The sequence below is a fragment of the Achromobacter sp. D7-1 genome, assembly GCF_059760445.1.
In genome coordinates this window covers 1-57,473 of sequence record NZ_JCBAMT010000037.1, presented here as the reverse complement: position 1 = coordinate 57,473, position 57,473 = coordinate 1, and the positions used below count along the sequence as shown (strand labels likewise).

Here is a 57,473-nt window from a genome sequence, read left to right as displayed (position 1 = left end):
GTGCTCGCCGGCATCGAGGTCCTGCGCACCCTGCACGAGCGCGGCATCGTCACCGAGGCGCCGCTGGAAGTTGTGGTGTGGACCAACGAGGAGGGCTCGCGCTTCGTGCCCGTGATGATGGGATCGGGCGTGTATGCCGGCGCCTTCACGCTGGAGCACGCCCTGGCGGCGCAGGACCGCGACGGCGTCAGCGTGGATCAAGCGCTGCGCGCCATCGGCTACGCCGGCCCGGAAGCGGCCCGGCCGGGGGCGGTCGGCGCCTACTTCGAGGCACACATCGAGCAAGGCCCCATCCTGGAGGATCGGGGCATCACCATCGGCGCGGTGCAAGGCGCCCTGGGCCAGCGTTGGTACGACGTCACCATTACCGGCCAGGAGGCGCACGCCGGACCCACCCCGATGGAACTGCGCCGCGACGCCTTGCTGACGGCGTCCAGGCTGGTGCTGGAGGTCAACCGCATTGCGCTGGAGCACGCGCCGCACGGGCGCGGCACGGTAGGCTGCATCGACGGTTACCCGAATTCGCGCAATGTGATCCCGGGCCGCGTGGCGCTCACCGTGGACCTGCGCGCGGCCGACGACGCCACGCTGGACAGCATGGCCGCGGCATTTGCGCGCGCCTGCGAGGAACTGGCCGAGCCCGGCCGCTTCCAGGTCGAAAGCAAGGAGGTCGTGTACTTCCCGCCGCAGCCCTTCGAGCCCCGGCTGGTGCAGGCGATCCGCGACGGCGCCGGCACGCTGGGCCTGGATTCGCTGGACGTGATCAGCGGCGCGGGCCATGACGCCGTCTACATGGCGCGGGTGGCGCCGACCGCCATGATCTTCGTGCCCTGCAAGGACGGCATCAGCCACAACGAAATCGAGGACGCACAGCCCGAGCACCTGGAGGCGGGCTGCAATGTGCTGCTGCACGCCATGCTGCGCTGCTGCGGCCGTATCCAGTTCGCGCAAGGGGGCGTGCAATGAAGGTGCTGATCGCGCGTCTGAATCACGAGACCAATACTTTCTCGCCCGTGCCCACGCCCTTGTCCGCCTTCGGCAACGGCGGCCCGGCCTACGAGGCGGCGGCCTATGAAGAGAACAAGGGCAAGCGCACGGCGATGTCGGCGTTCATAGACTTGGCCGAAGCGCGCGGCGCCGAGCTCGTCACGCCGGTTTCGGCCACCGCCTATCCCAGCGGCCGCGTCGACGGCCAGGCCTACGCCACATTGTGCGACCGCATCGTGGCCGCTGCGCCGGGCTGCGACGTCATCCTGCTGGACCTGCATGGCGCCATGGCGGTGGAGACCACCGACGACGGCGAGGGCGATCTGCTCGAGCGGCTGCGCGCGGCCGCGCCCGACGCGCCGATCGCGGTGGCGCTGGACCTGCATGGCAACGTTACGCAGAAGATGATGGACAACGCCGACGTCATCGTCAGCTTCAAGACCTATCCCCACATCGACATGTACGAAACCGGCGAGCACGCCGGCAGGCTGTTGTTCGCAGGCATGGACGGCAAGTGCAAGCCGGTCATGGCGTGGCGCCGCCTGCCCTTGGTGTCGCATTCCCTGCGCAGCAACACGGCCGAAGGGGCCATGCGCGCCGCCGTCGAAGCGGCGCGGCAGGCCGAGGCCGCGGGCGCGCTGGGCGTATCGGTGCTGGCGGGCTTCGGCCTGGCCGACATCCCGTATCCCTGCGTCAGCGTGGTGGCCGTCGCCGACGGCGACCGCGCCGAGGCGGAGCGCGTGGCGGGAGAGGTCGCCGCGCTGATCTGGGAACAGCGCGACGGCTTCTACTACGACAGCGAGCCACTGGCCGCGTCGCTGGCGCGCGCCAAGGCGCTGGCCGAGGGCGCCAGCAAACCCGTGCTGCTGCTGGACCATGGCGACAACTGTATGAGCGGCGGCACCTGCGACACCCTGGACGTGTTGATGGCCGCGCTGGAGGCCGGACTGGAAGGCATCCAGGCCGGGCTGTACTGCGACCCGGAGGCCGTCGCGGAACTGACCCGCGCGGGCGTCGGCGCCACGGTGGAACTGCCGGTGGGTAACAAGCGCGCCATCGACGAGATCGGCCGCGGCGCCCAGCCCGTCACGCTGCGCGGCACCGTGCGCGCGCTGAGCAACGGCGAATATGTGATCACCGGCCCGACCTACACCGGGCAACTGGCCTGCATGGGCCGCAGCGCGGTGCTGGACATAGGCGCCGCGCAGCTGGTGCTGACCGAACAGACCCACGAGCCCTGGGATCTGGGCGTGTTCCAAAGCCTGGGGTTGGACCCATCCCGCGCCCGTTTCGTGCTGGTGAAGTCGCGCATGTATTGCCGGCCGGTGTTCGTGCCGATCTCCCAGGCGCTGGTCGAATGCGACAGCCCTGGCGTCACCAGTTCCGACTGGTCGCTGTTCGAGTTCCGCCGGCGCGCGCGCCCACTGTACCCGTTGGAAGCCATGGCGGCGTCCGGCTACGACCCCCGCGCAGGCGTAGCGGACGGTCGATAGCCTGGCGGGAAGGGGGGCGCCGCGCTCGACAGCTGTGGCGCCCCGGCAACGGACATTCTCAAACAAAAAGTAACATAAATGAGAATGATTCCGTTTGCCGTAGAATGAGCGCTCAGCAATCCCAGTCCCCTTTGGCGCAGCCGGCCCGGCAAGGCCCCGGCCTTCCGGCACATTCCAGACGCATCCGTAAGTTCTCCAGTGCGCGCGTGACCCCATCGGGATTTTGATATCTGCCTGCGAACTCCCCGACATGAAAATCCGAACTCTTGCCTGCATGGCCGCCGCGCTGCCGTGCTACCTCCCCGTTGCCCACGCCCAATCCGCGTCTGACCAGACCGGCTCCGTGGTTTCCATGGACGCCATCAAGGTCGAGGCCAGCGCCGACGCCTCGGCCGGCGGCCTGGCCGAACCCTTTGCCGGCGGGCAGGTCGCCCGCGGCGGCCGCATCGGCCTGTTCGGTACCCAAGACGTGATGGACACGCCGTTCAGCATCACCAGCTACACCAATGAACTGATCCAGGATCGGCAGGCCCGCAGCGTGGGCGACGTGCTGCAGAACGATTCGGGCGTGCGCGTGGCGCGCGGCTTCGGCAACTTCCAGGAGTCGTACTTCATTCGCGGCTTCATCCTGGGGTCGGACGACGTGGCCTACAACGGCCTCTACAGCCTGCTGCCGCGCCAGTACATCGCCACCGAGCTGTTCGAGCGCGTGGAAGTCCTGCGCGGCGCTTCGACCTTCCTGACGGGCGCCTCGCCCGGCGGCGGCGGCATCGGCGGGGTGATCAACCTGGTGCCCAAGCGCGCGCCGAACGAACCTCTGACCCGCGTTACCACCGGCGTGTCCAGCGGCGGGCAGTTCCAGTTGTCCACCGACATCGCCCGCCGCTTCGGTCCCGGCGACAGCACCGGCATCCGCTTGAACGCCGCGCAGCGCAGCGGCGACACCGGCATCGATGATGAACACTCGCGCACCAGCCTGGTCTCGCTGGGCCTGGACTGGCGTTCGGCCGACACCCGCCTGTCTGCGGACATCGGCTGGCAGGAAAACAAGCTCAAGCGCGCGCGTCCCAACGTGACGCTGGGCGCTGGCGTCACCAAAGTGCCGGACGCGCCCGACGCCAGCTCCAATTATGCTCAGCCGTGGTCTTATTCGAACGAGCGCGACGTCTTCGGCACCGTGCGCGGCGAACATGATTTCAGCGACAAGCTGACCGCCTATGCGGCGTTTGGCATGCGCCGCAGCGACGAAGCGAATTCGCTGGGCAACGTCACGCTGACCAACGGCAGCACGGGCGCGGGCACCTTCTACCGCTTCGACAACACCCGCGAGGACAGCGTGAATACGGGCGAACTGGGCCTGCGCGGCAAAGTGCGCACCGGCCCGGTGGGCCACGAGTTCGTCGTGTCGGCATCCTTCTTCGACCTGAAGAAGAAGAACGCCTATGTGATGGACTGGCAGAACACCTATCCCACCAACATCTACAACCCGATTTCGTATGACCAGCCGCCGTTCAGCGCCACCGCGCTGCGCGGCAACGACCTGGACGATCCGGCGCTGCAGGGCCGCACCCGCCTGAGCAGCTACGCCATCGGCGACACGCTGTCGTTCCTGGACGACAAGGTGCTGCTCACGGCCGGCATCCGCCATCAGCGCTTGTCGCAGCGCGACTACGCATACAACACCGGCAAGGAAAACGGCGCCTACGACGCCAGCCACAATTCGCCCGCCGCGGGCCTCGTGGTCAAGGTTGCGCCCAGCGTTTCGCTGTACGCGAACTACATTGAGGCGCTGGTCGCGGGGCCGACCGCCCCGGCCAATGCCGGCGGCAAGCCGGTGCCCAATGCCGGCCAGAGCCTGCCGCCGTTTGTCTCCAAGCAGAAGGAAATCGGCGCGAAGTACGAGGGAGATGGCCTGGGGGCGGGACTGGCCTTGTTCTCCACCGACAAGCCGCGCGCCATGTACAACGCCAGCAACGAGCTGACGACCTCGGGCAAGGACCGTCATCAGGGCGTGGAACTCACGATGTACGGCGAGCCCATCAAGAGCGTGCGCCTCTTGGGCGGCCTGACCTGGCTGGACGCCAAGCAGATCTCCACCGGCAACCCGTCCATCGACGGCAACCGCGTGATCGGCGTGCCGCGCTTCCAGGCCAATATGGGCGTGGAGTGGGATATTCCCGGCGTGCCGGGCCTGGCCGTGGATGGCCGGGTGGTCTACACCGGCTCGTCCTATGCGGATGACGCCAACACGCTCAAGGTGCCGGGCTGGACCCGCTTCGATGCGGGCCTGCGCTACATGATGGATGTGGACGGCCACGTCGTGACCCTGCGCGCCCGCGTGGACAATATCGCCAACCGCAACTACTGGTCCTCGGTGGGCGGCTATCCGGGCAACGGCTACCTGGTGCTGGGCGGACCGCGCACCTTCTTGCTCAGCGCGAGCATGGACTTCTAAGGCCGGGCGGCGTTCACCAGAACCAGCCGCCGCGCGTCAGGTCCGCTTCGCAGCCCTTGTACTGCGAGGCGAACTTGTCGGCGCGGGCCTGGACTTTCTTGGACACGGTCTTGAGCCAGGCCTTGCGATCGAAGCTGCGGTTGCGGTAGCCGGTCCAGCCCTCGTGGTAGTTCAGGTACTGGCCGTAGGCGTCCGACTTGGACACGCCATTGATGCGCTGGGTCTTGTTCATGTACCAGCCCATGAAATCCAGCGCGTCGGCGAAGTCGTCGCGACTGGAGCCCCAGCCTCCTGCATCCTTCTTGTAATCGTCCCAGGTCTCGTCCTTCGCCTGGGCGTAGCCGTAGGCGGAACTGACGCGGCCCCAGGGGATGAAGCCCAGGAAGTAATAGCGAGGCGGCACCGCGTCCTGCTTGAAGGACGACTCCTGGTACATCATGGCCATGGGCACCGGCACCGGCGCGCCCCACTTTTTTTGCACCTTCAGGGCGGCATCGTGCCAGTCCGGCTTTTCACGAAAGATGGCGCAGATGTTCTCGGGATTCGAGGGCGGCGCGGTGGCGCAGCCGGCGAGCGCCAGCAATAGCAGGGGCGGCAGCAAAAGCCGGGTCATTGGCGGTCTTCCTCCGGAGATCGGGGCAGGGTTGGGGGAGCGGATGTCACAAGTTACCGCGATTGTATGAAAACGTATCGCGGAAAAAGTTCCGTCCCTGAAATTCTCCGACCAAGGTGGCGGGGCCACCCGGGAGGCAGGCAAAGAAAAACGGCCTCGGATCGCTCCGGGGCCGTCTGGCAAGCGGTGCAGCCGGGGCTGCGTGCCTGATGCTTAGACTTCGATGACGTCAGCCACGTCCTTGTAGTCCGCGATCTTGTCGAAGTTCAGGTACTGGTAGATCTGGTCGCCGCTCTTGTTGATGACGCCCATGTCGGCCATGTACTCGTCCTTGGTCGGGATGCGGCCCAGCTTCGAGCAGATGGCGGCCAGTTCGGCCGAACCCAGGTACACGTTGGTGTTCTTGCCCAGGCGGTTCGGAAAGTTGCGGGTGCTGGTCGACATGACGGTCGCGCCTTCGCGCACCTGCGCCTGGTTGCCCATGCACAGCGAGCAGCCCGGCATTTCCGTGCGTGCGCCGGCGGTGCCGAACACGCCGTAGTGGCCTTCCTCGGTCAGTTGCGTGGCGTCCATCTTGGTCGGCGGGGCGACCCACAGCTTGACCGGGATATCGCGCTTGCCTTCCAGCAGCTTGGAGGCTGCGCGGAAGTGGCCGATGTTGGTCATGCAGCTGCCGATGAACACTTCGTCGATCTTGGCGCCGGCGACTTCCGACAGCGTCTTCACGTCGTCCGGGTCGTTCGGGCAGGCCACGATGGGCTCGTGCACGTCGGCCAGGTCGATTTCGATCACGGCGGCGTATTCGGCGTCGGCGTCCGGCTCCAGCAGCTTGGGATCAGCCAGCCAGGCTTCCATGGCCTTGATGCGGCGGCCCAGCGTGCGCTCGTCTTCGTAGCCGTTGGCGATCATCCACTTCAGCATCACGATGTTGCTGTTGATGTATTCGATGATCGGTTCCTTGTTCAGGAACACCGAGCAGCCGGCGGCCGAACGCTCAGCGGATGCGTCCGACAGTTCAAAGGCTTGTTCGACCTTCAGGTCGGGCAGGCCTTCGATTTCCAGGATGCGGCCGGAGAAGATGTTCTTCTTGCCTTGCTTGGCAACCGTCAGCAGGCCTTGCTTGATGGCGTACAGCGGGATCGCGTTGACCAGGTCGCGCAGGGTCACGCCGGGTTGCAGCTTGCCCTTGAAGCGGACCAGCACCGATTCCGGCATGTCCAGCGGCATCACGCCGGTGGCGGCGGCAAAGGCGACCAGGCCCGAGCCGGCCGGGAACGAGATGCCGATGGGGAAGCGGGTGTGCGAGTCGCCGCCGGTGCCGACAGTGTCGGGCAGCAGCATGCGGTTGAGCCACGAGTGGATCACGCCGTCGCCCGGACGCAGCGAGACGCCGCCGCGGGTGCTGATGAATTCCGGCAGGGTGTGGTGCGTCTTGACGTCCACGGGCTTGGGGTAGGCGGCGGTGTGGCAGAACGACTGCATCACCAGGTCGGCCGAGAAGCCCAGGCAGGCCAAGTCCTTCAGCTCGTCGCGGGTCATGGGGCCGGTGGTGTCCTGGCTACCGACCGAGGTCATCTTCGGTTCGCAGTAGGTGCCCGGGCGGATGCCCTTGCCTTCCGGCATGCCGCAGGCGCGGCCGACCATCTTCTGGGCCAGGGTGTGACCCTTGCCGGTATCGGCCGGGTCCTTCGGCAGGCGGAACAGCGTCGAGGCCGGCAGGCCCAGCGCTTCGCGCGCCTTGGCGGTCAGGCCGCGGCCGATGATCAGCGGAATGCGGCCGCCGGCGCGCACTTCGTCGAACAGCACGTCGGACTTCACTTCGAATTCGGCGATGACTTCGCCGTTCTTCAAGGCCTTGCCTTCATAGGGGCGCAGTTCGACCACGTCGCCCATTTCCATCTTGGAAACGTCGAGTTCGATCGGCAGGGCGCCGGCGTCTTCCATGGTGTTGTAGAAGATCGGGGCAATCTTGTTGCCCAGGCACACGCCGCCGAAGCGCTTGTTCGGCACGAAGGGGATGTCTTCGCCGGTGAACCACAGCACCGAGTTGGTGGCCGACTTGCGCGACGAGCCCGTGCCGACCACGTCGCCGACGTAGGCGACCAGGTGGCCCTTTTCCTTCAGGGCTTCGATGAACTTGACCGGGCCGCGCTTGCCGTCTTCTTCCGGTTCGAACGCGGCGCCGTCGCGCTTGTTCTTCAGCATCGCCAGGGCGTGCATCGGGATGTCGGGGCGGGTGGTGGCGTCGGGAGCCGGCGACAGGTCGTCGGTGTTGGTTTCGCCAGGCACCTTGAAGACGGTGATGGTCAGGCTTTGCGGCAGTTCCGGACGGCTGGTGAACCATTCGGCGTCGGCCCAGCTCTGCATCACGGATTTGGCATTGGCGTTGCCCTTGTCCGCCTTTTCCTTCACGTCATGGAAGGCGTCGAACATCAACAGGGTCTTTTTCAGCGCGTCGGCGGCGATGGTGCCGATTTCAGCGTCGTCCAGCAGGTCGACCAGCGGGCCAATGTTGTAGCCGCCCAGCATCGTGCCGAGCAGTTCAGTCGCCTTGGCACGGCTGATCAGCGCACAAGCTTCCTTGCCCAGCGCCACGGCGGCCAGGTACGAAGCCTTGACCTTGGCGGCGTCGTCCACGCCGGCCGGCACGCGGTGCGTCAGCAGCTCGACCAGGTTCTGCTCTTCGCCTGCGGGCGGGTTCTTGAGCAGTTCGATCAGTTCAGCGGTTTGTTTGGCCGTAAGGGGCAGCGGGGGAATCCCCAGAGCCGCGCGTTCGGCAACGTGTTGGCGGTAATTATCCAGCATGTGAGGCCTGCTCAAAGTCGGGTTGGAAGAAGGGTTGTTCGCCGAATTGTAGAGGGAACAGGGGGACGCAAGCAAATGTCTTATATCTTATATAAGACTTGAGCCCATAGCTGTTGCTTAAGGGCGACGCGGGGCGGCGCGCCCTGGGGGGCGAGGCAGGAAGGGAAAGCCCGGCAGGGGCGCCGGGCGGGTATGTCCGGGGCAGCGGCTTAGCGCGGCCCGGCTTCGTACACCACGCCCACCCGCGCGAAATTGCCGCCGTATTGCTTTACGTCCACCTGGAACGGCGCGCTTTCCTCCGGCTTGAGCTTGGGCAGCCGCAGTTCCTGGTAGACCGCGCCGGTGAGCTTGTCCTGGGCGTCGTACAGGCTGACCCAGACTCTGACGTTTTCCACTTCGGCCTGGCTGTCGTTACGCACGCGCCCATGCACGGTCACGTACTTGTAGCGGAAGCGGTGGGTGAAGTTCAGGGTGCCAGTGCCGACCTGGGCCTCGGTGTTCTCGACCGTGACGGCCAGCTTGGGGCGGGGGCCGGGCAGGGCGGCGCGCTTGGCGGGCAGCCAGTCGGTCTTGACCTCGGTGTAGCGGTCGATGCGGCCGGTCAGCGCCACGGGCACCCGTTCTCCAGGGTACAGGCGCGCCGGCAGGCTCCAGCTCTGGCGCACCTCCAGCCGGCGGGAACCGTCGAACAGCGAGATGTCCGCCTTGGGCGACAGGACCACGTACTGGTCGCTGGTGTTGACCAGCTCGGCATACATGACCGGGCGCTCGATCTCGTCAAGCAGGCGGCGCGGAGCCGACAGCTTGAGCGCGCTGGCGTCGAACAGGGCGAAGCCCGGATCCAGCAGTTCCTCGGTGCTCAGGCGCACGTGTTCGATGACCCGCGGGTCGGCCGGGCTGACGCGCACGATGCGGCTGGGCGGCGTTTCTTCCTTGGGAGCGGCCGGAGAGACGGCCGGGTTTTCGCTCTGCACCATGTAGTCATAGGACGCGACCGGGCCTTCGGCCAGCATCTCGCAGCGCACGTCGAAGGAGGTCAGCGCGTTCGGCGCCAGCGGGCTGGCGGCGCCGTAGCCGTTGCCGGTGCCGATCAGCTTGCCGTCCTCGCCGTACAGCATCACCGTGATCTGGCTGCTGTTGGCCTCGTTGGCGCCGTTGTTCTTCAGGAGGCCGACCAGACGGTAGGCTCCATCGTTGCGCACCAGCTGCACCTTGCTGGCGGCCACCTCGTTGTTCCGGTCCCGCGCCAGCCTCGGCTGCGAGACCTGCAGCGTGTAGCGGCTGTAGGCCTGGCTGGGCGTGGAGATCGTGACAGGCGTGTATTCGCCCGGCTGCAGCGAGCGCGCCGGAGCCGAACCGGAGTTCGACGGTAGCGACAGTTCGCCCTGGAAGAACGAAGCCGTGACGCGCGGCACGTCTATCTTCTTGCCGGTCTCGTTGCGCATGATCATGACCAGCTGGGTGCGGTCGCGGACGCGGATTTCCTGCACGTCGGTCAGCTTGACCAGCGCGGCGTCGATGGGAGGGGGCGCCGGCGGCTGCCGCGTGACGGTCGGCTTGGACCCGAGCATGGAGGCGACCAGCGGCACCACGAACACGGCGGCCACGGCGACCGCGATCGCCGCGATGGCGCGCGGACCGAGCTGCGGCTTGGCAGCCGGCTGCTGCATCCCGCGCAGGATCTTCTCCAGCCGTTGGGCGACGTTGTCTTCGACCAGCGTGACCGCGTGGCAATGGCTGCAGCGGTATTCGTTGGTGTCCAGCTTGGTGAATTGGGCGCTGCCGCAGGTCGAGCAGGTCAGCGTTACCGTGTTGATCGTGGTCTGTTTGGGCGTCATTCTTGCGGGCATGCGCGCCGCACTCAGGCGGCGCGGCGGGGGCCGCGGCGGGAGCAAAGGCGCAAGGGATACACAGGGCGGCAAGGATAGCGGCACGTCACCCGGGGCATGGTGCACGAGCGCATCCATTTGTGACAAAGTATGTGGACGGGCCTCCCGGTGCTATGATCGCCGGCGAAAAACAGATCCCAAGCAGACCCCTTACGCTGTACCCCGTCGATCCGCTCCCGCGCCGCGCAACGCGCCGCTCCGGGCAGAGCCGAGGCAGGTCAGGCTCTACCCATTAGCATGAGCATTTCCCAATATTTGCTGTTCCTCGCTTGCGTGGCGCTCGCCACCTATGCGCAGACCATGACGGGCTTCGCCTTCGGGCTGGTGCTGCTGGGCCTGTCGGGCGTGTTCCAGCTGGCGTCCGTATCCGAAGTGGCCAACGTGGTCAGCGTGCTGTCGCTGGTGAACGCGGCGGTGACACTGGCGCGGGCCAAGCCCCAGGTGAACTGGTCGCTGATGCGGCCCGCCATGGCCAGCAGTCTGGTCGGCGTCGGGGCGGGCGTTGCCGCGCTGGCCTGCATCAGCGGATCCATGAGCGTATTGCTGCAGTTGCTGCTGGGCTGCACGATCCTCGGCTGCGCGGTGCTGCTGGTGGCGCGCGCGCAGCCGCTGGCGAGCGTGTCCTCGCGCGGATCGTTCGTCTTCTTCGGGGCCGTGTCGGGTGTGCTGGGGGGATTGTTTTCCAGCGCCGGGCCGCCCATGGTCTATCACCTGTACCGCCAGCCTTTGCCGCTGGCGGCCATCCGTAACAGCCTGCTGATCCTGTTTTCGCTGAACGCCGTCGTGCGGCTGGCGCTGGTGACCGGGCAGGGGGCCTTCATGGCCTCGTCGTTCTGGTTGAGCCTGCTGGCGCTGCCGGTCGTGATCGGCGTGACCTGGGTGGCGCGCCGCTACAGCACGGCCGGCTCGATGCAGACCGTCAAGCGCATGGTGTTCGTGCTGCTGCTGGCGGCAGGCCTGGGATTGATCGTGCCGGCGTTCAAGGCGCTCGCGGCCGGCTAGCCGCGAGTCCTGTGGCGCGCGGGATGCGGCGTCAGCCGCGTTCGCCGGTGATGTAGCGTTCCAGTTCGTGGATGATGAACTTCTGTTCGCTCATGACGTCCTTGACCAGGTCGCCGATGGAAAGCAGGCCGATCAGTTTGCCGTCCTCGATGACAGGGAGATGACGGAAGTGGCGTTCGGTCATCATTGCCATACAGTGCTCGCGGGTGTCCGCGCGGCCGACGTAGTACACCGAATCGGTCATGATGTCGCGCACCTTCGTGGTGCGCGAGGAGCGATCCTGCAGCACGATCTTGCGGGCGTAGTCGCGCTCGGTCAGCATGCCCAGCACGGCATCGCCCTGGACCACCACCACGGCTCCGATGCTGCGTTCCGCCATGATTTTGACGGCTTCGAACACCGACGCGTCGGGCGAAACCGTCACGACGGAATGATTGGCTTTTTCCCTGAGTATCTCAGCAACTGTCTTCACGATGCGCTCCCGGATCGCTGGTGAGGATAAAACCCATGCTCCATCCTAAGCCTGGCGGCCGTGTTGCCGCAAGCGGCCCGCCTATTTCGCGGTCTTGTCCCGGAACGCCTGGCTGGCCATTTCGCGCAGGTTGCGCGTGGCGCTACGCTCGGTGGCGGGGTTCCATGCCAGGGAAATGCCGATCGACGCATCGGCTGGAAAATCGGCCAGCGTCTTGTAGATCACGTTGGTGCCGGGCAAGCGCCGGCCGCCGGCCGGCACCAGCGCCACGCCCAGGCCGCTTTCCACCAGGCTGAGCAGCGTCTGCACCTGCACCGCTTCCTGCGTGATGCGGGGCGTGAAGCCGCGCAGCTGGCAGGCGTTGATGGCGGCCATGCGCAGGCCGGCGGCTTCGCTGGCGGTGTACATGATGAAGGGTTCGTCGGCCAGGTCTGCCAGGCGGATGCGGCCGCGCCGCGCCAGCAGATGCGTCTTGGGCACGGCCAGCGCGAAGTTCTCGGTCGTGAGCGGAGCCAGGCGCACGTTCGATCCCATCGCCACCGGCACGCGCACGATGCCGACCTCCAGCGTGTCTTCCTCGAGTTCCTGCATGATGCGTATCGAGGTGGCTTCGCGCAGCACCACGGTGACGCCAGGATAGCGTTGCCGGAACGGCGGCAGGATGCGCGGCAGCACGCCATGCGTGGCGGAGCCCACGAAGCCGATGCGCACGGTGCCGCCTTCGCCCGCGGCGCCCGCGCGCGCCGCCTGCCGGAATTGCTCGGCGTGGAACAGGGCGCGGCGGGCTTCGTCCAGCGCCGCCAGGCCGGCTTCGGTGAGCTTCACGCCCTGGCGGCCGCGCTGGAACAGCGGCACGCCCACCATCTCCTCGAGCTTGCGTATCGACACCGAAAGCGGCGGCTGCGACATGTGCAGCTTTTCGGCTGCGCGGTGGAAGTTCAGCGTTTCGGCCAGGACCAGGAACTGCTGCAGATGACGGAAATCCATGAGGGCGCTCCGAAAGGCGGTTGGCGTGGATGATATGACTTCCGTATCGATCCGGGCATTGGTGCTATCCCTTCGCTATCGGGTGATGGCGCCTTGCGCGTCGCGCGCAAGCCTTGGGGATGAGGCGACGGCCGGGCGGCGGCGGTATGATGGAACGCATTACAAGGAGGAAACACCATGAATGAAGTCATCGTCGCTTCTGCCGTCCGCACCGCCATTGGCGATTTCGGGGGCGCGCTGAAAGACGTGCCGCCGTGCGACCTGGGCGCAACCGTCATCAAGGCCGCGCTGGAACGCGCCGCCGTCAAGGGCGATGAGGTCGGCCACGTCGCCGTGGGCCACGTCATCAACACCGAGCCCCGCGACATGTACCTGTCGCGCGTGGCGGCCATGAACGCTGGCATCGCCAAGGAAACCCCCGCCTTCAACGTCAACCGCCTGTGCGGTTCGGGCCTGCAGGCCATCGTGTCCGCCGCGCAGACCATCATGCTGGGCGATGCTGAAATCGCCATCGGCGCGGGCGCCGAGAGCATGAGCCGCGCGCCGTACATCGCGCCGGCGCAGCGCTGGGGCGCGCGCATGGGCGACAGCGTCATGCTGGACATGATGACCGGCGCCTTGTCGGATCCGTTCGGCCGCATGCACATGGGCGTGACCGCCGAGAACGTGGCGGCCAAGTTCGGCATCAGCCGCCAGGACCAGGACGCCGTGGCCGCGGAATCGCATCGCCGCGCCGCGGCCGCCATCGACGCGGGTTACTTCCGCGACCAGATCGTGCCGGTGGTGATGAAGTCGCGCAAGGGCGAAGTGGTGTTCGACACCGACGAGCATGTGCGCCGCGATGTCACGGCGGAAAACCTGTCGACGCTGAAACCGGTGTTCCAGAAGGAAAATGGCACGGTCACGGCGGGCAACGCTTCGGGCCTGAACGACGGCGCGGGCGCCGTGGTGCTGATGAACGCCTCGGTCGCGGCCAAGCGCGGCATCAAGCCGCTGGCTCGCCTGGTGGCCTACGCCCACGCCGGCGTGGACCCCAACATCATGGGCATCGGTCCGGTGCCGGCCACGCAGGCCGCGCTCAAGCGCGCCGGCCTGACGGTGGACCAGATGGACGTGATCGAAGCCAACGAAGCGTTCGCGGCGCAGGCCTGCGCGGTATCGCGCGAATTGAAGCTGGATCCGGCCAAGGTGAACCCCAACGGCAGCGGCATCGGCCTGGGCCACCCCATCGGCGCCACCGGCGCGATCATCACCGTCAAGGCGCTGCACGAACTGCAGCGCGTGGGCGGACGCTACGCGCTGGTGACCATGTGCATCGGCGGCGGCCAGGGCATTGCCGCCATTTTCGAGCGGATCTGACGCACCAGGGGGGGCGGCGGCACGCTAGCGGGGCGGCCGCTCCACCGCTGGGCCGCCCCCTTTTGGGGCAGCAAGCTCGCGCAGCGTGGGGCCTCTATTTTTCCAGGTAATCCTGGGCCCACGCCTCGCATTCGGCGCGCAGCAGCGCGCCCATCTGCGCCCGCCGGGGCGCGTCCAGCCGGCTGCTGATCGCGCCGAAGCTGAAAGCCACCCAAGTCAGTTCCGACACCCGGAACGCCACGCCCACGCCCGAAACGCCGGGCGTGATGGTGTCCACGATTTCCGAATAGCCGGCGGCGCGCGCCTGCCTGACCGATTTCATCAAGGCGGCGCTGGACGCGCCGATTTGCGCATAAGCGGCGGAATGCCGCGCATACAGCGCGGCGATTTCCTCGTCGGGCAAGGTGGCCAGCAATGCCAGTCCGCCCGCGCCCACGCCCAGCAGGCGTCGCTCGCCCTGGTCGATGGTGAATACCTTCACGGGGAATGAGCCGGCCTCGCGTAGCAGGCAGAGGGCGTAGTCGCCCTGGCGTATCACCAGGAACACCGTGTCGCCCGACAGGCGCGCCAGCTTTTGTGCGAACGGACGCAGCGCGTCCAGCAAGGGCGTGCGCCGCAGCGCCGCGAATCCCAATTGCATGGAATCGACCCCCAGGCGGTAGCGGCGGGTCTGGGCGTCGCGTTCGGCGAACTGTTCCTCCAGCAGGCAGCTGAGCAGCCGGTGCGCGGTGGAGCGCTCCAGCCCGGCCTCGGCCATCACGCCTTGCAGGTCTATGCCTTCTTCCTGATGCTGTGCCAGCACGCGCAGCAGGCCCAGGGCGCGCCGCATGCTTTGGGTACCGCCTGTGGAACCACTGTTGTTCATAATGTGGGAAATATTGATTGAATATTTTGTATTTTAGGATTCCGAGTGCGTTAATTCAATCCAGTCGACCGCGCCGCCTTTCAAGGCGCGGCAGAACAAGGACGAGGAGACCATGGAATACGCCACCCTGGCCGTCGAGCGGCACGACTCGGTATGCCGCATCAGCCTGGCGCGCGAATCCGCGCGCAACGCCCAAAGCCAGCAGATGCTGGATGAACTGGACGACGCGCTGACGCGCGCCGAACAGGACGACTCGGTGCGGGTCGTGGTGCTGGCCGGCCGCGGCGCGCACTTTTCCGCCGGCCACGACCTGAAGGAAGCGCAGGCCAAGCGCGCCGATTTCACGGTGGAAGAGCGCTGGGAGTACGAGTCGCGCCGCTACTACGGCTACTGCATGCGCATCTGGGACTTTCCCAAGCCGACGGTGGCCCAGGTGCAGGGCGCCTGCGTGGCGGGCGGCTTCATGATTGCCAATATGTGCGACCTGGTGGTGTGTTCCGACACCGCATACTTTTCCGATCCGGTGGGCCACACGCTGGCGGCGGCCGCGACCGAGGTGTTGATCCATCCCTGGGTCATGGGTCTGCGCAAGGCCAAGGAAATGCTCTACACCGGCGAAAAGGTCGACGCCCAGGAAGCGCTGCGCATCGGCATGGTGAACCGCGTGGTGCCCGAAGCCGAGCTGGACGCCGCGACCCTGGCGCTGGCGCAGCGCATCGCGCAGGCACCGCCCTTTGGCCTGCGCCTCATCAAGCGTTCGCTGAACCGCACGGCCGACGCGCAGGGTTTCCGCACCGCCTTGTCGGCGCATTTCGACACGCACCAGCTGTCGCATCTGAGCGAGGAATTCCAGGCTGTGCGCGAACGCGGATTGGCGCAGGCCATCCAGCGCAATAAGAAGGGCGAGGCAGCATGACCCCGTCTCTGGACCCTTTGCTCGATCCGCGCTCCATCGCGATGATCGGCGCCAGCGCCAACGCCGGGCGCATCGGCGGCATGCCGCTGGAGCTGCTGACGCGCTTCGGCTACGCGGGCGGCATCTATCCCGTCAATCCCAAGTACCAGGAAGTGTTCGGCCGCCGCTGCTGGCCTGACATTGAATCCGTGCCCGAGCCGGTGGACCTGGCGGTGCTGGCCATCGCGGCCGCGGACGTCACACCCATGCTGCGCCGTTGCCACGCCAAGGGCGTGCGCGCCGCCATCGTCTACGCCGCGGGCTTTGCCGAAGCGGGCGGCGAGGGCGCGCGCCTGCAGGATGAACTGGAGGCCTTCGTGGCTGAAAGCGGCATGGCCGTGGCGGGTCCGAATTGCATGGGCTTCGCCAACCTGAACACGCAGGCCCACACGGCGTTCGCCTCGGTCTTCAAGACCGCGCCGGCGCAGACAGGACCGGGCAAGGTCAGCCTGCTGACGCAGAGCGGCAACGTATGCGCGGCGGTCTACGCGATCGCGCGCCGGCTGGACCTGCCGTTCTCGCACTTCATCAATACCGGCAATGAAGCCTGCCTGGATTTCTCGCAATACCTGGAGTACTTGGCGGCGGATCCGCAGACGGAAATCGTGCTGGGCTACATCGAGCAGCTGCGCGACGGCGAACGCTTCATACGCGCCTGCCGCGAACTGGAGCGCCAGGGCAAGTTGCTGATCGCACTGAAGGCCGGCACCACGGACAAGGGTGCGCAGGCGGTGCAGTCGCATACCTCGGCGCTGGCCGGAGACCGGCGCGTGTACGGCGCGGCGTTTCGCCAGTTGAATGTGATCGAGGCCAATGATTTCGCGCAGATGGCGCACCTGGCCAGCCTGGCCACGCTGCGGCACCGCACGGCGGGCAAGCGCGTCGCGGTGCTGACCATGTCGGGCGCGCTGGGCGCGATCCTGGCGGACAAGTTCATCGGCGCGGGGCTGGACCTGCCTGACCTGCCGCCTGACCTGCAGGCGGTGCTGCGCGGCGGTATTCCCGATTACGGCATGGTCGGCAATCCGGTGGACGTTACCGGCAACGTGGTCAACGATCCGGCTTTCGTGCACACCGTGCTGGAGGCGCTGGCCACGACCGACGCGATCGACGCGGTGGTCGTGTACGCGCCCGGCTATATGCTGGACCGCATGGCCGACGCGCTGACGGATGTGTCGCGCCGGCATCAACGGCTGTTCGTCGCCATCGATACCGGCCTGGCCCAGAGCCGCGCCGCTCTGCGCGATGCGGAGGTGGCCGTGTTCGAGGACCTGGGCCTGGCGGTCGCGGCGCTGGCACCCTACCTGCTGTGGTGCGAGGCGCGCGGCGCCAAACGCATCGCGGCGGCGCCGGACCTGGCCGCGGCCGCCGTTCCGGCCTTGCCCTGCAACGAAGCCGACGCGCGCGAATACGTGGCCGCTTTTGGCTTGCCGCAAGCGCGGGTGGGCGCGGCCGTCAATGCGGACGAAGCCGTCGCGCAAGCGCGTGCAGCCGGTTATCCGGTGGCACTGAAGATCCTGAGCGCCGACATCGCGCACAAGACCGAGGCGGGCGGCGTGGCGCTGAACCTGGCCGACGACGAGGCCGTGCGCCGCGCCTTTGCCGAAGTAACGCGTGCCGCGGCCGCGGCGCAGCCCGACGCACGCATCGACGGCGCGATGGTGCAGAAGATGGAACGCGGCGTGGCCGAGATCATCGTCGGCGCCACGCGCGATCCCGTCTTCGGCCCGGTGCTGACCGTGGGCTTGGGCGGCGTGCTGACCGAGCTGTACCAGGACACCAGTCATCGCCTGCTGCCGGTGGACGAGGACATCGCGCTGCAAATGCTGCAGGAACTCAAGGCCTACGCGCTGCTGGACGGCTACCGCGGCAAGCCCCAAGCCGACGTGGCGGCTGCGTGCAGAAGCATCGTGGCGGTGGGCAATGCCCTGCTTGCCGCGCCCGCGCATGTGGCGGAAATCGAAGTCAATCCATTGCTGATCAAAGAGGCGGGACAAGGCGTCGCGGTACTGGACGCGCTGATCCTGCCCGCAACCCCGTAGCGCCAAGCGCGCAATGCACCCCAGGAGGAGACAAGCATGATGAAGAAGCTATTGGCCGGCGTCGCGCTGGCTTGCATCGGCGTCACGGGCCAGACCATGGCCCAGGACAGCTATCCCAACCGCCCGATACGCATCGTGGTGCCGTTCTCGCCAGGCGGCGCGACCGACATCATGAGCCGCCTGCTGGCGGAAAAGCTCAGCGGCAAGCTGGGTCAGCCGGTGATCGTCGAGAACAAGCCGGGCGGCGGCACCATGATCGCGTCCGACTACGTGTCGCGCGCCGAACCCGACGGCTATACCTTGCTGATGGCGGCCTCGTCGCTGGGCATCGCGCCTAGCATTTACGCCAAGGTGAACTACGACCCGATCAAGGACTTCGCGCCCATCAGCCAGGTGGCCTCGGTGGTGCACGTGCTGGAGGTGCATCCCTCGGTGCCGGCCAAGAATGTGGGCGAACTGATCGCCTACCTGAAGGCGAATCCGGGCAAGGTCAGCTACGGCTCGGTCGGCACGGGCAGTTCGACCCATCTGGAGGCCGAACTCTTCAACAGCATGGCGGGCGTGCAGATGACGCACATCCCGTACAAGGGCAGCGCGCCGGCGCTCAACGATCTGGTGGCGGGCCGCCTGCAAGTCATGTTCGACGCCTGGGCCTCGTCCGGCCCCTTCGTCAAGGACGGCAAGCTGCGCGTGCTGGCGGTGACCACCGCCCAGCCTTCGGCCTCGGTGCCGGACCTGCCGACGGTGGCGGCCTCGGGCCTGCCGGGCTATTCGGCCATGCCCTGGCTGGGCCTGGTGGCGCCGGCGCGCACGCCGCAGCCGGTGGTGGACAAGATCTACAGCAACCTGGCGCAGATCCTGCAGCAGCCCGACGTCAAGGCGCAGTTCACCGGCCTGGGGTTGGACATCATCGGCAGCGACCCCAAGACTTTCGCCGCCTTCATCCGCCAGGACGTGACCACCTGGGCCAAGGTCGCGCGCGACTCGAACATCCGCCTGGAGTGATGGCATGACGCAGTTGGAAAGCGCCGCGCGGGAAGACCAGGCATTCCGCCTGGACCTGCGCGGCTGGCTGGCATCGGCCTACGCCCGTTTCGTCAAGGATTGGCCGGGCGGGGCCGAGCCGCGCAGCCTGGATTTCAGGCGCGCGTGGGAAGACACCCTGTGCGCCAACGGCTGGTCCGGGCTGGGCTGGCCCAAGGAGCACGGGGGCCGCGCCCTGCCGCTGTCGCGGCAGGCGGTGTTCCACGAAGAGCACGCGCGCTGCGGCGCGCCGCTAGGCGTGAACCTGATCGGACACGGCATCCTGGCGCCGACCCTGCTGCATTTCGGCAGCGAGGCGCAGAAGCGCCGTTTCCTGCCCGGCATTCTGTCGAACCGCGAAGTCTGGTGCCAGGGCTATTCGGAGCCGGGCGCCGGCTCCGACCTGGCGTCGGTGCGCACACGGGCGGAGGCCGCGCCCGGCGGCTATCGGCTGAACGGCCACAAGATCTGGACCTCGTTCGCCGACCGCGCGCAGTGGTGCTTCGTGCTGGCGCGTACCGATCCGCAGGCGGCCAAGCACAGGGGCCTGAGCTTCCTGCTGGTCGACATGCGCAGCCCTGGCGTACGGGTCGAGCCCATCCGGCAGATCACGGGCGAGGCCGAATTCTGCGAGGTGTTCTTCGAAGACGTGTTCGTGCCCGAGGACTGCCTGCTGGGCGAGCCGAACCAGGGCTGGAAGATAGCCATGGCCGCCGCCAGTTTCGAGCGCGGCACTTACTTCATCCCGCGGCTGGTGCGCTTCGCGCAGGAACTGAGCGAGGTGCGCGAACTGGCCCTGCGCGCCGATGCCCATGGCCATGTGCCGGCGTCTTCGGCGGCGGTGCGCCAGCAGTGGGCGCGGCTGGCGGCCGATAGCCACGTGCTGGCGCTGAAATCGCAGCGCGCGCTGGCCGGCGCGATGCGCGGGGATCCGCCGGGGCCGGAGGGCTCGTCCACCAAGATCCATTGGAGCGAAGCGCACCAGCGCTTGCTGGAACTGTCGCTGCAATTGCTGGGCGAGGACGCATGCCTGGCGGACGGCGCGCCCGACGCGCATGCCGCCGAACTGACGCACGCCTACCTGTGGTCGCGCGCCGAGACCATACTGGCGGGCACCTCCGAAATCCAGCGCAATATCATCGCCGAGCAGATGCTCGGCCTGCCCAAGGCTTGAACCTCATGGATCTGCATCCGACCGAAGACCAGCGCATGCTGGACGACGCGGCCCGGCGATTTCTGGCCGACCGCCATCCGCCATCCGTGGCCCGCGCCGCGGCCGGCAAGCCCTATGAAGCGCGCCTGGCGCAGTGGCGCGAGATCGCCGCCCAGGGCTGGCCCGCCTTGCTGGCGCCGGCCGCGCAGGACGGGCTGGGACTGGGCATGCGTGAAGCCTGGATCGTGGCCGAAGCCGCCGGGCGGCACCTGCTGAGCCTGCCGCTGGCGGTCAATATGGTGGTGCTGCCGACCTTGTGCGCGGCGGGAGCGGCAGGGTTGGCCGCGCAATGGGCGGGCGCCGTGATGGCGGGCGATACGTATTTCGCCGACGCCGCCATGCGTCCCGACGGCTCCGCTTTTATCGAAGGCGCGGGCGAGGGCGTGCGCGTCCTGGCGGCGCGGCGCCTGGACGCCACCCACCTGCGCTTGGAGGTGTCAGCGCCAGTGTCCGGTTCCGCCGGACTCGATCCGACGATGCCCGTGGCGCGCGTGGTCCGTCCGCGGGTGCTGGAGAGCGTCGAACTGGAGGTCGAGGCTGGAACCTGGGAGCGGTTGCGCACGCGGCTGCGCCTGCTGCGTTCGGCCGAACTGCTGGGCGCGGCCTCGGCCGCGCTGGAAATGGCCGCGGCCCATGCGCGCGAGCGCCGCCAGTTCGACCGCGCCATTGGCGCCAACCAGGCGATCAAGCATCGGCTGGCCGAAGATTGGATGGCCTTGGACGACGCCAGACTGGCGGGCATCGCGGCAGTCGCGGCGCATGATGCGGGCGCCGCCACGGCGGAACGCGACAGCCTCTTCGCGCCGCTGCTGGCGGCCGAAGCAGGCCGGCGCGCCGCGCAGAGCGCCATCCAGGTCCATGGCGCCCTGGGCGTCACCTGGGAGTGCGATGCGCATCTGTATCTGAAGCGGGTGCTGCGCCTGGCAGCCAGCCTGCAGGCGGAAGCGTCGCGCGCGGAACTGCTGGAACGCATCTGGGAGGGCGGGGGCGTCAGGCAGGCGGCCTAGCGCCATGGTCGGGCGCCTGACGCAAGGGCGGCGTCCGTCCTACAATCGCCGCCATGCACAAATCGAACTTTCCTTCCGAGCTGGACCAGCCGACCCTGTCCGAGGTGGACGGCGTCCGTTATCTGCACTTCAACACCGTCTGGGTCCAGGGCGCCATGCGCATCAAGAATCCGTCGGAGCTGGTGCTCGAATACACCGCCCAGATGATGGCCTGGCTGCTGTTCCTGGAGCCGCCCAAGGAAGAAGCCATCGGCATGTTGGGCCTGGGCGCCGGCTCGCTGGCGCGCTACTGCGTCAAGCACACGCGCAGCCCGCTGCTGGCGGTGGAGTGGAATCCGCGCGTGACGGCGGCCTGCCATATGTTCTTCCGTCTGCCTGGCGCGAACCGCCTCGAAGTCGAGCACGCCGATGCTGGCGCCTGGGTGGCCGATCCCATGAACGCGGGGCGCTGCCCGGTGCTGATGGTGGACCTGTACGACGCTTCCGCCGAGGGACCGGTGCGCGACAGCGTGAAGTTCTACCGCGACTGCCGCCGCGTGCTGGGCGAGGTCGGCGTGCTGGCCGTGAACCTGTTCGGCCGCCACGAGAGCTTCGGCAAGAACATCGACAACCTCTCCAAGGCCTTCGACGACCGCATCGTGCTGCTGCCCGAAGTCGAAGCGGGCAACCAGATCGTGCTGGCATTCTCCGGTCCGCGACTGGAAGTCACGCCCGCCGAATTGCTGGCCCGGGCCGAGGTGGTGGAGGCCAAGTACGGCCTGCCGGCGCGCCGTTGGGCCCGCTCGCTGACCCGCCACGCGGTGGACGGGGTATTGCACTTCTGACGTCCAGTCCAATTTTCCAAGGACGGGCCACCGGGCCTCCGCAAGGCGGGGGGCCCTTTTTTTCTTAGGGTAGCTACCGAGACGTAAGGGGTTTTCTTTTTCCCGCATCCGGCTCTATCATGGTCTTATTCATAATTATGAATTACGGCATAGTCCAGGCCGCTGACCCATGACCCTACCCATCGTCCGGCAAGCCCTCTACCTGGAAGTCGCGGACCGCCTGCGCGGCATGATCCATGCGCGCTCCCTGCGTAACGGCGAATGGATCGACGAATTGCGCCTGGCGGGCGAGCTGGGCATTTCGCGCACTCCCTTGCGCGAGGCGCTCAAGGTGCTGGCCACCGAAGGGCTGGTGCGGCTGGAGCCGCGCCGGGGCTGCTTCGTCAACGAGCTGTCGGCGCAAGACCTGGAAGACATCTTCCCACTGATGGCCATGCTGGAAGGGCGCTGCGCCTTCGAGGCCGCGCGCAAGGCCAGCGATGCGCAACTGGCCGAACTTGAGCCGCTGCACGCGGCGCTGGCGGGCCACGCCCAGGCCGGCCGCATCGATGCCTACTACAAGACCAATTACCTGATCCACGAGGCGGTGCAGGCGCTGGCCGGCAACCAATGGCTGTCGGACATGGTGGGCAATCTGCGCAAGGTGCTGAGCCTGTCGCGCCACCGCAGTCTGTCGCAGCCGGGCCGCATCCAGCAGTCCTGCGCCGAACACCTGGCCATATTCGAGGCGCTCAAGGCGCACGACTGCGAGGCCGCGCAAGCGCTCGCGCACAACCATCTGATGCGGCAGCTGGAAGCGCTGCGCGCATTGAGCCATGCGGATGCTGCCGACGCGGCGCCGTCCGATCCCATCGTCATCGAGGAGCCCGCCCATGTCCGCACCCGCCAATCTCGCACCCGCGCGCGGCGCACGCACGCCTGAGCCCGAGGCCGATGCCGTCGAGGCGGCGGCCGGTGCCGCTGCTGCCGCCGCTGAAAGCGCCGGCCTGATGTCCCGCCTGGGCAAACTGTGGGAACGCGGCCGGCTGCCCAGCGAATCCGAAGTCCGGCGCCTGTTCGAAGCGCGCCTGACCGATGTGGCCGCCAACAAGCTGGCGCGCCGCTGGTGCGAGCAGTACAGCGCCGCGGACGGCAAGGACCGCCGGCTGATGCTGACGGCGCTGGCGCAGGCGCGCGGCGGCTATGCGGGCGACGGCGGCGAGGGCGTGCGCCTGTTCAAGCGCTTCAACGCCCAGCCCCAGGGCCTGCGCTTCCTGGTCGAACTGCGCGCGGACATGCTGCGCTGGCGCAAGCAGGTGGCGGGCATCCAGACGCTGGACAAGGATCTCGAAGGCCTGCTGTCCGCCTGGTTCGACGTGGGCCTGCTGGAATTGCGGCCGCTGACCTGGGATTCGCCGGCGTCGCTGCTGGAAAAGCTGATCCTCTACGAGGCCGTGCACGAGATCACCTCCTGGGACGACCTGCGCCGCCGCGTTTCGCCGGACCGCCGCTGCTACGCCTACTTCCATCCGCAAATGCCGGGCGTGCCGCTCATCTTCGTGGAAGTGGCCTTCGCCAGCCAGATGGCCGACAACGTGCAGGTGCTGCTGGACAGCACCTTGCCGCCGCAGGACCTGGACAAGGCGCGCTGGGCCATCTTCTATTCCATCTCCAACACGCAGCCCGGCCTGAAGGGCATCAGCTTCGGCAATTTCCTGCTCAAGCGGGTGGTCGAGCAGCTGCTGCACGAACTGCCCAAGCTGAAGTCCTTCGCCACGCTGTCGCCCATCCCGGGCTTCGCCGATTGGCTGGCCAAGCTGGACGCCGAGGCGGTGGAGGCCATCGTGCGCGAGGACAAGGTGCGCGCCAAGTCGCGCAAGCGCGAGGGCGTGCCCGATGGGCAGCGCTGGGTCGCGCGCCTGGCCAAGGCGGCCCAAGGCAAGGCCGTGGACGTGGTCAAGCGTGCCGCTTTCCGCCTGACGGCCAATTATCTGCAGTCCATGAAGAACGGCATGCCGGTGGACGCGGTGGCGCGTTTTCACCTGGGCAACGGTGCGCGCATCGAACGGCTCAACTGGGCCGCGGATACCTCGCCCAAGGGACTCAAGCAGTCCTGCGGCATGATGGTGAACTACCTCTACGACCTCGATGAACTGGACGACAACCTGGCCCTGCTCGGAGAGGGCAAGCCGCAGGTCAGCCGCGGCGTGGGACGCGTGGCGTAAGCGCCGCGCTCGCTACCCAACAACATAAGAAAGAGGGCAGGAGACATGACGGACAACGTGGCCGGCCGCGTGCTGCTGGAGCGCGAGGGCGATCTGGCCCGGGTGACGCTATCGCACCCGGGGCGCCTGAACGCGATCACGGTGGGCATGTGGCATGAACTGCGGGACGTGTTCACCCGCATCGCACAGGATGACGCCCTGCGCTGCGTGATCGTGCGCGGCGAGGGCGGCAATTTCGCCGCCGGCGCCGACATCCGCGAATTCCCCGCGCAGCGCGGCGACATGGCCGGCGTACAGCGCTACCACCGCGAGGTGCTGGCGCCTGCCCTGCAGGCGGTCGCCCTGTGTCCGCATCCGGTGGTGGCGCAGATCGAGGGCGTGTGCGTGGGCGGCGGCCTGGAGATCGCCAGCCAGTGCGATCTGCGGATCGCCGGCGAGTCGGCTCGCTTCGGCGTGCCGATCAACCGCCTGGGCTTTCCCATGGCGCCCGACGAAATGAGCGGCCTCCTGGCCTTGGTCGGGCGCGCCGCCACCCTGGCCATCCTGCTCGAAGGCCGCGTCTTCGGCGCCGAAGAGGCCCGCGAACTGGGCCTGCTGACCCGCATCGTCGCCGACGACCAGGTGGCCGACGCGGCCACGCGCAGCGCCCGGCGCATCGCCGCCGGCGCGCCGCTGGCGGCCCGCATCAACAAGCGTTTGTCGCGCAGGCTCGCCGCGGGTGGCGCTTTGACCGAAGCCGAATACCAGGATTATTTCTCGTACGCCGACAGCCGGGACCACAAGGAGGGCGTGCGCGCTTTCCTGGCCGGCGAGGACCCTTCCTTTTCCGGAGACTAGACAAGGTGAGCAACGCAAATCTATACGCTGTCCTGCAAGGCGGCTTTCCCAAAGACCGCAGCAAAGTCGCGCTGGAAACGCCCGACCTGCAATACACCTGGGACGATATCGATCGCGCCACCGCGTGCCTGGCCAATCTGCTGACCTCGCTGGATCTGCCGGCGGGTTCGCGCGTGGCGGTGCAGGTCGAGAAATCACCCGAAGCGCTGCTGCTGTACCTGGCCACGCTGCGCGCCGGCCTGGTGTACCTGCCGCTGAACACCGCCTACCGCGAATCGGAAATCGAATACTTCCTGGGCAACGCCGAGCCGGCCGTGGTGGTCTGCGCCAGCAAGAACCTGGACTGGGTGCAACGCGCCGCCGATCGCGCTGGCACCGCGCACGTGTACACGCTGGACGAGGACCGCAGCGGCTCGCTGCTGGATGCCGCCGGCGGTCTGCCGCAGACCTTCAAGACCGTGGCGCGCCAGCCCGATGACCTGGCCGCCATTCTGTACACCTCCGGCACCACCGGCCGCAGCAAGGGCGCGATGCTGTCGCATGGCAACTTGGCGGCCAATGCCCGAGTGCTGCACGAGTACTGGGGCTGGCGCTCGGACGACGTGCTGCTGCACATGCTGCCCATCTTCCATGTGCACGGGCTGTTCGTGGCCTCGCATGGCGCCTTGCTGGCCGGCGCCAGGATGATCTGGCTGCCCAAGCTGGACGTCGACCAGGCCCTGCGCTACCTGCCGCAGAGCACGGTAATGATGGGCGTGCCGACCTACTACGTGCGCCTGTTGGCCGACCCGCGCTTCGACCGCGACGTTTGCGCCAACATGCGCCTCTTCATTTCGGGTTCGGCGCCCTTGCTGGCCGAGACCTTCTCGGACTTCCAGCAGCGCAGCGGCCACGCCATCCTGGAACGCTACGGCATGAGCGAGACGGTCATGCTCACCTCCAATCCCTATGACCCCAAGCTGGGCGAGCGCCTGGCGGGCACCGTGGGCCGCGCCTTGCCTGGCGTGCAGGTGCGGGTGGTCGACGATGCCGGCATTGCGCTCGCGCCGGGCGAGATCGGCAATGTGCAGGTGCGCGGGCCGAACGTGTTCTCGGGCTACTGGCGCATGCCGGAAAAGACCCGCGAGGAATTCACCGCGGACGGCTGGTTCAAGACCGGGGACGTGGGCCGCTGGGGCGGCGAGTCCGCCGGACGCGATGTGCCGGCGGACTACCTGTCCATCGTGGGCCGCAGCAAGGACCTGATCATTTCCGGCGGATTCAACGTCTACCCCAAGGAAATCGAGACGCTGATCGACGACATGCCCGGCGTGGCTGAATCGGCGGTCATCGGCGTGCCGCATGCCGATTTCGGCGAGGCCGTGGTGGCAGTGGTGGTGCCCAAGGATGGCGTGGCGCTGGATGCGGACGCCATGCAGGCCGAGCTGAAATCGCGCATCGCCAATTTCAAGGTGCCCAAGCGCCTGCACATCGTCGGTGAACTGCCGCGCAACACGATGGGCAAGGTGCAGAAGAACGTGCTGCGCGAAACCTATAAGACGCTCTGACGTTCGCCCGGACCGCTGCCCGGCTCCGGGTAGCGGATTTTCCCGGCCGGGCGCGGCGTTCGCGCTGTGCAGGCCATCTTTCAGGAGTCCACGTCCACACCCAACCGCAGGTCCAGGCAGCCCATTCCCTACAAGAACTTCAAGAGACGAGACGCACAAAACCGCGCCGTCCCCATGCTGCAGCAAGAGGAGACAATATGAAATATCGCACCACCGCCGCGGCCGTGTTCGCCGTGGCCGCCCTGGGTTTTGGCGGTGTCGCCGCCGCGCAATGGCCCGAACGCCCGATCACGCTGATCGTCCCGTTCCCCGCCGGCGGCGGCACGGACACCTTCGCTCGTCCGCTGGCCCAGCAACTGACCACGCAGCTAGGCCAGCCCGTGGTCATCGACAACAAGGGCGGGGCAGGCGGGACCGTGGGCGCGGGCGTCGCGGCCAAGGCCAGGCCCGACGGCTATACCTTCTTCATGGGCGGCGCGCATCACGCGTTGGCCCCCTCGCTGTACAAGAACCTGAACTACGACATCCAGAAGGACTTCGTGCCGGTCGCGCTGGTGGCGCAGCCGCCGCAGGTCATCGTCATCAACCCGGCCAAGCTGCCGGTGAAGACGGTCCAGGAACTGATCGATTACGCCAAGAAGCGTCCCGGGGAAATCAACTTCGGCACCGCGGGCAAGGGCAGCACACACCACCTGGCCGGCGAGCTGTTCGCGATGCAGACCGGCATCAAGCTGGTGGATGTGCCCTACCAGGGCGCGGGTCCCATGCTGTCGGCCCTGATCGGCGGACAGGTGGACCTGGCGTTCGACGGCCTGGGTTCGTCCGCGGGCCATATCCGTTCCGGCACGATCAAGCCGCTGGCCGTGGCCGCCACCGAGCGTTCGCAATCGCTGCCCGACGTGCCGACCGCCGCCGAGGCCGGCGTGCCGAACTACGTGGTGTCGACCTGGTACGCGATCTGGGCGCCCGCAGGCACGCCCAAGGAAGCCGTGGACAGGATGAGCGCCGAGATCACCAAGGCCTTGAACGCGCCGAAGATCAAGGAAACCTGGGCCGGCAACGGTTCGGCCGTGCCCACGCTGACAGGCGCCGAGTTCGGCAAGTTCGTCGACAGCGAAGTCCAGCGCTGGGCCAAGGTGGTGAAGGACTCGGGGGTGAAGCTGGATTGATGGAGAGCGGCCCGGAGAGCGGTTTGCGATCGGCTCGGTTTGCCGGTCGCAAACCGCCTTCCTGCTCGTCTGGGTGGCTTGGCCGCCTGCGTCGTCACTCCGGCAGAATCAGGAAGCGCCGCCTGCATCCCAGATGGACTTTCGCTGCGAGGGCCCTGTTTTCTCGTCCAGATTGATCCACTAGTCTGGCCAGCTTGCGTAAGGAGCTGATCCTGCGGGTCTGGAGCCGATGCTGGAAGCGGCGTATCTCGCCTGCGGTGCAGGCCCTGCGCGCGTCGCGCAGCAGGCCGTTTATCTGCAGCAACCGCAGATTCTCCGGGTGGATCAAGGCCAGCAAACTTTCCGCCTTGTCGATCTTTTCCTGCAGGTGTTGCAACGCGTCGGCCTCGGTCTGAACGCCGTAGCGTTTCCACGCGGGTTCGTGATGGAAAAGCCGGTTGCGGAATTCCCTCAGCGTTGCGACCAGCTCTCTGCCATGTGCCAGCACGACGCTCGCCTGGCGGGCCGGCCAGGCCCCGCGAAACACGGTTGAAAGATGCTTGGGCCAAATCAGGCCCCGGCCCATGAAATCGGCATCGAGCAGGAACTCCCAGGACGAGAAATCCGTCTTGGAAATAACGCCAGCATGATTGGGAGTGATGTGACCGCGTAGGCGGTGGCGGCTGCGTACCTCGCCGATGTACTTGCGTGTCGCCTTGACGAAATTGTCATGCACCGCCTGCACGGCATAGGGCGGTGCTGCGCCGGGCGCATAGGATTGATACCGCAGTCGGGCGCCCGACCACCAGAACGACCCCAGATCAGCGGTCAGCGCCTGGTCGATGGCATTGCGCAAGCTGATTTCCACGGCATTGATCAGTGGATACAACGCGCCGCTGGCGCAGGTGTTCCACAGATAAACGCCCATCAGCTCTACATCGTTCGAGGGGCGGAAGACAGTCTGGTAGCTGTTCAGGCGCTCGTTGCTGATGAGCGTGTCAATCAGAACAGGCCGATATTGCAGTGTTGTTGGCATTTCACTCACCCTGGGAAAATCCACGGCCGTCCAAGATTGACCGGAGGCAGCCGTGCGGAATAGAATTTCTCCAAGGTTGGTGGTGGCTTCCAATGGGCGCAAGCCTACGACCCATCATGTAAGACCTGATGTCACCCCGGCCTTGAGCCGGGGATTTCTTTTTCTGGCCTGGAAAACCTGCTTCATGGAACACGGACGCGCCGCTTCGGTCCGCCCGACTTTTCCGCTACGCCCTCATCACCGCCATTCACTCGCCTGGCTCAGCTTGGCCAGCTGATCATGCGTCAGCGTCAGGCTGGCCGCCTTGACCAATTCGTCCAGTTGTTCCAGCGAGGTCGCGCTGACGATGGGCGAGGTGATGCCGGGTTGCGCGATCTGCCAGGCCAGTGCGGCCTGGGCGGGCGTGCAGCCGGCATCCTCGGACACTTCGTCCAGCGCTTTCAGGATGCGGTAGCCGCGCTCGTTGAGATAGGTCTCGACGATCTTGCGGCCGCGTGGGCTCTTGCCTGCGTCGGCCGGGCTGCGGTATTTGCCGCTGAGGAACCCGCTGGCCAGCGCGTAGTAGTTGATCGTACCCATTTGCTGCGTCTTCACCAGGCTTTGCAAGCCCGACTCGAAGGGCTCGCGCCGGTACAGGTTGTACTCGGGTTGAATGCTCTCGTAGCGCGGCAGGCTGTGCCGCTCGCTCGCGATCAGCGCTTCCGACAGCCGCACCGCGGTGTAGTTGGAGGCGCCAATGGCGCGCACCTTGCCAGATTCGATGTGCTTGGCGTACTCGGCCAGGGTATCAGTCAGCGGCGTGTCGGGATCGTCCTGGTGCGACTGGTACAGGTCGATGTGGTCCGTCTGCAGCCGGGCCAGGGAAGCTTCCAGCGAACGGCGGATGTAGGTGGGTGCCAGGCCCTTGGCGTCGGGCCCCATCTCCATGCCGACCTTGGTGGCGATCAGTACCCGGTCGCGCTTGCCCGAGCGCTTGAGCCATTTGCCGATCAGGGCTTCGGATTCCCCGCCCTGGTTGCCCGGAACCCAACGGGAATACACATCCGCCGTGTCGATGAAGTTCAGGCCGGCGTCCACCAGCGCGTCCAGCAGCGAGTAGGTGCCGGCTTCGTCGACGGTCCAGCCGAAGACGTTGCCGCCGAAGGTGAGCGGGGGGATCTGCAGGCCGGAACGGCCCAATGCGCGTTTGATCATGGTGAGGCCTCTGGATGCTGCGGTTGGCGGCGGGTAAAAAGTCCGGTTTCTGGGTATCCGGCCGATGCGATTCCGGGCTTTTTCAGTATATTTACGCCGCTGCGCCCCGTCGCGGGGCATGCCGTTGCGGCATGCGCCATTTCAGGGATTCCCCCGAAACGTTTTGGGTGGGCGGCAAGTTAGACTATACGGCTTTATGGCTAGTCCGGCCGGCGGGGAGCCGCCAGCGGCGCCGTAATAATGAGCAAATACAAGGGTTCAAGGAGCTTAACTATGCTGATCGGAAAAAAACATTTTCTGACGGTTGGCGCCATGGCGCTGGCGATGGCTATCGCCGCGCCGGTGGCGGCGCAGCAGAAGTCGGTGGCGGTGACCGCCATCGTCGAGCATCCGGCGCTGGACGCCGTGCGTGACGGGGTGCAGGACGCCCTCAAGCAAGCCGGCTACGAGCCGGGCAAGAACCTGAAGTGGCAATACCAGAGCGCCCAGGGCAACAACGGCACCGCCGCCCAGATCGCGCGCAAGTTCGTCGGCGATAAGCCCGACGCCATCGTCGCGATCGCCACGCCCTCGGCCCAGGCCGTCGTCGCGGCCACCAAGGACGTGCCGGTGGTGTATTCCGCCGTGACCGATCCGGTCGCCGCCCAGCTGGTCGCCAGCATGGATGCCTCGGGCACCAACGTGACCGGCGTGTCGGATCTGCTGGCCCTGGACAAGCAGGTCGAACTGATCAAGAAAATCGTCCCCAATGCCAAGCGCGTGGGCATTGTCTACAACCCGGGCGAAGCCAACTCGGTCGTGGTCGTGAAGAAGCTGCAGGAAATCTTGCCGAAGTCGGGCATGAGCCTGGTCGAAGCGGCCGCGCCGCGTTCGGTGGACGTGGCTTCCGCGGCCCGCAGCCTGATCGGCAAGGTCGACGTCATCTACACCAACACCGACAACAACGTCGTGTCGGCCTATGAGTCGCTGGTCAAGGTCGGCAACGACGCCAAGATCCCGCTGATCGCGTCCGACACCGACAGCGTCAAGCGCGGTGGCATCGCCGCCCTGGGCATCAACTACCGCGACCTGGGCGTGCAGACAGGCAAGGTGGTGGTGCGCATCCTGAAGGGCGAGAAGCCCGGCGCCATCCCTTCGGAAACGATCTCCAAGCTCGAGCTCTACGTGAACCCGGGCGCGGCCGCCAAGCAGGGCGTGACCCTGTCCGACGCGATCATCAAGTCGGCCGCGGTGGTTGTGAAGTAATAATCAGCCGTATCTGCCCCGCCATGCCTACCCGGCGTGAGCGGGGTTTGTTTTAGTTTTTGGTGTCTTGCCTTACCCCATGGTCTTCAGGGCGGCAGCATTCACAAGATGCTCGCGGCCCGGCGCAATGTGCTGGTCTTGAATGGCCGGCGGCCCGCCTTACGGCGTTGAGCCCGCCCGGCGTTTTTGCTCCCTGAATGGTCCTGCAGACTCCTGCTGGCGGCGCGGCCGCCCGGCACGGGAACGCTTTGGCAGGAAACGAGAGAAAATCCACCGCCGAGAAACGTTTCTTGCGAAAGCTGGGGTAAAACTGACCCCGAAACGCAAGATATCCGACGTTGCAACTCTTTAATATGCTCGTTTCTTGCCTTCGTGCAAGTTCTTAACATGCTCGCTTCTTACTGATTGGATTTGACCCATGTCATTGTTCTCGTTGTTAGGCGCGTTGGAGATCGGCCTGATCTTCAGCCTGGTGGCTCTGGGCGTGTATATCTCGTTCCGTCTGCTGCGCTTCCCGGACCTGACCGTTGACGGCAGCTTTCCGTTGGGCGGCGCGGTCTGTGCCACGCTGATCGCTTCGGGCACCGACCCGTTCCTGGCCACCGTCATCGCCACGGTCGCCGGCGCCGCGGCCGGACTGGTCACCGGCTGGCTGAACGTCAAGCTGAAGATCATGGACCTGCTGGCCAGCATCCTGATGATGATCGCGCTGTACTCGGTCAACCTGCGCATCATGGGCAAGCCCAACGTCCCGCTGATCACCGAATCCACCGTATTCACCGTCCTGCAGCCCGAATGGCTGTCGGACTATGTCGCCCGGCCGCTGATCCTGATCGTGATCGTGATCCTGGCCAAGCTGGCGCTGGACTGGTTCTTCGCCACGCAGACCGGCCTGGCGGTACGCGCCACCGGCTCCAATGGCCGCATGGCCCGTGCCCAGGGCGTCAATACCGGCCGCATGATCCTGGGCGGCATGGCGTTGTCCAATGCGCTGGTGGCGCTGGCGGGCGCGCTGTTTGCCCAGACCCAGGGCGGCTCGGACATTTCCATGGGCATCGGCACCATCGTGATCGGCCTGGCCGCCGTGATCGTGGGCGAAAGCATCTTGCCGTCGCGCAAGCTGGTGCTGGCGACGCTGGCCGTCATCATCGGCGCCATCGTCTACCGCTTCTTCATCGCCCTGGCGCTGAACAGCGATTTCATCGGCCTGAAGGCGCAAGACCTGAACCTCGTCACCGCGGTGCTGGTCACGTTCGCCCTGGTCATTCCCATGCTCAAGCGCCGCCTGGTCGGCAAAAAGGTGCGCTGATATGTTGTCCGCAAAAGACCTGAAAATTACGTTCAACGCTGGCACGCCCATCGAGACCCGCGCCTTACGCGGCCTGTCGCTGGAGATCCCCTCGGGCCAGTTCGTGACCGTCATCGGCTCCAATGGCGCCGGCAAGTCCACCTTCCTGAACGCGGTGTCGGGCGACCTGCCGGTCGACTCCGGCCGCATCGACATCAACGGCGTCGACGTCACGCGCCAGCCGGTGTGGGCGCGCGCGGGCCGCGTGGCCCGCGTGTTTCAGGACCCCATGGCGGGCACCTGCGAAGACCTGACCATCGAAGAGAACATGGCGCTGGCGCAGATGCGCGGCGCGCGCCGCGGCTACAGTCGCGCGGTCAAGGCCTCCATGAAGGAGGGCTTCCGCGAGCGCCTGGCCACGCTGGGCCTGGGCCTGGAAAACCGCCTGACCGACCGCATCGGCCTGCTGTCGGGCGGCCAGCGCCAGGCGGTCAGCCTGCTGATGGCGGCCTTGCAGCCCTCGCGCATCCTGCTCCTGGACGAGCACACCGCGGCGCTGGATCCGCGCACGGCGGACTTCGTGCTGCAGCTGACGGCGCGCATCGTCGCCGAAAGCCAGCTCACCACGATGATGGTGACGCACAGCATGCGCCAGGCGCTGGACGTGGGCGACCGCACCGTCATGCTGCATCAGGGGCAGGTGGTGCTGGACGTATCGGGCGACGAGCGCCGCGGCATGGATGTGCCGGACCTGCTGGCCATGTTCGAGCGCGTGCGCGGCGAGAAGATTTCCGACGACGCCTTGCTGCTGGGCTGAGCGCCAGTTGCCGGCTGCGTGAGTCGCAGCCGGTTCCCGCAGGCTGTGCAGGGCGGCCTGCCGGCCTAGATGAACCGGCCCGGCCGGAACGCCTCGTGGCCGGCAGCCGCAACGCCGTCGCACATGAGTTCTCCCAATATCCTCGCGGTGCCGGGCGCGGTGCTGAAACCGATGTGCTGATGCCCCAGCGCCAGCCACAGGCCGGGGTGGCGCGGCGCCTCGCCTATCATCGGCCGGCTGTCGGGCAGCGTTGGACGCCGCCCCAGCCACGCTTCGGGATCCAGTCGCCGCTCCAGCGGAAATGCTTCCCGAGCCCGCGCTTCAGCCAGTTCCAGCTGCAGCGGCCGAGCAGGCGCCTCGCAGGCGTCCAGTTCCACGCCCGTGGTCAGGCGCAGCCCGCGCGCCATGGGCGACAGCACATAGCCGCCGCCGGTGTCGTAGACCGGACGCGTCAGGCTGGCGCCGTCCACGCCGCTGTAATGCATGTGGTAGCCGCGCTCGAACGCCATGGGCAGGTCTATGCCCGTTGTCTTCAGCAGGCGCTTCGACCAGGGGCCGAGCGCCACCACCAATCGATCCGCTGCCACTGATTCGGACCCTTGGGCGTCTTGCACGATCCAGCCCTGGCCCTCGCGGCGGATGGCGCTGGCGGTCAGACATCTGAACGTGCCGCCGGCTCGGCGGAACAGGGCGGCGTAGGCCGCCACCACCTCGTGCGGATCATCGACGGAATACGAGCCCTGGATCCATAGCGCGCGCTGGAAGATCGGTGCGAGCGCGGGTTCGATTTCCGCCAGCTCGCCGGGTGCAAGGATCTGGGTCGGCACCTGGTACTGGGCAAAGGTCTTGCGCGACAGTTCGCCGCTGTTCCAGCCCTGTTCAGACCGGTACAGGAAAATCCAGCCGGTATCGCGCAGCCGGTGCGCCGCGCCCGATTCGTTCAACAGCCGCAGATGCTCCGGCGCCGAAAGCCGGATCAGACCGTCCAACGCCTCCACGGTCTGCCTGAACACCGCCGGTCGGGCGTTGAGCAGGAAGCGGGCGGCCCAGCCCAGGTTCTGCGCCAGATAGCCCAGCTTGTAGCGGAACTGCACGGTGTCGTTCTTCAGCAGCCGGGGCAACTGGGCCCACAGGCCCGGATGGTTGAACGGCATCAGCGAACTGCGGGCGATCACGCCGGCGTTGCCCAGCGAGGTTTCCAGCCCCGGCTCCTGCCGGTCCACCAGCGTGACGGACAGGCCGCGGCGCTGCAGTTCCAGCGCGCAGCAGACGCCCACGATACCCGCGCCTAGGACAACGACGTGCTTTCCCATGTCTTTTTATCTGAGTCCGGTCAGGAGGTGCCGTGATGCCCGGCAAGCTCGCGGAATTGTATTGCAGGCGGCCGGCGAAAACGCGGCGCGCGAACTTCAGGCCTGCGGCGGCTTTTGGCCCATGATCCGCCCAGCGGCAGCCACGCCCCACCACGAGGCTTCCTCGAACACGGAATAGCCCGATAGGTCCGAGTGCGCGAACAGGATCGGACCGTCCACGTCGCGCAGCGCGGCCAATCCCCGATTGGACAGGTAGCCGCATAGCGGCGAGGCCATGGCATGGCCGCGCACCGTGATTTCCAGTTGGTGCGCGTGGCGCCAGAATTCCTGGCCGTAGGCCGCGACCAGATCCGACGCGGCCTCGGCCCGCAGTTCCTCCGGACTGGCGCGCGTCAGCCACTGGCGCGCGGCTTCGGGCTTCATTTCGCTGAGCGCGTGGTAGGCGGTGAAGACGCAGCGCGGTGTACGGGCCACGCGCAGCAGCTGGTGCGTGGAGACGACGTAGCCCAGCGCCTTGCCCTGATAGACGACGTTATCCCAGGACAACGGTTCGCCAGGGACTTCGGCGGGATAGCCTTCCATGACGAAGTTCGACACCATCCAGGGCGCATGCGGCGGCGCGTGCACGGCCGGATCGTAGCCGTAGGCGCGGATGTCGGGCAGGATGCGCTGGGCCACGAACAACGGCATCGCGCACACGGCGCGGCGGGCCTGCACCGTGTATGCGGCAGTCGAACTCAGGCAAGTGACCAGCGGTCCGGCGGCCGTTTCCTGCATCCGGACCGCAGTGCCGGCAACCAGCCAGCCGGCATGGCCGAGCTTGTCCGTGATGGCGTCGCGCATGCGCTGCATCAACGTCGACAGGCCGCCGGGCCAGGTCAGCACGGCGCCTTCGCCCGCGTTTTCGGCATGGCCGTCGCGGCTGGCGAAATAGTGCAGGCCGGCCCAGGCCGAGACCACGTCGTACTGCGCGCCGTAGTCGTCGCGGCAGCAGTAGTTCAGGTACCAATGCAGCGCGGGCGAGGTATAGCCTTCGCGTTCCAGCCATTGCTTGAACGTGATGGCGTCCAGCGCGCGCCAGGCCGGGTCCCGCGACGAAAGCGTGAGCGGGATGCCGAAGATCTTGCGGCCGTCGTTGCCGGTCTGCGTGTGCAGGCGCTCGATCAGGGCAAGAAATTTGCGGTGCTGCGCCAGGTCTGCTTCCGGCAACCCGCTCATGGGCAGCAGGCTTTCTTCCCAGCGGCCGTCGCGCAGCAGGCGTTCCTGGGGCGAGTGCACCAAAGCGGTTTCGTCGTAGTAGGGGCGGGCCTCGCTTGCGCCGCGCTCGATGATGCCGAAGTCGGCCAGCATCTCGCGCACATGGGTGGAGGCCAGCGAGGGCAGCGGCAGGTAGTGGGCGCCCAAGGGGTAGTCCAGGCCGTCGCGCAGGCCGGCGGCGGCATTGCCTTCGAATTCGGGACCCTGCACCACCAGGAAATCGGTATGCCCTTCGCGCGCCAGCTTCCAGGCGCAGGACAGGCCCGCCACGCCCGAGCCCAGTATCACGACGTCGCGCTGGTGGTTGGCCGAGGGCGGCGGCCAGGCTGCGCCGTCGCGCAGGGCGTGGCCTGCCTGCATGCCTGGGTAATGGATTTCTGGCGTGGTCTCGACGATGCGCGAACGGTAATACCCGGCGGTGCCGGCAATCGCTGCCGTGGCCGCGCCCAGCAGGAAGCTGCGCCGCCGCATCAGCGGATGACCTTGCGCCAGTCTTCGTCGAAGTAGCGCACGAGCGACTGCTCGTTCAAGCGGTTCGGCGGCATCGCCAGCGCGGGCATGTCGGCGGGGAAGTGGAATAGTTCGCGCGTCGTGACCGGATCCAGATAGCGTGTCGGCACGGTAATGCTGGCGGGCGGCTCGTAGTCGCGGCGCTTGCTGGCAAGGATGAAACCCCAGTCGCCGAAGGACGGCACATAGGTGTGGTACGGCCAGGTGTTCAGCCCGGCTTCCTTCAGGGTGGCATCGACGCTCCAGAACGAGCGTGGCGCGAAATAGGGCGAGGTGGACTGCACCACCATATAGCCGTTCTCGGCCAGGTGGCGCGCCATCAGGTGATAGACCGGCACCGAGTACAGGCGGCCCAGGCCGAAATTGGACGGATCGGGAAAATCCACCACGATGTAGTCATAGACCTCGGCATGGGTTTCCAGCCAGCGGCCGGCATCGTCGTTGATGACCGTGACTCGCGGATCCTTCAACGACCCCTGGTTCAGCTTGACCAGCGGCTCGGAACGCGAGAACAGGCCGGTCATGGCCGGATCCAGATCCACCAGCGTCACGCGTTCGATATTCTTGTATTTGAGGATTTCGCGCACGGCCAGGCCGTCGCCGCCGCCCAGCACCAGCACGTTGCGCGCCCAGGGCAGGGCTTGCAGGCCGGGGTGCACCAGCGCTTCGTGATAGCGGTGTTCGTCGCGCGACGAGAACTGCAGGTTGCCGTTGATATAGAGGCGCAGGTCGTCATGCCAGCGCGTGACCACCAGACGCTGGTATTGGGTGGTTTCCGCATGCACCACATCGTCCCCGTACAGGCCCTTCTCGGCCCAGGCCGTCATGTTGCCGGAGTAAATGAAGCCCAGCCCCAGGAAGCCGATCACTACGCTGGCGCGGATGGCTTTCTCGCCGGGCCGGTGGAGCTCCGCGCGGAACAGCCAGGTGGTCCACAGGGCCACGCTGGCGTTCATGATGCCGAAGAGGAAGCTGGTGCGCAGCAGGCCGAGCTTGGGGGCGAGCAGCAGCGGGAACACCAGCGACACGGCCAGTGCGCCCAGGTAGTCGAAGGTCAGCACGCGGCTGACGATTTCGCGGAACTCGGTCTTGCGCTGGTTGAACACCCGCATCACCAGCGGGATCTCCATGCCGACCATCAGGCCGATGAGGAACACGCCTACATACAGGGCCGCGCGGAAGGGCGCGGCCATCCAGGCGAAGACCAGGAACAGCACCGCGGCGGAGACGCCGCCCAACAGGGCGACCAGCAGCTCCACATCGATGAAGCGATTCAAAACGTCTTCGTCTCTTACATATTTTGACAACCACGAGCCTATGCCCATGGCGAACAGATAGCAGCCGATGACGGAAGAGAACTGCAGTATCGAATCCCCCAGCAAATAGCTGGCCAGCGCGCTGCTGATGAGCTCATAGCCCAAACCGCAGGAGGCGACGATCAATACCGAAAGAATGAGAACGCGGTCGCGCATGAGGTGTCCGACACGAAAAATGCGTTCGCAGTATATCGAACGCGCCGTATATACTGCGCGCAATTAGGAGGGTGGCAATGGGAGAAGCAATGCATCCGGTGGTGACCTATCTGATCTATATGGCGTCCGCGCTTGCCATGCTGGGTGTCTTCACCCTGGTCTACACGGCCGTCACGCGCTACAAGGAATTCGAGCTGATCCGCGAAGGCAACATCGCCGCGGTGCTGTCATATGGCGGCGCGCTGGTGGGCTTCAGCTTTACCTTGTGCTCCAGCATCGCGATCCACGCCAGCTATGCCATGTTCCTGCTCTGGGGGCTTGTGGCCATGTTGGTGCAGATCGTCGTGTACGTGGGCGTGTCCCAGGCCGTGCGCGGCATGAACGAGGCCATCGAAGAAAACAACATCGCCATGGGCGGGCTGATCGGGTCGATTTCGATCGCCGCCGGCATCGTCAACGCCGCCAGCCTGACCTGATACGGACAAGCGCCGAACCCGATCTGACAGGAGGACTACTCATGAGTCTCGGTTCATTCATCCGCAAGCAGTTCATCGACATCCTGCAATGGAACGAGGACCGCGACGGCGTGCTCGCCTGGCGCCATCCGATGCAGGACTTCGAAATCCAGTATGGCGCCAGCCTGACCGTGCGCGAGTCGCAGATGGCGGTGTTCGTCAATGAGGGTAAGGTGGCCGACGTGTTCGGCCCCGGCATGTACAAGCTGACCACGCAGACGCTGCCGATCCTGACCTACCTGAAGAACTGGGACAAGCTGTTCGAGTCGCCCTTCAAGTCGGACGTGATCTTCTTCAGCACCCGCCTGCAACTGGGCCGGCGCTGGGGCACGGCCCAGCCGGTGACCCTGCGCGACAGCGAGTTCGGCATGGTGCGCCTGCGCGCCTTCGGCGTGTATTCCTACCAGATCTCCGATCCCGCCAAGTTCTACCGCGAGATCAGCGGCACGCGCGACGAATACACCGTGGACGACCTGGAGGCGCAGTTGCGCAACATGGTGGTCGCGGCGATGACGACGGCGCTGGGCGGCTCCAAAGTGCCGTTCCTGGACATGGCCGGCAACCAGGGGTTGATGTCGCAGAGCATCGCCGAGCAACTGGGACCGGTGTTTGACCGCTACGGCGTCAAGCTGGACAACTTCACGGTCGAGAACGTTTCGCTGCCGGAAGAACTGCAAAAAGCGCTGGACACCCGGATTTCCATGGGCATGGCCGGCGACCTGGGCAAGTTCACCCAGTATCAGACCGCCACGGCCATCCCGATGGCGGCGCAGAACGAGGGTGGCATCGCCGGCATCGGCGCGGGCCTGGCGGCCGGCGCGGCGCTGGGCCAAACCATGGCCGCGGGCCTGGCCGGCGCCCAGGGGCAGCCGCAGCAGGCGGCGCAGCCGCCAGCCCAGCAGGCGCCTGCCGCAGCGGGCGGCGATCCGGCGCAGCGGCTGCAGCAGCTCAAGGACCTGCTGGACAAAGGCCTGATCACGGCCGCGGACTACGATTCGGCCAAGGCCGAAGTGCTGAAGAAACTCACCAGCTAAGGCTCCATGCAGCAGGTTCTGTGTCCGCAGTGCGGCGCCCCAGTCAAATTCACGTCCGCGGCATCCGTCATGGCGGTCTGCGGCGCCTGCCGCAGCACTTTGCTGAAGGACGCCGAGTCGGTCAAGCGCATCGGCGAGGCCGCCGAAGTCCTGGAGGACTACTCGCCCTTGTGCCTGGGCGCGGCCGGCACCCATGAAGGCAAGCGCTTCGATCTGATCGGCCGCATCCAGCTGCGCTACGAAGACGGCTTCTGGAACGAGTGGTACCTCTGGTTCGAAGACGGCTCCGACGGCTGGCTGTCGGACGCCTCGGGCCAGTACGCCGTGACCCGGCGGCGCAAGGTCAAGTCCACGCAAGGCATGCCGGCGTTCGACGACATCGCGCCCGGCGACGAATTGAAGCTGGACGGGCAGCGCTACACCGCCGCCGACGTGCGCGCCTGCCAGGCGGGCGGCACGCAAGGCGAGCTGCCGTTCGTGCCGGGCGAGGGCTGGCTGGCCAAGGTGGCGGATTACCGCTGCCTGGACGCGTTCCTCACACTGGACTTTTCCGACGGACCCGAGCCCGAGCTGTACATCGGCAAGGCGTTCGACCTGTCCGCCATGCAGGCGGCATCGTTGCGGACCAACGAGCAGGTCGAGGAGACGGCCGGCCGTTTCCGTGGCCAGATCAAGGCGCTGGACTGCCCGAACTGCGGCGGGCCGATAAGTTTCGTGGCCGCCATGGCCACCCAGGTGGTCTGCCCCTCGTGCGCGGCCGCGGTCGACTGCTCGGGTCCCACCGCCGAAGTCATCGAGAAGGCCCGCAAGGTCAAGGCCATCAAGACCACGCTGGCGCTGGGCGCGGTGGCCAAGATCGACGGCGCTTCCTATACGCTCATCGGCCTGATGAAGTGCGCCGATCCGGATCCCGAGGAACCGTCCGACTGGATCGAGTACCTGCTGTTCAATCCGGTGAAGGGATTCATCTGGCTGGTGGAAACCGAAGAGGGCTGGGAGCGCGTGCAGGTTTGCGACACCTGGCCCAGCCACAACAACGCCAGCAGCGTGCGCTGGCGCTCCAAGCTTTATCAGAAACTGTACGACTACACCTCGCGCGTGGAGCTGGCGCTGGGCGCGTTCAACTGGCGCGTCAAGGTCGGCGACAGCACCAAGATCACGGATTACAAGGCTGGCAACCTCAAGCTGACCCGCGAATTGAGCGAGTCCGAACTGGGCTGGTCGGCCTCGGGGCCGGTGGCGCCGGCGCAATTGGCCGAATGGTTCGGGGACCCTGAACTGGCCAAGCAGAAGGCCATGCCGCTTAGTGGCAAACCCGGGGGGTATCGCAAGTTTGCCTGGACGGCCATGATCGCGCTGGCCTTCCTGAACTTCGACAATATCTTCAGCGGGGGCATCGTTCCTCTCCTGATCGGCGCGGCGTTTCTCTGGATTCCGGCGGCGCTGGCGGACAAACTATCCGGCAAGGACGAATGACAAGATGGGCAAGCTGCTATATACCGTCTACGCCATCGTGGTGGTGATCTTCGCCACCGGGGTCAGCTCGCCGGGCGCGCGCATGTCTGGCGGCGGCTCCAGCAGCAGCTGGGGCAGCAGTTCGTCCGGCGGGTCGGGCTGGTCCTCGGGCGGATCCCACAAGTGACCCCGCATGCCACACCCGGCCGCCACGTGCTGGCGGATTTCCGCGGCGTGCCGGCGGACCGGCTGACCGACGCGCAGGCGCTGGAACGCGATCTGGTCGCCGCAGCGCAGGCGGCGGGCGCGCGCGTGCTCAGCGCGCACTTCCATCATTTCGGCGACGGCGCTGGCGTGACCGGCGTAGTCCTGCTGAGCGAATCCCACATCAGCATCCACACCTGGCCCGAGCACCAGTTTGCCGCGCTGGACGTCTTCATGTGCGGCGCGGCGCGGCCCGAGCTGGCGCTGGAGCACCTGCGGACGCTGCTGGCGCCCGAGGCTGTGCACGCGACCACGGTGGCGCGCGGCTGAAGCCCGCGGCCACCACTCCTTGACATTGCTCAACGGTCCCCCGGGAAGCCAAATTGACGGGCGTTATATACCTATATATATTTCGTTACCGACTTAGCGATTTCCTCTGGGAGAAGAACATGTTCTGCAAACGTCCGATCGTGGCGCTGTCCTTGGCGCTGGCCGCCGCATGGGGCGCCAATGCCAACGCCGGCGACCTGGTGGTGTCGGCCGCCGCCAGCCTGACCAATGCCTTCAAGGAAGTCGCGCAAGGCTACGAAAAAGAGCACGCCGGCACCAAGGTCATCCTGAACTTCGGCGCTTCCGACGTGCTGCTGCAGCAGATCGTCAAGGGCGCGCCGGCCGACGTGTTCGCCTCGGCCGACCAGAAGGCCATGGACAAGGCGGTCGAGGAAAAAGCCGTCAAGCCGGCCTCCCGCGTGGACTTCGCCGCCAACCAGGTGGTGCTGATCGTGCCCGCCGACAGCAAGGCCAACATCACCGCGCTCAAGGACCTGACCCGCGACGACGTCAAGCGCATCGCCTATGGCAACCCGGCATCGGTGCCGGTGGGCCGCTATACCCAGGGCGCGCTGGAAGCGGCCGGCCTGTGGAAGGAAGTGCAGGCTAAGAGCGTGCTGGCCCAGAACGTGCGCCAGAGCCTGGACTACGTGGCGCGCGGCGAGGTCGACGCGGGCTTCGTGTTCGCGACCGACGCGGCCATCATGGCGGACAAGGTCAAGGTCGCGGTACGCGTGCCGTCGCAGACGCCGGTGACCTATCCCATCGCCGTCACCACCCGCGAAGCCGCCGCCAAAGAAGCCGAAAGTTTCGTCGCCTATGTGCTGTCTCCAGCGGGTCAGGCGATACTGTCGCGCTACGGCTTCCAGAAGCCCTGATACCTGTTGAATCGTAGGCATTGATGAGTGATCCGGTTTGGGTGCCCCTGCTGCTTTCCCTGAAAGTGGCAGGCTGGGCAACGTTGTTGGCGACCGTGGCCGGCACGGCCGCGGCCTATGGCCTGTCGCGCTGGCGCTGGCCGGGCCGCGATCTTCTGGACGCGTTGCTGACCTTGCCGCTGGTGCTGCCGCCCACGGTGCTCGGCTACTACCTGCTGGTGTTGCTGGGGCGCCGCGGCATCATCGGCGAGACGCTGGCGGACTGGGGCATCGAACTGGTCTTCACCTGGCAGGGCGCGGTGATCGCGGCTTCCGTGGTGGCGTTTCCGCTGGTGTTCAAATCGGCCCGCGCGGCCTTCGAAAACGTCGATAGCCAGCTCGAAAGCGCGGCGCGCGTGCTGGGCGTGTGCGAGGCGGGGGTGTTCTTCCGCGTTACGCTGCCTTTGGCCGCGCGCGGCATCGCTGCCGGCGTGCTGCTGGCGTTCGCGCGGGCGCTGGGCGAATTCGGCGCCACGCTGATGATCGCCGGCAACCTGCCGGGGCGCACACAAACCCTGTCGGTCGCCATCTACGAGGCGGTGCAGGCAGGTGACGATGCCACCGCCAACATGCTGGTGCTGGTCACTTCGGTGACCTGCGTGGTGGTCTTGCTGCTGGCCGGCAAGCTGGTGCCTGTCAGCAGCGGCCGGCGCAACGGGGGCGCGCTATGAGCGTCAACATCCGGGTGCGCAAGCAGATGGTGTCCGGCGACCGGCGCTTCGGGCTGGACGTGGCGTTCGATTCCTCGGCCAAGCGCATCGCGCTGTTCGGTCCGTCGGGGGCGGGCAAGAGCCTGACGCTGCGCGCGGTGGCGGGTCTGCTGCGCCCCGATTCGGGCCGCATCGAGATCAACGGCCGCGTGCTGTTCGATGCCGACGCCGGCGTCAGCCTGCCCGCGCAGTCGCGCCGCGTCGCCTATCTGTTCCAGGACTACGCCCTGTTTCCTCATCTGACCGTGGCGCAGAACATTGCTTTTGGATTGCGGCGCGGTTGGCGCAATCCGCCCAGGCGCGAGGTCGGGCCCGAGGCGCAGCGCTGGGTGGACGCGTTCGAGCTGGGCTCCATTGTGGGCAGCTATCCCAGCGAAATCTCGGGCGGGCAGAAGCAACGGGTCGCCTTGGCGCGAGCCCTCATGCTGCGGCCGGACATCCTGCTGCTCGACGAGCCCTTTTCAGCGCTGGACTCGCAGCTGCGCGGCAAGATGCGTTCGGAGCTCAACGCCTTGCAGCGCCAGTTGGACGTACCCATGCTCCTGATCACGCACGACCCGGCCGACGTGGACGCGCTGGCCGACGAAGTGTTCGAAGTGCGCGAGGGCAGGGTGCGGCGCCACGATGAGGACGTGGGCGTCTGAAAGGTCAGTCCAGCACGCCGAGTATCACACTGGAAGCCTTGAAGATCGCCACCGCGTCGGCGCCTACGTCCAGCGCCAGATCCTGTGCGCTTTCATTGGTGACGATGGCCGCCAGCGTCACGCCGCCGTCCAGTCCGATCAGGATCTCGCTGTTGACGGCGCCCGGGCGCAGGGCGGTGATTTTGCCCGGTAGCTGATTGCGCGCCGACAGGCGCAGGCCGGGGCCGGGCGCGCCCACGATGACCGACGACGCCTTGACCAGCGCGATCGCCTCCTTGCCCATCGCCAATCCCAGTTCCTGCGTGCTTTCGCGCGTGATGGTGGCCGTGATGGTCAGGCCGCCCGCGATGCGCAGCACGATTTCGTCGTTGACGGCGCCGGCGCGGATCTGGATGACGGTGCCTAGCAGTTTGTTGCGTGCGCTGGTCTTTAGCATGAAACGCCTCATGAGGTCGATGTCGCCGCTGGCGTTCATGCCAGCGCGGGTCAGGTTTTCCATGAACTTGCGGTGTTCGGCCTCCAGGGCGCGGAAGGTGCCGATCAGGCCGCGCGCGCGGTCCGTCAGGCGCGTGCCGCCGCCGCCCTTGCCGCCGGCGGCCCGGATCACCAAAGGCTCGCCCGCCAGGTTGTTCATGGCGTCGATGGCGTCCCAGGCCCCCTTGTAGCTCATGCCCACGGCGCGCGCGGCGGCCGTGATCGAGCCAGTAGCGTCGATTTGCGCCAGCAGGTCTATGCGGTTTTTGCCGCCCCAGGTCTGGGCGCCGGAGCGAAACCAAATCGAGCCGTCAAGTTCCAACATTTGTGTCGTGCCGTGGTCAGGGTATGGGACAGATGAAAGTGTAATGGACGGCGGTTGCTTCAGCGTTTTGCTGCGGGAGCGATGCGAATGAGATTCTGTTGAAATTTTGTGGGCTTCGCGGCACTATGTTCGAGCATCGGGCTCTCGGAGAAAACGACATGAAAGCGTTCAAATTGCTGGCTGCGGGTTCCATGACGGCTCTGTTGGCGGCTTGCGCCTCGGGTCCCACCGTCAAGAGCGACTACGATCACCAGGCGAATTTCGCCCAGTATCGGACATTTGGGTACATGACGCCGCTGGGCACGGACAAAGCGGGCTACAGTAGCTTGCTGACCGAGCGCCTCAAGAACGCCACGCGCGGCCAGATGGAAATGCGCGGCTATACCTATAGCGCCTCCAATCCCGACCTGCTGGTCAATTTCAGCGCCAAGCTGCAGCAGAAGGTGCAGGTCACGCCGGCCGCTCCGCCCATGGGCCCGTACTACGGCTATCGCGCCGGCTTCTACGGCGGCTGGCCCGGCTACGGTTGGGGCGACGACGTCTACCAATATACTGAGGGCACCTTGAATATCGACTTGGTCGACATGCGCCGCAGGCAGCTGGTCTGGGAAGGCCTGGCGGTGGGCGAGGTCCAGCCCGACGCGGCCGCTACGCCCGAGAACACGGACAAGGTGGTCGCGCAGATTTTCTCCAAGTATCCGTTCCGCGCGGGCGTGGGCACGCCGCAAGTGCCGGACAAAAGCAAGTAGGGCGGTCCGCCAGCCCTGCCTAGAGGAAGCCGTATGAGTACTCGCCGCAAGGCCCCGACCCAAGACACCGGCGATACGCCGCCCTATGAAGTCGTCGCCCTGGTGCTGCAGGGCGGGGGAGCGCTGGGGGCCTACCAGGCCGGGGTGTACCAAGGGCTGCACGAAGCGGGCATCCGGCCCAACTGGATTTCCGGCATTTCCATCGGGTCGATCAATGCGGCCATCATCGCGGGTTCCCGCGAGGACGAGCGGGTGGAGCGCTTGCGTGGTTTCTGGGAAGCCATCTGCCGGCCGGCGGGTTTCGCCTCGGTGCCCTGGGGCGAGACGCTCGGGCCCATGTTCGAAGGTTTGCCGTTCGGCTTCGGCTCACCCGTCATGAACGGGCATGTGTCGGCCTTCCAGGCCCTGTTCTCGGGCCAACCGGGCTTTTTCAAACCGCGTTTTCCGCCGCCCTACCTGATGCACGGCAGGGGCGCGGCGTCCACCAGCTTCTACGACACCACGCCGCTGGCCGCGACCTTGCGGGAATTCGTGGATTTCGACCTGCTCAATAGCGGAGCCGTGCGCGCCAGTTTCGGCGTGGTCAACGTGCGGACCGGCAACTTCGCCTATTTTGACAGCCTGAAGGACACCCTGAGGCCCGAGCACATCATGGCCTCGGGCGCCTTGCCGCCAGGCTTCCCCTCCGTCGAGATCGACGGCGAACACTATTGGGACGGCGGCATCGTGTCCAACACGCCGCTGGCCCAGGTGCTGACCACGGACAACATGCGCGACACGCTGGCGTTCCAGGTCGATCTGTGGCCGGCGCGCGGCGGCCTGCCGACCAACCTGGAGGAAGTGGCCGAGCGCCAGAAGGACATCCAGTATTCCAGCCGGACCCGCCTGGTCACGGACCAGATGCGGCGCGTGCTCAAGCTGCGCCACGGCTTGCAGCGTCTGCTGGCGAAGCTGCCGGAAGCCGAGCGCAAGGCGGCTGAGTTCGACGACATCCGCAAGCTGTCCCATACGCCGGCCACCAACATCATCAACCTCATCTACGAGTCCAAGCACCGGGAGCGTTACTCCAAGGACTACGAGTTCGGCACCGAGGCCATGCGCGAGCACTGGGAGTCCGGCCTGTCCGACATTCGCGCCACGCTGGCCAAGCCCGGCATCCTGGCCCGCCCGACCCAGGACAGTTGCTTCGTCACCCACGATATCCACCGCAACGGCAAGCGCACCTGAACTCGCGGGGCAAAGGCGCGGCCGGTGTTTCTGGATAGGGCGGAGCAGGTTGCCGATCGGATTGGTCCTATAGGTGCCCTGTAAATCCAACATAGGCGGGTTCCGGCGGTAGTCTTTCGGGGCAAGTTGCAACCTTGTTCCGGGAGCCGGCCGCCATCCCGCGCGGCGCGGGCCGTCCTGGTGGAGATCCGTCGTGAATGCCCCCGCTCGCCTTGCCCAAGTCGCGCCTGCCCGCGCGGCCGACACTCCCTACGCCTTGGACGGCTGGTGGACCCTGGTCTACCAGGGCTGGACCCTGCTTACGCCCCAGGGCATCCGCATCGGCCTGACTGCCCTGGAGCGCACTTGCCTGCTTTGCCTGGCGGGCAATCCCGCCAGGGAACTGCGGCGCGATGAATTCATGGCCGCCCGCAAGCGCACCACGATGCGCACGCTGAATGTGGCCATATGCCGCCTGCGCGGCAAGGTCCTGCTGGCTGGCGCCCGGCTGCCGTTGCATACGGTCCATGGCATGGGCTATGTGTTCCTGGGCAAGCTGCGGGAGCTTTCCGAGACCTGATTTGTTGTACGAAATCCCCTCGCGCGTGGTATTTGAAGCACTAAAAATCAGTGATTTCCCCAATAACTGAGTTACATTACTGGGCTGATTACGTGCCTTGATGACGCATGCTTCTTATTTGATCGCGGCCAGAGCCGCGGTTAAATACTGCGATTACATGACGCGATTACGGTTAATTACGCTACGCGGGGGTTTCAATGCGGTTTTCGCCTAAACGTGTTTCAGGGCTGGTTTTTTCTGGTGGGGTCCTCGCACTGATATTGGCTGGTTGCGGTGAAAAGCCGCACATGAATCCAGGCATGCCCCAAGTCAGCGTCATTACGATCCAGCCGCAGCGCGCGCCCATCGTGTCCGACCTGCCTGGCCGCGTCGATGCCGTCCGGGACGCGCAGATCCGTTCGCGCGTCACCGGCATCGTCCAGAAGATCGCCTTCGAGCAGGGCGGGGACGTCAAGGAAAACCAACTGCTGTTCAAGATCGATCCGGCGCCCTACAAGGCCGCCTACGATCAGGCCACGGCGCAGCTCAAGCAGGCTCAGGCCAATCTGTTCAGCGCCAAGCTGCTGGCCGACCGCTACGCGCCGCTGGTCAAGGCCAACGCCGTCAGCAAGCAGGAATACGACAACGCCGTGGCCTCGTACCGCCAGGCGGACGCCGCCGTCGCCGCCGCCAAGGCCGCGCAGGACAACGCTGCGATCAACCTCGGTTACACCGACGTCACCTCGCCCATCACCGGCCGCATCGGCAAGCCGCTGGTCACCGAAGGCGCGCTGGTCGAGGGCACCTCCGCCACGCAGATGGCCACGGTGCAGCAGCTGGATCCGATCTACGTGGACTTCACCCAGTCCACCGCGGAACTCGCATCCCTGCGCCGCGCTTTCGCCAGCGGCCAGCTGCAGCAGGTCGGCAAGGACACGGCGCGCGCCACCATCGTGCTGGAAGACGGCTCCGAGTACGGCCAGCCGGGCAAGCTGCTGTTCACCGGCATCACCGTGGATCCGACCACGGGGCAGGTCAACCTGCGCGCCGAAGTCCCCAACCCCGACGGCATCCTGCTGCCCGGCATGTACGTGCGCGTGCGCCTGGAGCAGGGCGTGGACGACAAGGCCCTGATGGTGCCGCAGCAGGCGCTGCAGCGTACCGCGGATGGCCTGCAAAGCCTGTTGCTGGTCAAGGACAACAAGATCGAGCAGATACCGGTCACCACTGGCGGCGCTCTCAAGAGCAACTGGATCGTCACCAGCGGCCTGAAGGCTGGCGACGTGGTCGTGGTGGAAGGGTTCCAGAAGGTCCGCCCGGGTGCGCCGGTGCAGGCCAGCGAATGGAAGAACGGCACGCCCGCAGCGGGCGGCCAGGCTCCCGCGCAACCGGGCGCCAAGCCCGCGGAATCCGCTCCGCAGCCCGGCGCCAAGCCTGCCGAGCCTGCGCAGCAGGACAAGGCCGCAGGCCAGAAATCTTAAGCGGCACGCGGCGCAAGCGCCGCGTTCCTCTTTGGTGAGCATCGCTTTCAGAGTCAGCCCACATGCCGCAATTTTTTATTGATAGACCGATTTTCGCTTGGGTAGTCGCCCTGTTCATCCTGCTGGCCGGGGTGTTGGCGATCCCGAACATGCCGATCTCGCAGTACCCGGACGTGGCGCCGCCCGCGATCACGATCACGGCTACCTACCCCGGCGCGTCGGCCAACGAAGTGGCCGAGCAGGTCACCAGTATCATCGAAGACCAGCTCAACGGCGCCAAGGGCCTGATCTACTACGAGTCGGTCAGCGATTCCTACGGTACCTCGACCATCACCGCGACCTTCGCGCCCGGGACCAACCCAGACTTGGCGCAGGTGGACGTGCAGAACCGCGTGTCCAACGTGGTCGCGCAGTTGCCGACGGCCGTGCAGCAGCAGGGCTTGCAATACGAGCAGACCAGTACTGGCTTCCTGATGGTGGCGGCGGTGTCGTCCACCGACGGTTCGCTCGACCAGACCGCGCTGGCCGACTACATCACCCGCAACATCAAGAACCCGGTGTCGCGCGTGCCCGGCGTGGGTCAGTTCCAGCTGTTCGCGGCGCCGCGCGCCATGCGCGTGTGGGTCGATCCCGCCAAGTTGGTCGGTTTCAACCTGAGCATGTCGCAGGTCAACCAGGCCATCGCCCAGCAGAACGTGGTGATTTCCGGCGGCAGCATCGGTGCGCCGCCCAACCCGGACTCGCAGCGCATCACCGCCACGGTCACGGCCAACGGCCAGCTGAGCACGGTAGAGGGCTTCGGCAAGATCGTCCTGCGCGCCAATACCGACGGCTCCCAGGTGCTGCTGCGCGACGTCGCCCGCATCGAAGTGGGTGCGGACAACTACCAGTTCGGCGCCCGCCTGAACGGCAAGCCGACGGCCGCATTCGCCATCGTGCTGTCGCCCAACGCCAACGCGCTGGCTACCGCGCAGGGCGTGCGCCAGCAGATGGAAGAACTGTCCAAGTACTTCCCGGGCAATATCACCTACTCCATTCCGTACGACACGGCGCCTTACGTGAAGGTGTCGATCGAGCAGGTGGTCCACACCCTGGCTGAAGCCATGGTGCTGGTGTTCCTGGTGATGTACCTGTTCCTGCAAAACGTCCGCTATACCCTGATCCCGGCCCTGGTGGTGCCGGTGGCCATGCTGGGGGCGTTCGCGGTGATGCTGGCGCTCGGGTTCTCCATCAACGTGCTCACCATGTTCGCCATGGTGCTTGCCATCGGGATTCTGGTGGATGACGCCATCGTGGTGGTGGAGAACGTCGAGCGGATCATGTCCACGGAGGGCTTACCACCCAAGGAAGCCACCAAGAAGGCCATGCCGCAGATCAGCGGCGCCATCATCGGCATCACGCTGGTGCTGGTGACGGTGTTCCTGCCGCTGGCCTTCATGAGCGGCTCGGTGGGCGTGATCTATCGCCAGTTCTCGATCGCGATGGCCGTGTCCATCTTCTTCTCGGCGCTGCTGGCGTTGACCTTTACCCCGGCGCTGTGCGCCACCATCCTCAAGCCGGTGCCCAAGGGCCACCACGAGGACAAGAAGGGCTTCTTCGGCTGGTTCAACCGCAAGTTCGACGCCACCACCCACAACTACCAGAACTGGGTGTCGCGCATCCTGCACAAGGGCGGCCGCATGATGCTGGCCTTCCTGTTGCTGGTCGTGCTGCTGGGCTGGCTGTACCTGCGCCTGCCGTCGTCGTTCCTGCCCGAGGAAGACCAGGGCTATGTGGTCAGCAACATCGAGCTGCCCACCGGCGCCACGGCCAACCGCACGGTCGAGGTCATCGAGCAGGTCGAGAAGTACTTCTCGGACGTGCCCGCGGTCGAGAACATCATCGCCGTGCAGGGCTACAGCTTCAACGGCAACGGCCTGAACGCCGCTATCGCCTTCGTCACGCTGAAGGACTTCAGCGAACGCAAGGAGCGCAAGGATTCCGCGGGCGCAATCGCCTTCCGGGCCTTCGAGAAGCAGTTGATGGGCATCCATGACGCGCAGGTGTTCACGCTGGTGCCGCCCGCCATCTCGTCCCTGGGCAACGCCACCGGTTTCGACTTCCGCCTGCAGGATCGCGGCGCGGCGGGTTCCGCTGCCCTGGCCGCGGCCACCGGCGAACTCATGGGCCTGGTCATGAAGAGCCCCGTGCTGTCGCAGGTGCGCATCACCGGCCTCGGACCGGGCGCGCAGCTCAGCCTGACCATCGATCGCGACAAGGCGGCCGCGCTGGGCGTGGATTTCAACGAGGCTGCCTCGCTGATTTCCACCGCGGTCGGTTCCGCCTACCTGAGCAAGTTCCCCAACCTGGGCCGGATGCAGAACATCTGGGTGCAGGCCGACGCGCCGTACCGCATGCAGCTCAATGACGTGCTGCAGCTGAATGCGCGCAACGGTCAGGGCGGCATGGTGCCGCTGTCCACCTTCGTCAAGGCCGAATGGAAACAGGGCCCGGTGCAGGTGGTGCGCTACAACAGCTACGAGTCCATGCGCATCAGCGGCGACGCCGCGCCGGGCTACACCACGGGCGAGGCGATGGCCGAGATGGAACGCCTGGTGGGCCAGTTGCCGCAGGGCTTCGGCTACGAGTGGAACGGCCTTTCTTATCAGGAGCGCCAGGCCGGCAATCAGGCCCCGATCCTGATGGGCCTGTCGCTGCTGGTGGTGTTCCTGGTGCTGGCCGCCCTGTATGAAAGCTGGGCCATCCCGATTTCGGTGATGCTGGTGGTGCCGCTGGGCATGCTGGGCGCGGTGGCGCTGATCAGCGCGCTGGGCATGTCCAACGACGTGTACTTCCAGGTGGGCATGGTGACCGTTATCGGCTTGGCGGCCAAGAACGCCATTCTTATCGTGGAGTTCGCCAAGGACCAGTACGCGCGCGGCATGGGCTTGTACGAGTCGGCGGTGGAAGCCGCCAGGTTGCGGTTCCGCCCCATCCTGATGACTTCGCTGGCGTTCATCCTGGGCGTGGTGCCCCTGGCCATGGCGACCGGCGCCGGCGCCGCCAGCCAGCGCGCCGTGGGTCTGGGCGTGCTGGGCGGCATGTTGGCCGCCACGCCGTTCGCGGTGATTTTCGTGCCGACCTTCTTCGTGGTGGTGCTGGGCCTGTTCAAGACCCGGCCGCGCCTGCTGGGCGCCGAACTGCGCGCCTTCGAAGAAGAGCAGGCGGCCAAGAAGGCTGCAGCCGGACAGGCTGCCCCGGACGCCGCCGCGCAACATCCCGCACAACCCAACGGTGGCCAGGAGGGCAAGGAATGAAAGCCCTGAAGTTCAAACAGACCGCCTTGTCCGCTTTCGTGGCGGTGGCGTTGGCCGGCTGCTCGCTGGCGCCTGATTACAAGCGCCCCGACGCGCCGGTGACGGACGCCTGGCCCGACCAGCCCAAGGTGCAGTACGGCGGCTATGCCAAGCCCACTTCGCTGGGCACCCAACCGTCCACCGCGGTCATGCCGCAGGACGGCACGCCCGCCGCCAATCTGGGCTGGCGCGAATTCTTCCGCGATCCGCGCCTGCAAAGCCTGATCGAGCTGTCGCTGGTCAACAACCGCGACCTGCGCGTGGCGGTTGAACGCGTGGAAGAAGCCCGCGCCCAGTACGGCATCCAGCGCGGCGCGCAATGGCCCAGCATCGGCGCCGGCATTCAAGGCCAGCGCCAGCATCTGCCGCAGAACATGCGGCAGCCCGGCTCGGGTTCCATCAGCAGCTCGTACCAGGCCGGCATCGGCCTGACCACCTTCGAGATCGACCTGTTCGGCCGCTTGCGCAACCTTTCCGAGGCGGCGTACCAGCAATACCTGTCGACGGAACAGGCGCAGAAGAGCGCCCAGATCACGCTGGTCGGGGCGGTCGCGCAGTCGTACTTCAATCTGCGCGCCGCCGAGGTCCAGCTGGAACTGACGCAGCGCACCCTGGCATCGCGCCAGGAGTCCTACGACCTGGTCAAGCGCCGTTTCGACGGCGGTGTGGCCTCCGAACTGGACCTGAACCAGGCCAAGACGCTGCTGGATACGGCCTCGTCCGATCTGGCGCAACTGGCCCGCGCCCAGGCCCAGGCCATGAACGCGCTGGTGCTGCTGGTTGGCACGCCGTTGCCGCCGGACCTGCCGGCGCCCGCCGTGTTCGGCCGCGACCAGTTGCTGGCCACGGTGCCTGCCGGCCTGCCGTCCGACCTGCTGGAACGCCGCCCGGACATCATGGCCGCGGAAAACCAGTTGCTGTCCGCCAACGCCAATATCGGCGCGGCGCGCGCGGCGTTCTTCCCGACCATCTCGCTGACCGGCCTGCTGGGCGTGGCCAGCCCGTCGTTGGGCGACCTGTTCAAGGGCGGCCAGGGTTATTGGAGCTTCTCGCCTTCGATCACCACGCCGCTGTTTGCCGGCGGCAGCATCCGCGAAGGGCTGAACCTGGCCAAGGCGCGCGACAATATCGCCGTGGCGCAGTACGAACAGTCCATTCAGCAGGCGTTCCGCGAAGTCTCGGACGCGCTGGCGGGCGAAGCTACCTACGGGGCGCAGCTGGATGCCCAGCGCGCCTTGCAGGACGCGTCCGGACGCACGCTGGAACTGTCGAATCTGCGCTATACCAACGGTATCGACAGCTACTTGCAGGTGCAGACCGCGCAGGTGGACTTTTTCAATGCCCAGCTCTCTCTGGTCCAGACTGGCCTGGCCGCGCTGATCAACCGCGTGGAACTGTACAAGGCCCTGGGCGGCGGCTGGGAAGAAACAACGAAAGTGCAATGATAGAACTTGGTGTAAACATCGATCACGTTGCCACGCTGCGGCAACAACGCCACACGACCTATCCGGACCCGGTGCTCGCCGCGTTGCGCGCGGAGGATGCCGGCGCCGATCTGATCACGCTGCATCTGCGCGAAGACCGGCGCCATATCCAGGACAAGGACGTGTACGCCATGCGCCCGCAACTGCGCACGCGCATGAACCTGGAATGCGCGGTGACGGCGGAAATGCTGGAGATCGCCTGCGCGGTCAAGCCTAGCGACGTCTGCCTGGTGCCCGAAAAGCGTACCGAGCTTACAACCGAAGGCGGCCTGGAAGTCGCTGGCGCCATGGGGCCCGTGTCGGACGCCGTGGGCCTGCTGGCCGAGGCCGGCATCCGCGTGTCGCTTTTCATCGATCCGGATCCGGTGCAGATCGCGGCCGCGGCCCAGGCCGGCGCGCCGGTGATCGAATTGCACACGGGCGCCTATGCCGAAGCCGAAGGGGAGGCCGCCGAGGCCGAACTGCAACGGCTGCGCCTGGCCGTGGCCGAAGGGTTGCGCCATGGCTTGCGCGTGAATGCCGGCCATGGCCTGCATTACGGCAACGTCAAGCCGGTGGCTGCGCTGGACGGCATTGCCGAGCTCAACATCGGCCACGCCATCGTGGCGCAGGCGGTGTTCGACGGCTGGGAAAAGGCGGTGCGCGACATGAAGGCGCTGATGGTGCAGGCCCGCCTGCAAGCGCTGCGCGGGCTGTGACCGCGAACCCGATGCTGCTTGCTTGCCGCCGGACGCGCGGGCATGCCCATGGCTGACGCCTCCCGCCCCGCCGCGCCCGCGGGCGCCATTGCCGGCATCGGCATGGACCTGCTGCGCATCGACCGCATCGAGCGCGCGCTGGCGCGCCACGGCGATCGTTTCGCGGAAAAGATCCTGGGCGCGGAAGAACTGCAGAAATTCCATGCGCGCCGCGCCCGCGACCCGGTGCGCGGCCTGCGCTTCCTGGCCACGCGCTTCGCGGCCAAGGAAGCGTTTTCCAAAGCCATCGGCCTGGGCATGCGCATGCCCATGACGTGGCGGCGCGTGCAGACGCTGAATGCGCCCGGCGGGCGTCCCGTGCTGGTGATCGCGCCCGAATTGCTGCAATGGTATGAGCAGCGTTTTGGCGCGGCGCATGTGTCCATTACCGACGAATCCGACATGGCCGCCGCTTACGTGGTGGTTGAACGCAAGCCCTGATCAGCGGACTCCGTGTTCGCCGCCGGCTTGCCAGACTCAGACAGAAGGAAGCCTGACATGGCCAAAAAGAAATCCAAGGCGGTGCTGCCGCCCGGCCCCGTGATGGTCGATGTGGCGGGATACATGCTGACGAAGGCGGAAAAGAAGCGCCTGCGCCATCCGCTGGTGGGCGGCGTGATTCTTTTCGCCCGCAATTTCGAAAGCCGCAAACAGCTGACCGAACTGACGCGCCAGATCCACAAGGCTCGCAAGGAGCCCCTGCTGATCCTGGTGGACCACGAAGGCGGCCGCGTGCAGCGTTTCCGCGAAGACGGCTTCACGCCGCTGCCCGCCATGCGCGATCTCGGCGTGCTGTGGAACCGCGATCCGCTGCAAGCCATGCGTCTGGCCACCGAAGCCGGCTACGTGCTGGCCGCCGAGCTGCGCGCCTGCGGCGTGGACATGAGCTTTACGCCTGTCCTGGACCTGGACTACGGCGTCAGCAAGGTGATCGGCACCCGCGCCTTCCACCAGGATCCGCGCGTGGTCGCGATGCTGTCGCGCGCGCTGATCCAGGGCCTGCAGCTGGCGGGCATGTCGGCCTGCGGCAAGCACTTCCCCGGCCACGGTTTCGTGGAAGCGGACTCGCACCATGAGATCCCGGTGGATCCGCGTCCCTTGGACAAGATCCTGAAGGACGACGCTGCGCCGTATGCCTGGCTGGGCGACGCGGTGCTGCCGTCGGTGATGCCCGCGCACGTGATCTATCCCAAGGTCGACAAGCACCCGGCAGGCTTTTCCAAGCGTTGGGTCCAGGACATCCTGCGCACCCGCCTGGGCTACGATGGAGTGGTGTTCTCGGACGACCTGACCATGGAAGGCGCTTCGGTGGCAGGCGACATCCTCGACCGCGCCAACGCCGCTTTGGGCGCCGGCTGCGACATGGTGCTGGTATGCAACCGGCCGGACCTGGCTGACGAGCTGCTCGAGCGCCTGAAGTTCGAGCACCCGGCCGAATCCGTGGCCCGCATCCGCCGCCTGATGCCGCGCTTTGATGCGCCGGACTGGGATACCTTGCAGGCTGAAAGCCGTTACCAGAATGCCCGACGACTTCAATCTCAAATCGTTCCTGGCTGACCTGCCGCATCTGCCGGGCGTGTACCGGCATCTGGATGCGGCCGGCGAGGTCATGTATGTCGGCAAGGCGCGCGACCTGAAGAAGCGCGTCTCGTCGTATTTCCAGAAGAACCTGGCCAGCCCCCGCATCGCCCAGATGGTGGCGAAGGTGGCGCGGCTGGAGGTGACGGTGACACGCTCCGAAGCGGAAGCGCTGATCCTCGAAAACAACCTCATCAAGACCCTGAAGCCGCGCTACAACATCCTGTTCCGCGACGACAAGTCTTATCCCTACCTGCTGATCACCGGCCACGATTGGCCGCGCATCGCCTATTACCGCGGCGCCACCAACAAGCGCGGCCAGTACTTCGGGCCGTTCCCCAACGCCTGGGCCGTGCGCGAAACGATCCAGATACTGCAGAAGGTATTCCGCCTGCGCACCTGTGAAGACTCGGTCTTCGCCAACCGTTCGCGGCCCTGTCTGTTGCATCAGATCGGGCGCTGCTCGGCGCCCTGCGTCGGCGCGATCGAGGCGGCCGATTACGAACGCGACGTGCAGCGCGCCGTGCGCTTCCTGAACGGGGAAGCCAAGGACGTGATGGGCGAGATCGAAAACCGGATGCAGCAGGCCGCCAGCGAATTGCGCTTCGAGGAAGCCGCGGCGCTGCGCGACCAGATGGGCTCGCTGGCGCGCGTGCTGCACCAGCAGACCATGGAGAACGTCAGCGGCGAGGACACCGACATCATTGCGGTGGCGATTGCCGGCGGCAAAGTCTGCGTCAACCTGGCGATGGTGCGGGGCGGCCGCCATCTGGGCGACAAGCCGTTCTTTCCCTCGCACGCCGAAGGCGAGGCCGCGCCGCAGGTGCTGGAGGCCTTCGTCGCCCAGCACTACACCGACAATGCCATGCCGCCGGTGCTGGTCTGTTCGCACGCCTTGCCCGATCCCGACCTGATCGGCTTGCTGGTGGAACAGGCGGGCGGACGGCCGTCGCGCGTGTTGACGCGCCCGCAGGGCGCGCGCCGCGCCTGGCTGGAGCAGGCGACCAAGAATGCCGAAATGGCCCTGGCCCGCGCGCTGACCGAGTCCGGCGCCCGCGCGGCCCGCACCCTGGCGTTGGCCGAAGCGCTGGACCTGGACACGGACGAAGCCGCACTGGATGCGCTGCGCATCGAATGCTTCGACATCAGCCACACGGCCGGTGAAGCCACCCAGGCGTCCTGCGTGGTGTTCGAACACCACGACATGCAGCCCTCGCTATACCGCCGCTACAACATCGGCGGCATCACGCCGGGCGACGACTACGCCGCCATGCGCCAGGTGCTGAGCCGCCGCTTCGCCAAGGTCGCCGATGGCGAGGCGCCCATGCCCGGCCTGGTGCTGATCGACGGCGGCAAGGGCCAGGTGGAAGTCGCCCGCCAGGTGTTCGTGGAGCTGGGCCTGGACGTCCAGACGCTGGTGGGCGTGGCCAAGGGGGAGGGGCGCAAGGTCGGCCTGGAAACCCTGGTGTTCGCCGACTCCCGGCCGCCGGTGGCGCTGGGCGGCGAGTCCGCCGCGCTGATGCTGATCGCCCAGGTGCGCGACGAGGCGCACCGCTTCGCCATCACCGGCATGCGCGCTCGCCGCGCCAAGGCCCGCAACGTGTCCCGCCTGGAAGAGATCGAAGGCATCGGCGCCCGCCGCCGCCAGCGCCTGCTGGCCCGCTTCGGCGGCTTCTCCGGCGTGGCCTCGGCCAGCATCGAAGACCTGGCCTCGGTCGACGGCATCTCTCAGGACCTGGCGATCCGCATCTATGAAGCCTTGCGGTAACGTCCGTGCGTAGATGCCGGCTGCAAAAGCAATCTACACCTCATGTAACGCGAATGCCGCACGACTTCGGACGCAGATGCAGCAAGGGGCGTAGCGCAAAGCCAGGCCG

Annotated in this window: 49 protein-coding genes (1 of these 49 running past the window's edge); 37 read left to right on the top strand and 12 right to left on the bottom strand. The window is 66.5% G+C overall.

Translation table 11 applies throughout. The annotated features are described in order from the left end of the window. The 3 genes from AC6LKD_RS17235 to AC6LKD_RS17225 form a co-directional block, all read left to right on the top strand. Positions 1-966: the 3' portion of a Zn-dependent hydrolase gene (locus tag AC6LKD_RS17235; protein WP_498116919.1), read on the top strand. Its footprint begins 318 nt before the window's first position; only the last 966 of its 1,284 coding nucleotides appear in the window; its start codon lies beyond the left edge, outside the window; its stop codon occupies positions 964-966. After that, positions 963-2,480 carry a M81 family metallopeptidase gene (locus AC6LKD_RS17230; protein ID WP_498116918.1) on the top strand — a complete coding sequence of 506 codons (1,518 nt, stop codon included), beginning with the start codon at positions 963-965 and terminating at the stop codon, positions 2,478-2,480. Before AC6LKD_RS17235 ends, AC6LKD_RS17230 begins: the two co-directional genes overlap by 4 nt. A gap of 250 nt (positions 2,481-2,730) precedes the next feature. Then, a complete protein-coding gene (locus AC6LKD_RS17225) occupies positions 2,731-4,935 on the top strand; it encodes a TonB-dependent receptor (protein WP_498116917.1) in 2,205 nt (734 codons plus the stop codon). A 13-nt stretch (positions 4,936-4,948) separates the two neighbouring features. Here AC6LKD_RS17225 and AC6LKD_RS17220 read toward each other — a convergent pair whose 3' ends face one another. The 3 genes from AC6LKD_RS17220 to AC6LKD_RS17210 all read right to left on the bottom strand — a co-directional run bounded on the left by AC6LKD_RS17220 (position 4,949) and on the right by AC6LKD_RS17210 (position 10,203). After that, positions 4,949-5,548 (bottom strand): transglycosylase SLT domain-containing protein, encoded by a 600-nt coding sequence (locus tag AC6LKD_RS17220; protein WP_492276270.1) that lies wholly within the window; start codon positions 5,546-5,548, stop codon positions 4,949-4,951. A gap of 213 nt (positions 5,549-5,761) precedes the next feature. Further along, a complete protein-coding gene (acnB, locus tag AC6LKD_RS17215) occupies positions 5,762-8,353 on the bottom strand; it encodes a bifunctional aconitate hydratase 2/2-methylisocitrate dehydratase (RefSeq protein WP_498116915.1) in 2,592 nt (863 codons plus the stop codon). Positions 8,354-8,562: 209 nt separating this feature from the next. Beyond that, a complete protein-coding gene (locus AC6LKD_RS17210) occupies positions 8,563-10,203 on the bottom strand; it encodes an FxLYD domain-containing protein (RefSeq protein WP_498116913.1) in 1,641 nt (546 codons plus the stop codon). Between the two features lie 276 nt (positions 10,204-10,479). Here AC6LKD_RS17210 and AC6LKD_RS17205 point away from each other — a divergent pair, with 276 nt between their 5' ends. Beyond that, complete coding sequence (locus tag AC6LKD_RS17205; protein WP_498116912.1) at positions 10,480-11,244, top strand: TSUP family transporter; 765 nt, start codon at positions 10,480-10,482, stop codon at positions 11,242-11,244. 31 nt (positions 11,245-11,275) lie between these two features. On the opposite strand, the gene AC6LKD_RS17200 is transcribed toward AC6LKD_RS17205, so the two are convergent. Then, the gene (locus tag AC6LKD_RS17200) at positions 11,276-11,716 is read right to left on the bottom strand and encodes a CBS domain-containing protein (RefSeq protein ID WP_013395044.1); all 441 of its coding nucleotides are present in this window, start codon (positions 11,714-11,716) and stop codon (positions 11,276-11,278) included. 81 nt (positions 11,717-11,797) lie between these two features. After that, positions 11,798-12,703 (bottom strand): LysR family transcriptional regulator, encoded by a 906-nt coding sequence (locus AC6LKD_RS17195; protein ID WP_498116911.1) that lies wholly within the window; start codon positions 12,701-12,703, stop codon positions 11,798-11,800. Between the two features lie 177 nt (positions 12,704-12,880). On the opposite strand from AC6LKD_RS17195, the gene bktB reads away from it, so the two are divergent. Beyond that, entirely contained in the window at positions 12,881-14,062 is a 1,182-nt protein-coding gene (gene bktB, locus AC6LKD_RS17190) for a beta-ketothiolase BktB (protein ID WP_013395042.1), read from the top strand. Between the two features lie 94 nt (positions 14,063-14,156). Here bktB and AC6LKD_RS17185 read toward each other — a convergent pair whose 3' ends face one another. Further along, a complete protein-coding gene (locus AC6LKD_RS17185) occupies positions 14,157-14,927 on the bottom strand; it encodes an IclR family transcriptional regulator (RefSeq protein WP_498116910.1) in 771 nt (256 codons plus the stop codon). Positions 14,928-15,039: 112 nt separating this feature from the next. On the opposite strand from AC6LKD_RS17185, the gene AC6LKD_RS17180 reads away from it, so the two are divergent. From AC6LKD_RS17180 to AC6LKD_RS17130, 11 genes are all read left to right on the top strand, one after another. Beyond that, positions 15,040-15,843, top strand: coding sequence for an enoyl-CoA hydratase (locus tag AC6LKD_RS17180; RefSeq protein ID WP_013395040.1), 804 nt, complete (start codon positions 15,040-15,042; stop codon positions 15,841-15,843). Continuing rightward, positions 15,840-17,924, top strand: a complete 2,085-nt coding sequence (locus tag AC6LKD_RS17175; protein WP_498116909.1) for an acetate--CoA ligase family protein — start codon at positions 15,840-15,842, stop codon at positions 17,922-17,924. Before AC6LKD_RS17180 ends, AC6LKD_RS17175 begins: the two co-directional genes overlap by 4 nt. Before the next feature lie 36 nt (positions 17,925-17,960). After that, the gene (locus AC6LKD_RS17170) at positions 17,961-18,929 is read left to right on the top strand and encodes a Bug family tripartite tricarboxylate transporter substrate binding protein (protein ID WP_013395038.1); all 969 of its coding nucleotides are present in this window, start codon (positions 17,961-17,963) and stop codon (positions 18,927-18,929) included. Between the two features lie 4 nt (positions 18,930-18,933). Continuing rightward, the gene (locus tag AC6LKD_RS17165) at positions 18,934-20,121 is read left to right on the top strand and encodes an acyl-CoA dehydrogenase family protein (RefSeq protein WP_498116908.1); all 1,188 of its coding nucleotides are present in this window, start codon (positions 18,934-18,936) and stop codon (positions 20,119-20,121) included. Between the two features lie 5 nt (positions 20,122-20,126). Continuing rightward, a complete protein-coding gene (locus tag AC6LKD_RS17160; RefSeq protein WP_498116907.1) occupies positions 20,127-21,167 on the top strand; it encodes an acyl-CoA dehydrogenase family protein in 1,041 nt (346 codons plus the stop codon). Positions 21,168-21,220: 53 nt separating this feature from the next. Next, a complete protein-coding gene (locus AC6LKD_RS17155; protein WP_492276263.1) occupies positions 21,221-21,991 on the top strand; it encodes a class I SAM-dependent methyltransferase in 771 nt (256 codons plus the stop codon). A 169-nt stretch (positions 21,992-22,160) separates the two neighbouring features. Next, complete coding sequence (locus AC6LKD_RS17150) at positions 22,161-22,913, top strand: GntR family transcriptional regulator (protein ID WP_013395034.1); 753 nt, start codon at positions 22,161-22,163, stop codon at positions 22,911-22,913. Then, entirely contained in the window at positions 22,864-24,195 is a 1,332-nt protein-coding gene (locus AC6LKD_RS17145; RefSeq protein ID WP_498116906.1) for a malonyl-CoA decarboxylase domain-containing protein, read from the top strand. Before AC6LKD_RS17150 ends, AC6LKD_RS17145 begins: the two co-directional genes overlap by 50 nt. Positions 24,196-24,240: 45 nt before the next feature. After that, positions 24,241-25,032 carry an enoyl-CoA hydratase/isomerase family protein gene (locus tag AC6LKD_RS17140; protein WP_492276261.1) on the top strand — a complete coding sequence of 264 codons (792 nt, stop codon included), beginning with the start codon at positions 24,241-24,243 and terminating at the stop codon, positions 25,030-25,032. Between the two features lie 5 nt (positions 25,033-25,037). Continuing rightward, positions 25,038-26,579, top strand: a complete 1,542-nt coding sequence (locus tag AC6LKD_RS17135) for a malonate--CoA ligase (RefSeq protein WP_492276260.1) — start codon at positions 25,038-25,040, stop codon at positions 26,577-26,579. A 197-nt stretch (positions 26,580-26,776) separates the two neighbouring features. Continuing rightward, on the top strand, positions 26,777-27,748 hold the full coding sequence (locus tag AC6LKD_RS17130) for a Bug family tripartite tricarboxylate transporter substrate binding protein (RefSeq protein ID WP_492276259.1): 972 nt from the start codon (positions 26,777-26,779) through the stop codon (positions 27,746-27,748). Positions 27,749-27,842: 94 nt separating this feature from the next. Here AC6LKD_RS17130 and AC6LKD_RS17125 read toward each other — a convergent pair whose 3' ends face one another. Further along, positions 27,843-28,856, bottom strand: coding sequence for a MerR family transcriptional regulator (locus AC6LKD_RS17125; protein ID WP_498116905.1), 1,014 nt, complete (start codon positions 28,854-28,856; stop codon positions 27,843-27,845). Between the two features lie 144 nt (positions 28,857-29,000). Then, a complete protein-coding gene (locus AC6LKD_RS17120; RefSeq protein ID WP_498116904.1) occupies positions 29,001-29,957 on the bottom strand; it encodes an aldo/keto reductase in 957 nt (318 codons plus the stop codon). A 273-nt stretch (positions 29,958-30,230) separates the two neighbouring features. Here AC6LKD_RS17120 and AC6LKD_RS17115 point away from each other — a divergent pair, with 273 nt between their 5' ends. The 3 genes from AC6LKD_RS17115 (at position 30,231) to AC6LKD_RS17105 (ending at position 33,307) form a co-directional block, all read left to right on the top strand. Next, positions 30,231-31,202, top strand: a complete 972-nt coding sequence (locus AC6LKD_RS17115; RefSeq protein ID WP_013395028.1) for an ABC transporter substrate-binding protein — start codon at positions 30,231-30,233, stop codon at positions 31,200-31,202. 418 nt (positions 31,203-31,620) lie between these two features. Next, a complete protein-coding gene (locus AC6LKD_RS17110) occupies positions 31,621-32,511 on the top strand; it encodes an ABC transporter permease (protein WP_013395027.1) in 891 nt (296 codons plus the stop codon). Position 32,512: 1 nt separating this feature from the next. Beyond that, positions 32,513-33,307 (top strand): ABC transporter ATP-binding protein, encoded by a 795-nt coding sequence (locus tag AC6LKD_RS17105; protein ID WP_013395026.1) that lies wholly within the window; start codon positions 32,513-32,515, stop codon positions 33,305-33,307. 65 nt (positions 33,308-33,372) lie between these two features. On the opposite strand, the gene AC6LKD_RS17100 is transcribed toward AC6LKD_RS17105, so the two are convergent. The 3 genes from AC6LKD_RS17100 to AC6LKD_RS17090 all read right to left on the bottom strand — a co-directional run bounded on the left by AC6LKD_RS17100 (position 33,373) and on the right by AC6LKD_RS17090 (position 37,859). Next, positions 33,373-34,620, bottom strand: a complete 1,248-nt coding sequence (locus tag AC6LKD_RS17100) for an NAD(P)/FAD-dependent oxidoreductase (protein ID WP_013395025.1) — start codon at positions 34,618-34,620, stop codon at positions 33,373-33,375. Between the two features lie 96 nt (positions 34,621-34,716). Next, positions 34,717-36,348, bottom strand: coding sequence for an NAD(P)-binding protein (locus tag AC6LKD_RS17095; RefSeq protein WP_498116903.1), 1,632 nt, complete (start codon positions 36,346-36,348; stop codon positions 34,717-34,719). Then, positions 36,348-37,859: a polyamine aminopropyltransferase gene (locus AC6LKD_RS17090; protein WP_013395023.1), complete on the bottom strand. Its 1,512-nt coding sequence runs from the start codon at positions 37,857-37,859 to the stop codon at positions 36,348-36,350. The genes AC6LKD_RS17095 and AC6LKD_RS17090 overlap by 1 nt, the downstream gene beginning before the upstream one ends. An 89-nt stretch (positions 37,860-37,948) precedes the next feature. Between AC6LKD_RS17090 and AC6LKD_RS17085 the strand changes: the two genes are divergently transcribed. The 8 genes from AC6LKD_RS17085 (at position 37,949) to AC6LKD_RS17050 (ending at position 43,668) form a co-directional block, all read left to right on the top strand. Then, positions 37,949-38,335: a DUF350 domain-containing protein gene (locus AC6LKD_RS17085; RefSeq protein ID WP_041654065.1), complete on the top strand. Its 387-nt coding sequence runs from the start codon at positions 37,949-37,951 to the stop codon at positions 38,333-38,335. Between the two features lie 41 nt (positions 38,336-38,376). Continuing rightward, positions 38,377-39,408, top strand: a complete 1,032-nt coding sequence (locus AC6LKD_RS17080) for an SPFH domain-containing protein (protein WP_013395021.1) — start codon at positions 38,377-38,379, stop codon at positions 39,406-39,408. A 6-nt stretch (positions 39,409-39,414) separates the two neighbouring features. Beyond that, entirely contained in the window at positions 39,415-40,884 is a 1,470-nt protein-coding gene (locus AC6LKD_RS17075) for a DUF4178 domain-containing protein (RefSeq protein ID WP_498116902.1), read from the top strand. 4 nt (positions 40,885-40,888) lie between these two features. Further along, positions 40,889-41,050 carry a hypothetical protein gene (locus AC6LKD_RS17070; protein ID WP_207472772.1) on the top strand — a complete coding sequence of 54 codons (162 nt, stop codon included), beginning with the start codon at positions 40,889-40,891 and terminating at the stop codon, positions 41,048-41,050. Then, positions 41,047-41,397 carry an adenosylmethionine decarboxylase gene (gene speD, locus AC6LKD_RS17065; protein WP_498116901.1) on the top strand — a complete coding sequence of 117 codons (351 nt, stop codon included), beginning with the start codon at positions 41,047-41,049 and terminating at the stop codon, positions 41,395-41,397. Before AC6LKD_RS17070 ends, speD begins: the two co-directional genes overlap by 4 nt. Positions 41,398-41,516: 119 nt before the next feature. After that, the gene (gene modA / locus AC6LKD_RS17060) at positions 41,517-42,275 is read left to right on the top strand and encodes a molybdate ABC transporter substrate-binding protein (protein ID WP_013395017.1); all 759 of its coding nucleotides are present in this window, start codon (positions 41,517-41,519) and stop codon (positions 42,273-42,275) included. 23 nt (positions 42,276-42,298) lie between these two features. Next, positions 42,299-42,985 (top strand): molybdate ABC transporter permease subunit, encoded by a 687-nt coding sequence (gene modB, locus AC6LKD_RS17055; protein WP_013395016.1) that lies wholly within the window; start codon positions 42,299-42,301, stop codon positions 42,983-42,985. Beyond that, on the top strand, positions 42,982-43,668 hold the full coding sequence (locus AC6LKD_RS17050; RefSeq protein ID WP_013395015.1) for a sulfate/molybdate ABC transporter ATP-binding protein: 687 nt from the start codon (positions 42,982-42,984) through the stop codon (positions 43,666-43,668). Before modB ends, AC6LKD_RS17050 begins: the two co-directional genes overlap by 4 nt. A 4-nt stretch (positions 43,669-43,672) precedes the next feature. Here AC6LKD_RS17050 and AC6LKD_RS17045 read toward each other — a convergent pair whose 3' ends face one another. Further along, entirely contained in the window at positions 43,673-44,467 is a 795-nt protein-coding gene (locus AC6LKD_RS17045) for a TOBE domain-containing protein (protein ID WP_013395014.1), read from the bottom strand. A 158-nt stretch (positions 44,468-44,625) separates the two neighbouring features. Here AC6LKD_RS17045 and AC6LKD_RS17040 point away from each other — a divergent pair, with 158 nt between their 5' ends. The 10 genes from AC6LKD_RS17040 to uvrC all read left to right on the top strand — a co-directional run bounded on the left by AC6LKD_RS17040 (position 44,626) and on the right by uvrC (position 57,364). Then, complete coding sequence (locus AC6LKD_RS17040; protein ID WP_013395013.1) at positions 44,626-45,216, top strand: DUF4136 domain-containing protein; 591 nt, start codon at positions 44,626-44,628, stop codon at positions 45,214-45,216. Between the two features lie 33 nt (positions 45,217-45,249). After that, positions 45,250-46,443 (top strand): DUF3734 domain-containing protein, encoded by a 1,194-nt coding sequence (locus AC6LKD_RS17035; protein ID WP_498116900.1) that lies wholly within the window; start codon positions 45,250-45,252, stop codon positions 46,441-46,443. Positions 46,444-46,636: 193 nt separating this feature from the next. Further along, positions 46,637-47,002, top strand: a complete 366-nt coding sequence (locus tag AC6LKD_RS17030) for a helix-turn-helix domain-containing protein (RefSeq protein ID WP_013395011.1) — start codon at positions 46,637-46,639, stop codon at positions 47,000-47,002. Between the two features lie 197 nt (positions 47,003-47,199). Next, on the top strand, positions 47,200-48,462 hold the full coding sequence (locus tag AC6LKD_RS17025; RefSeq protein ID WP_013395010.1) for an efflux RND transporter periplasmic adaptor subunit: 1,263 nt from the start codon (positions 47,200-47,202) through the stop codon (positions 48,460-48,462). 62 nt (positions 48,463-48,524) lie between these two features. Next, the gene (locus AC6LKD_RS17020; RefSeq protein WP_498116899.1) at positions 48,525-51,758 is read left to right on the top strand and encodes a multidrug efflux RND transporter permease subunit; all 3,234 of its coding nucleotides are present in this window, start codon (positions 48,525-48,527) and stop codon (positions 51,756-51,758) included. Next, a complete protein-coding gene (locus tag AC6LKD_RS17015; RefSeq protein ID WP_013395008.1) occupies positions 51,755-53,242 on the top strand; it encodes an efflux transporter outer membrane subunit in 1,488 nt (495 codons plus the stop codon). Before AC6LKD_RS17020 ends, AC6LKD_RS17015 begins: the two co-directional genes overlap by 4 nt. Further along, the gene (pdxJ, locus tag AC6LKD_RS17010; protein WP_013395007.1) at positions 53,239-53,979 is read left to right on the top strand and encodes a pyridoxine 5'-phosphate synthase; all 741 of its coding nucleotides are present in this window, start codon (positions 53,239-53,241) and stop codon (positions 53,977-53,979) included. Before AC6LKD_RS17015 ends, pdxJ begins: the two co-directional genes overlap by 4 nt. Before the next feature lie 42 nt (positions 53,980-54,021). Further along, entirely contained in the window at positions 54,022-54,459 is a 438-nt protein-coding gene (gene acpS, locus AC6LKD_RS17005; protein WP_013395006.1) for a holo-ACP synthase, read from the top strand. A 57-nt stretch (positions 54,460-54,516) separates the two neighbouring features. Further along, on the top strand, positions 54,517-55,575 hold the full coding sequence (gene nagZ / locus AC6LKD_RS17000) for a beta-N-acetylhexosaminidase (RefSeq protein ID WP_498116898.1): 1,059 nt from the start codon (positions 54,517-54,519) through the stop codon (positions 55,573-55,575). Beyond that, positions 55,538-57,364 carry an excinuclease ABC subunit UvrC gene (uvrC, locus tag AC6LKD_RS16995; protein WP_013395004.1) on the top strand — a complete coding sequence of 609 codons (1,827 nt, stop codon included), beginning with the start codon at positions 55,538-55,540 and terminating at the stop codon, positions 57,362-57,364. Before nagZ ends, uvrC begins: the two co-directional genes overlap by 38 nt. The last annotated feature ends 109 nt before the right edge of the window (positions 57,365-57,473 follow it).

Coding starts and splice junctions, on each gene's coding strand:
- AC6LKD_RS17230 (WP_498116918.1), top strand. CDS start 963: ATGAAGGTGCTGATCGCGCGTCTGAATCACGAGACCAATACTTTCTCG.
- AC6LKD_RS17225 (WP_498116917.1), top strand. CDS start 2,731: ATGAAAATCCGAACTCTTGCCTGCATGGCCGCCGCGCTGCCGTGCTAC.
- AC6LKD_RS17220 (WP_492276270.1), bottom strand. CDS start 5,548: ATGACCCGGCTTTTGCTGCCGCCCCTGCTATTGCTGGCGCTCGCCGGC.
- acnB (WP_498116915.1), bottom strand. CDS start 8,353: ATGCTGGATAATTACCGCCAACACGTTGCCGAACGCGCGGCTCTGGGG.
- AC6LKD_RS17210 (WP_498116913.1), bottom strand. CDS start 10,203: ATGCCCGCAAGAATGACGCCCAAACAGACCACGATCAACACGGTAACG.
- AC6LKD_RS17205 (WP_498116912.1), top strand. CDS start 10,480: ATGAGCATTTCCCAATATTTGCTGTTCCTCGCTTGCGTGGCGCTCGCC.
- AC6LKD_RS17195 (WP_498116911.1), bottom strand. CDS start 12,703: ATGGATTTCCGTCATCTGCAGCAGTTCCTGGTCCTGGCCGAAACGCTG.
- bktB (WP_013395042.1), top strand. CDS start 12,881: ATGAATGAAGTCATCGTCGCTTCTGCCGTCCGCACCGCCATTGGCGAT.
- AC6LKD_RS17185 (WP_498116910.1), bottom strand. CDS start 14,927: ATGAACAACAGTGGTTCCACAGGCGGTACCCAAAGCATGCGGCGCGCC.
- AC6LKD_RS17180 (WP_013395040.1), top strand. CDS start 15,040: ATGGAATACGCCACCCTGGCCGTCGAGCGGCACGACTCGGTATGCCGC.
- AC6LKD_RS17175 (WP_498116909.1), top strand. CDS start 15,840: ATGACCCCGTCTCTGGACCCTTTGCTCGATCCGCGCTCCATCGCGATG.
- AC6LKD_RS17170 (WP_013395038.1), top strand. CDS start 17,961: ATGATGAAGAAGCTATTGGCCGGCGTCGCGCTGGCTTGCATCGGCGTC.
- AC6LKD_RS17165 (WP_498116908.1), top strand. CDS start 18,934: ATGACGCAGTTGGAAAGCGCCGCGCGGGAAGACCAGGCATTCCGCCTG.
- AC6LKD_RS17160 (WP_498116907.1), top strand. CDS start 20,127: ATGGATCTGCATCCGACCGAAGACCAGCGCATGCTGGACGACGCGGCC.
- AC6LKD_RS17155 (WP_492276263.1), top strand. CDS start 21,221: ATGCACAAATCGAACTTTCCTTCCGAGCTGGACCAGCCGACCCTGTCC.
- AC6LKD_RS17150 (WP_013395034.1), top strand. CDS start 22,161: ATGACCCTACCCATCGTCCGGCAAGCCCTCTACCTGGAAGTCGCGGAC.
- AC6LKD_RS17145 (WP_498116906.1), top strand. CDS start 22,864: ATGTCCGCACCCGCCAATCTCGCACCCGCGCGCGGCGCACGCACGCCT.
- AC6LKD_RS17140 (WP_492276261.1), top strand. CDS start 24,241: ATGACGGACAACGTGGCCGGCCGCGTGCTGCTGGAGCGCGAGGGCGAT.
- AC6LKD_RS17130 (WP_492276259.1), top strand. CDS start 26,777: ATGAAATATCGCACCACCGCCGCGGCCGTGTTCGCCGTGGCCGCCCTG.
- AC6LKD_RS17120 (WP_498116904.1), bottom strand. CDS start 29,957: ATGATCAAACGCGCATTGGGCCGTTCCGGCCTGCAGATCCCCCCGCTC.
- AC6LKD_RS17115 (WP_013395028.1), top strand. CDS start 30,231: ATGCTGATCGGAAAAAAACATTTTCTGACGGTTGGCGCCATGGCGCTG.
- AC6LKD_RS17110 (WP_013395027.1), top strand. CDS start 31,621: ATGTCATTGTTCTCGTTGTTAGGCGCGTTGGAGATCGGCCTGATCTTC.
- AC6LKD_RS17105 (WP_013395026.1), top strand. CDS start 32,513: ATGTTGTCCGCAAAAGACCTGAAAATTACGTTCAACGCTGGCACGCCC.
- AC6LKD_RS17100 (WP_013395025.1), bottom strand. CDS start 34,620: ATGGGAAAGCACGTCGTTGTCCTAGGCGCGGGTATCGTGGGCGTCTGC.
- AC6LKD_RS17095 (WP_498116903.1), bottom strand. CDS start 36,348: ATGCGGCGGCGCAGCTTCCTGCTGGGCGCGGCCACGGCAGCGATTGCC.
- AC6LKD_RS17090 (WP_013395023.1), bottom strand. CDS start 37,859: ATGCGCGACCGCGTTCTCATTCTTTCGGTATTGATCGTCGCCTCCTGC.
- AC6LKD_RS17085 (WP_041654065.1), top strand. CDS start 37,949: ATGCATCCGGTGGTGACCTATCTGATCTATATGGCGTCCGCGCTTGCC.
- AC6LKD_RS17080 (WP_013395021.1), top strand. CDS start 38,377: ATGAGTCTCGGTTCATTCATCCGCAAGCAGTTCATCGACATCCTGCAA.
- AC6LKD_RS17075 (WP_498116902.1), top strand. CDS start 39,415: ATGCAGCAGGTTCTGTGTCCGCAGTGCGGCGCCCCAGTCAAATTCACG.
- AC6LKD_RS17070 (WP_207472772.1), top strand. CDS start 40,889: ATGGGCAAGCTGCTATATACCGTCTACGCCATCGTGGTGGTGATCTTC.
- modA (WP_013395017.1), top strand. CDS start 41,517: ATGTTCTGCAAACGTCCGATCGTGGCGCTGTCCTTGGCGCTGGCCGCC.
- modB (WP_013395016.1), top strand. CDS start 42,299: ATGAGTGATCCGGTTTGGGTGCCCCTGCTGCTTTCCCTGAAAGTGGCA.
- AC6LKD_RS17050 (WP_013395015.1), top strand. CDS start 42,982: ATGAGCGTCAACATCCGGGTGCGCAAGCAGATGGTGTCCGGCGACCGG.
- AC6LKD_RS17045 (WP_013395014.1), bottom strand. CDS start 44,467: ATGTTGGAACTTGACGGCTCGATTTGGTTTCGCTCCGGCGCCCAGACC.
- AC6LKD_RS17040 (WP_013395013.1), top strand. CDS start 44,626: ATGAAAGCGTTCAAATTGCTGGCTGCGGGTTCCATGACGGCTCTGTTG.
- AC6LKD_RS17035 (WP_498116900.1), top strand. CDS start 45,250: ATGAGTACTCGCCGCAAGGCCCCGACCCAAGACACCGGCGATACGCCG.
- AC6LKD_RS17025 (WP_013395010.1), top strand. CDS start 47,200: ATGCGGTTTTCGCCTAAACGTGTTTCAGGGCTGGTTTTTTCTGGTGGG.
- AC6LKD_RS17020 (WP_498116899.1), top strand. CDS start 48,525: ATGCCGCAATTTTTTATTGATAGACCGATTTTCGCTTGGGTAGTCGCC.
- AC6LKD_RS17015 (WP_013395008.1), top strand. CDS start 51,755: ATGAAAGCCCTGAAGTTCAAACAGACCGCCTTGTCCGCTTTCGTGGCG.
- pdxJ (WP_013395007.1), top strand. CDS start 53,239: ATGATAGAACTTGGTGTAAACATCGATCACGTTGCCACGCTGCGGCAA.
- acpS (WP_013395006.1), top strand. CDS start 54,022: ATGCCCATGGCTGACGCCTCCCGCCCCGCCGCGCCCGCGGGCGCCATT.
- nagZ (WP_498116898.1), top strand. CDS start 54,517: ATGGCCAAAAAGAAATCCAAGGCGGTGCTGCCGCCCGGCCCCGTGATG.
- uvrC (WP_013395004.1), top strand. CDS start 55,538: ATGCCCGACGACTTCAATCTCAAATCGTTCCTGGCTGACCTGCCGCAT.